Raw genomic sequence first — 57,671 nt, 5'->3', positions numbered from 1 at the left:
TTTTATTTTTAACGCTTTGGTTCTGCATGCAGAAATTTTCAGAAGAGGAAAAACTATGTATATAGGGGATTTGCATATTCATTCGCGCTATTCCAGGGCTACAAGCAGGGATTGTACGCCGGAATACCTGGATTTATGGGCCAGGAAAAAGGGAATCGATATTGTGGGGACCGGCGATTTCACCCATCCGGCATGGCGGGAGGAGCTGAAGGAAAAGCTGGAGCCGGCGGAGGATGGTCTGTACACGCTGAAGGATGAGTACCGGATCCATGACGCTGCGGCTCCGGATGATCGCAGGCCGCGTTTTGTGGTGACCGGGGAAATCAGTTCCATATATAAGAAAAAGGATAAGGTGAGGAAGGTTCACAGCCTTCTGCTTTTGCCAGGTCTTAAGGATGCGGACAGGCTTGCTCGCAGGTTGGAGCTGATCGGGAATATCCATTCCGACGGCCGGCCGATTCTGGGGCTGGACTGCAGGGATTTGCTGGAAATCATGCTGGAAACCTCTCCGGAGGCCTTATATGTTCCCGCCCATATCTGGACGCCGCATTTTTCCATGTTCGGTGCGTTTTCCGGGTTTGATGCCATTGAGGATTGTTATGAGGATATGACGCCCTATATCCATGCGCTGGAAACCGGGCTTTCCTCTGATCCGCCCATGAATTGGAGGATTTCCGCCCTGGATTCCTATCAGCTCATATCCAATTCGGATGCACATTCCCCGGCAAAGCTTGGACGGGAAGCCAATCTTTTTGAGATTCCGCTGTCCTTCTCCGGGCTTGCGGATGCCATAACCACAGGAAACGGCCTTCAGGGAACCATTGAATTTTTCCCGGAGGAAGGGAAATACCACTTTGACGGCCACAGGAAATGCAGTCTCTGCATCAGCCCGGCGGAGGCGCTTTCCTATGGAAATATATGTCCGGTGTGCGGCAAGAAGCTGACCATTGGCGTGCTGCACAGGGTGGAACAGCTGGCAGACCGGGAGGAGGGATTTGTATTGCCTCAGGCCAGGCCTTTTGAAAGCCTGGTTCCCCTGCCGGAGGTAATTGCCGCATCCACCGGAAAATCGGCTTCCTCTAAAAAGGTGCTGGAACAATATGAGAAGCTTCTGGGAAAGTTGGGGTCCGAATTCGACATCCTCCGTATCATTCCGGAGGAAGATATCAAGGCAGCCGCGGGGGCGCCGATTGCAGAGGGAATAAAACGGCTGAGGGAAGGCCGGGTTGACCGTACGCCGGGCTTTGACGGCGAATACGGCACTATCAGCCTTCTTACACCTTCGGAAATCAGCAGTCTGGAGGGACAGCTCAGTTTTTTTATCGAAGAGGGCATGGGAAACGAAGATTCTCCGGAAAAAATTCGTAGCCACAGACAGACGGAGGTGTTAAGAGCGGCCCGGCCTGAAGGGGGAACGTCTGTTACTGAAGAAAAAAATGATGAGGAACACGGCGCCGGAATATGCAATTCCCGGGAAGGGAATGCAAAAGAAAATAGTTCCGGATTGTATGAGGAGGCGAAGCTAAATCCTGGTCAGGAAGAGGCGGTGTGCGCCCTGGATCGGGTAACTGCCGTTATTGCAGGTCCCGGTTCGGGTAAAACAAAGACATTGATCTCGCGGATATCCTATCTTCTGAAGGAAAGAGGGATTGCACCTGCCTCCATTACGGCGGTGACTTTTACGAATAAGGCGGCGGAGGAAATGCGCAGCCGTCTGGAACGGCTGTCCGGCGGGAAAAGGGCGGCCTGCGAAATGAATATCGGTACCTTTCATGGAATCTGCAGCCGGTTCCTGACTTCGTCAGGTCTGGAATTTATGGTGGCGGACGAAGGACTGCAGGAGGAACTGGCGGAAAAAGCCATCGCCAGGTACGCTTTGAAGCTTTCCCCTTCCCGGTTCCTGCGGGAAATTTCTAACAGGAAATGCAGCGCAGCGCAGGGAGAGAGTCCGGCGGTGCAGGAAGAAAGCCGAGTGGTGCAGGAAGGGAGCCACGCATCCGGGGCGCAGGTCACTGCGGAGGCGGCCGCTTTTTATCAGGAACTGCTTGCCGGGGAAAAGGTGTTGGATTACGATGACCTTTTACTGGAAACGCTGCGGCTATTCCGGGAAAATCCAGGCGCAGAGGCAGAGAAGCAGTTTCAGTATCTGCTGGTGGATGAATTCCAGGATATTAACCCGGTGCAGTATGAGCTGCTTAAGGCCTGGAATCGGAACGGCTGGGAGCTTTTTGTAATCGGGGATCCGGATCAGTCCATATATGGCTTCCGTGGATCGGACGCCGGCTGTTTTTCCAGGCTGGAGGCGGACTATCCGCAGATACATACGGTAAGGCTTGAGGAAAACTACCGATCCGCGCCGGCGGTTCTGGAGAGTGCGTTGTCCCTTATTTCTCATAATGACGGGGAAAAAAGAAGGATGCATGCTTTGGCCAAGGAGGACGCTCTGGTCCGTGTGGTGGAGGCCTCCGGGGAGATGGGGGAAGCAATTTTTACGGCAAAGGAAATTAACCGCCTGATTGGCGGAATAGATATGCTGGATGTGGAGGAAAATCATAGCGGTGAGCAAAGAAGGGTGCGCAGTTTTTCCGATATCGCAGTGCTTTACCGCACGCACAGACAGGCACAGTTTCTGGAAAAATGCCTTCGGCAGGAGGGCATCCCTTACGTGGTTGCAGGCAGGGAGGATTTCCTGCTTGAAAAAAATGTCCGGGGTACGCTTTACTTTTTCCAATATGTCCTTCACCCGGAGGATGAGGCTGCGGGGCAGTTGTGTCTCAGGCTTCTCTGGCCGCCGGAGGAAAAGACGGCAGAGGAACAGCTGACGCTTCTTATTTCCAAATATAAAAGGAGAATACATAAGGACAGGACGGAAAAGCTTCTGGAAAACTGGATAAAGGACAGAAAGCTGGAGGAAAGCGGCGAAATGGAGAAGCTTGTGAACGCTGCGGTTCTATATCCTGAGATGGAGCATTTCCTGGAAACACTTTCCTTGGGCGCTGAGGGTGACATCAGGAGAAGCGGAAGCCGCAGGTTCCCGGCGGACGCCGTTACACTTATGACCCTGCATGGTTCAAAGGGGATGGAATTTCCCGCCGTGTTTATTTATGGGATCCGAAAAGGGTTGTTACCGCTGGAGCTGGGGACGGCTTCGGGTGATGTGCAGGAGGAAAGAAGGCTTCTTTATGTTGGCATGACGCGGGCCAGGGAGGAATTAATACTCACCTTTTCCGGGGAGCCTTCCATGTTTCTTGGGGAAATCCCCGATAAGTTTTCGCAGAGGGAGCAGGCGAAGAAGGAGAAGCCTGTTGAGGAAGCGGTGCAATTAAGCTTGTTTGATTTTATGGTATAGATTATAGGATAAGTTGCCGTCCGGGTATGAATGAATGCCCGGACGATTTTTTGTATAGCATATTTTTGTTTTGACTGCTGGTATTGTAATTTTTAAAAAAGTTACGAAACCAGCTATTTTTATTACAATGTAACGCTTAGTGTAACACATATGGTTTTATAATCAGGTTAACACATGAAAAAAAGCAGCTGATGTAACGCTATTGAAGCGGACCATAAAACAGTATGTTTCGAATCCGGGAGGCAGTACGGTGCAGGATGAACAGAACTTCAAAAAAAAAATTAGTCAGGGAGCTTCCTTTATCATTCGTATCACCGACAGGAAAAATGATACCTGGCAGGGTTCAATTACCTGGACAGATAGAGGAGTTACAAAATATTTCCGAAGTTCTCTGGAGCTGATAAAGTTGATGGACAGCGCAGTTCAGGCGGCAGCGCCGGAAGCGGGGTACAAAGTGACTGATAAAGGTAAGGAAAATATTAGAAGGATCAAAACAGAGAGGAGATCGAGTATATGAAAAAGGCAAAGAGCACTCAGAGAATATGGGCATTTCTGCTTGCATTCGTTTTAACTGTAACGACGATTGGCAGTGATGGGCTGACAATTACAGCTGCAGAGGGAGAAAAGGCGGCAGTCGAAACCATAGAAGTATCAGAGGAAGACGAAGCTAATCTGAACAATACAGAGGATAATATATCTGAGGGGTCAGAGAAAAAAGAGACAGATCCATCACAGCCTGAAGATACGGAGGCAAAGGATGATTCTGTGCAGGAAGCAATTAAAAATACGGAAAGCCCTGCTGTTGAAACGGATGAAGATAATACCGAGGCAGTCTTTGAAGAAAGTACTGAGACTATATCTGAAGAAAGTACCGAAACAGTATCCGATAAAACTCAGGTAGAAAATGTTGAAAGTGAAAACAGTACATGGACCGTGAGTTTTCATAAAGAAGGCAATGTACTGATTCAAGATGCTTCCGGCAATGAAATAGACGAAACAGTAGCTGTGGAAAAAGGAAGTGAAATTTCTTTTTTCGTAGAAGCAGATGAGGGAGAGTCTTTTACAGTAAAAACAGAAGGAAATATAATTACTCCTGATAATGGCTGTTACACAGTAAAGCCGGAATCTGATATTACAATTGAAGTGATCGCTGTTGAGGAAGAGACAATACAGGAAGAGGTTAAACCGGCTATCATTACGTTTAGAATGCTGAAGGCTCCGACAAACGAAATGGTAAAGGTCACTTATAATTTTAATGGTGAGGAAGGGCCGGGATCTACAGTAAATCAGATTCCGTTAGGAACAATTGCCAATAATGCCCCTGATTATGAAGGTTATTCTTTTATTAATGCAACGATTGGCAATACGGAGATTGTTTTTGTTGGTATTTATGAAGGCATTTATTATTATAGTGTAGATGGGGAATCCGCGTTGGAGTTAGGGGATTCCGAAATTCAGCTGAACTATGAGCTGGAAAAACAAAAATACAATATTTCCTTTGTATATGATGATAAAAAAGGCTACATTAAAGGGGAAAAGGTAATTACGGGGGATAAGGGAGCAAAGCTATCCTATACATTTACCCCTGTCCCAAATAAAGATTGTGAAATTAAAGAAGTAACCATTAATGGAGAAAAGGCTACGGCGCAAAAGGACGGAACCTATACAGTAGCTGAAGTAACAGAGGATTTAATTATAGCAGTATCTTTCATTGAAAAGAATGTTTTTACAATCACAAAAAGTTTATCGTCCAACAGTGAAAATGGAACGTTTACCGGAAATGACAATGCCGATTATAATGGAACCTGGACCGGCACGATTAGAACCCCGGATAAAAATTATGGTCTGACGTACCTTTTGGTTAACGGAGTCCATGTAAAAATTCCGGCTAATAATAATACGGCTAATACTGAAATTGATGGAATGGAGATTGCTGTTTCCAGAAGTAATGCTGGATATGCCTATCAGTATAAAATCAGCATCAGTAATATTAAGCAGGATTTGGATGTGGAAGGCCATTTAAGGAAAAACAGCGCATACGAAATTGCATTGGTTCAGGCTGAAGGTGTTGATGTTTATTATTGGAATGGAAACGGGTTGGAAAAAATATATCCCGGCTCCGTGGTAAAATTCAATTATAATTTATCTGAAAGAAAGGTTGCAGTTTTTTATGCGAAAACACAGCCGGGATATGAACCTCACTTCAGTTCTGAAGGAACAGGTTTTAAAATTATAGACAATATCAATAAAAATAATTATTCAGGGAAGCAGCAGGCCATTGATTTAGGGTGTACTCACGAATTCCATTACACAAATAATACAGATCAAAAGAACAGAACAGTGTATCTGAAGGCTGTACCGATTGAGTATCGTGTTTTTTACGATGCTAATGGCGGAAATTCCTCATTTTACGATAAGGATAATTACGCGTTGGTAAATGGCAGGAATAAAATTTTTGTCAGTACGGAAGTCCCTGCCAGAAATAATTATGTTTTTGCAGGATGGAAATTGAAAGGCGACAGTACAGGAAAGATTTATTCTGCAAAAGAACTGGTTACACTGACGGCGGATAATATATCTAAACTGGCGGCAGACAAGGTAATTACCTTTACTGCCCAATGGCTGCCAAAAAATGAAGCAGCAAGCTATAATGTACGGCATTTTATTGAAACTGCAGAAGGCAAATACGAACTGAAGGAAGAAAAGACGCTGATTGGTAAGCCGGGAGCCACCGCTTTCGCAATACCTAAAAATTATGAAGGCTATGAGGTGGATTATTCGGTTGAGGGTACGGTCAGGGCCGGAAAGGTTCTGAATGATGGTTCTTTAACACTTGCTTTATATTACAGGCTTAAGAACTATCAGCTGTCATATAATGGGAATGCATCGGGAGTATCTAATGTACCCTCCGGCAGTATGTACAAAGGTGGAAGTAACGTTACTGTTTCTTCCAAAATTCCGGTAAGGAATGGATATACTTTCCTTGGCTGGAGTGAAACTGCGGCTGGAAAAGTAAAGTATAAGGCAGAAGATGTGTTTTTTATGCCGTACAAGAATGTCGCTTTATTTGCGCAGTGGGAGAAGAATAAAAACGAAACAAAGAAGCTGAGCTATCAGGTAGTATACCAGGTAGAAGGTGGAGAAGTGCTTGATACAGTAAACAAGACCGTGGATATTTGGGTGAATGCTGATGAGTATAAAGTAGAATCAGTAGAAAGCAAGAGCTTCGCGGGCTTTAAGCAGAAAGTGGATTCTCCGAAGCTGCCGCAGACAGTAAAAGAGAAAGATAAGATCTATGTTCTTTATGAAAAGAATGAAGAGGCAACGAAGAAGCTGAGCTATCAGGTAGTATACCAGGTAGAGGGTGGAAAGGTCCTTGATACAGTAAATAAGACCGTAGATATTTGGGTGAATGCTGATGAGTATAAAGTAGAATCAGTAGAAAGCAAGACCTTTGCGGGTTATAAGCAGAAAGCGGATTCCCCGAAGCTGCCACAGACAGTAAAAGAGAAAGATAAGATCTATGTTCTTTACGAAAAGAATGAAGAGGCAACAAAGAAGCTGAGCTATCAGGTAGTATACCAGGTAGAAGGTGGAAAGGTCCTTGATACAGTAAATAAGACCGTAGATATTTGGGTGAATGCTGATGAGTATAAAGTAGAAACAGTAGAAAACAAAACCTTTACGGGCTATAAACAGAAAACTGATTCTCCGAAGCTGCCGCAGACAGTAAAAAATAATGATAAGATCTATGTTCTTTACGAAAAGAATGAGGAAGCAACGAAGGAACTGCACTACCAGGTGGTGTACCGGGTAGAAGGTGGAAAGGTCCTTGATACAGTAAATAAGACTGTAGATATTTGGGTAAATGCTGATGAGTATAAAGCAGAATCAGTAGAAAGCAAGACCTTTGTGGGTTATAAGCAGAAAACTGATTCTCCGAAGCTGCCGCAGACAGTAAAAGAAAATGACAAGATCTATGTCCTTTACGAAAAGAATGAAGAGGCAACAAAGAAGCTGAGCTATCAGGTAGTATACCAGGTAGAAGGCGGAGAAGTGCTTGATACAGTAAATAAGACCGTAGATATTTGGGTGAATGCTGATGACTATGAAGTAGAAACAGTAGAAAGCAAGAGCTTTACGGGCTATAAGCAGAAAACTGATTCTCCGAAGTTGCCGCAGACAGTAAAAGATAATGATAAGATATATGTTCTTTATGAAAAGAATGAGGAAGAAACGAAGGAACTGCACTTCCAGGTGGTGTATCAGGTAGAAGGTGGAAAGGTTCTGGATACTGTAGATAAGACCGTAAATATTTGGGTGAATGCTGACGACTATGAAGTAGAAACAGTAGAAAGTAAGGCCTTTACGGGCTATAAGCAGAAATCAGATTCTCCGAAGCTGCCGCAGACAGTAAAAGACAATGACAAGATCTATGTCCTTTACGAAAAGAATGAAGAAGCAACAAAGAACCTGAGCTATCAGGTAGTATACCAGGTAGAAGGCGGAGAAGTACTTGATACTGTAGATAAGACCGTAAGCATCTGGATAAACGCTGATGACTACGAAGTAACATCAGTAGAAAGCAAGAGTTTCACAGGCTATACACAGAAATCAGATTCCCCGAAGCTGCCGCAGACAGTAAAAACAGGTGATATTGTATACGTTTATTATACTGAAAACACAATCACAATCACCTACAATGCTGATGCAAATGGTACTGTAAGCAATGCCGGTGAAACCTTAAATGCAGTGACCGGCGTGGCTAAGGGTTCTGAAGCGGCTGCGGATAATGGATACCATTTTGTAAATTGGACCAATGAAGCTGGAGAAGTGGTAAGTACGGATGCAGCATTTGTGCCGGCTAAGATAGACGGAATGAATGTAGAAGCGGCTTATACTGCACACTTTGCAGCCAACCCTGTTACCCCTCCGGATAACCCGACTCCTGACAATCCGACACCTGGAGATCAGACCACCGGTGATCAGACACCCGGAACGACTCCGGAACCTACAACTTCCGTGCTGGGTGAAGCATATGCTCCCGTTCAGCCTGAAATATCGGTTCTTGGTGAGGCCGCAGCGCCTGACAGCGGGGCAGAGGTAGGTATTCTCGGTGAAAGTAAGGGTCCCGGGACTGGCGACACAGCTCCAATCGCAGGATGGACGTTTGTAATTGCAGGAGCGATTCTGACGTTGGCACTGACAGCAAAAAAACGTAAAAAAGAAGATAAATGACGGATTGTTATTACAGAAGTAAGTAATTCAGAGGGGGCCATTGCCGACAGGCAATGGCCCCCTCTATTGAACGCCCGGCGGGCATACATTCTAACCAGTGAAAGCCTGGATTCCACCCCGATATCGGGAAGACTTTAGCTGGATAGTAGTGAGCATGGACTTATAAAGTTTTTTGACGCAATAAGCTGATTTCGGTCTTATCGCGGACGATAAGAGATGGACGGGTGATATTACTGATACACAAATATCTGCTTGCAGGAGTAACCCGGAATACCCCTTTAGTGAAATCAAAAGAGACATACCCAAAAGAAGGCTATTTAGTCAGCTAATTCAGTACGCTATGTAGAATAGAAAATGTATCGCCGGTAGCAAGAATGCACCCCGTCAGCCTTGGTATTTATCCGGACTCATAACCGACTCCGGAGTCGGCAGGGGAGTCTGTTATGCTCAAATAAACTTTATCTGCGCATCCTTAGGCAGAGCCAGTTTGCATTCCACTTCAGCACATTTGATGATTCCTGCAATTACAGGGCAGGCTGCATGAATCGGGAAATGATCTCCCGCATATTCAAACAACGGACCCTGTCCCGGTTTCGTAAGGCAAAGCTCAAAGGCATCAAAGGTGTCTCCCAGTTCCTCCATCATTTGTATATTCACAGGATAAACGCATCAGTCGGGATAACTGTACTGTTGCCTGGACATTTTATATTACTCAGTTTTCAAATAATTATCTTGACAACAGCCATTCTCCAAACTATCATGAGAATGTAATTACATTTTCAGGTACTTACAATCAAATATTCAGAAAAACAGAGGTCAGAGAGATTGATTATTAGAATAAGATTCAGATAGTTATTCCCGAATAAAATATATGGCACAGTAGCCTTCCGCAATCGGCCGGGAACAGATACCGCTGGTGCGGAAAGAAGTCTGTAGTTGTCAGGAATCCGGACAGCTGCGGGATTTTTTTGTATGCTGCCATATATATGGGGAATAATATTTGTTTCTTACAGGCAGGAGTCCGGGCATATTGCCGTTTCCCGGATACTGCGGGGAGCAATCTCTTTTTTTGTACCTGAAAATGAGAAAAAGGAGGTAAGGGACTGTTAAATGTATTTTACAGTTCCGACAGATATGTTTAGCATGTGGATTAAAAAATTTATCAGATTAAGGAAGAAAAATAAAAGCAGCATATAGATAACAGGTTTGTGTCTGCGCTGCTGCCGCAAGCCTGGGGCTTTGTTCGAGCCTGCAGCAAATTACAAAGCGGCGCGGAAAAGAGGATAGAATGAACGAAATAAATAATATAGATCAGACGGATATCTCCCGTGTCCTTCTGGTGGGAGTAAATATTGATGATAACCCGGATTTTGAAACAGCGATGGAGGAGCTTGAAAGCCTTGCAGAGGCCTGTGGGATGGAGGTTGCGGCTATTGTAGAACAGAATCTGTCAACGCCGAATCCCGCATTTTATATTGGAAGCGGAAAGGTACGTGAGGTACAGGAAGCTGTTGACCAGATGGATTTGGATTATGTGATTTTTGATGAAACGCTTTCCCCCTCCCAGCTGAAAAACCTGCAGAAGGAGGTGGGGGTGCCTATTATGGACAGAACCAACCTGATCCTGGAGATTTTTTCCCGCAGGGCGAAGACAAGGGAAGCCAGGCTTCAGGTGGAATCGGCCAACCTGCAGTATATGCTGCCCCGTCTGGTAGGGATGAGGGAAGCGCTGGGCAGGCAGGCCGGCGCCAGCGGCAGCCTCAGCAATAAGGGTACCGGTGAAAAGCAGATTGAGCTGGACAGAAGAAAAATAGAAAAGCGGATTAGCGAGCTTCGCAGGGAGCTGGAAGCTATAGAGCATGACAGGAATACGCAGCGTAAGCGCCGGAATCAGTCCGCGCTGCCGCAGGTGGCGCTGGTAGGCTACACAAACGCGGGGAAATCCACACTGATGAATAAAATGGTGGAGACCTATGTGGGGAAAGAGGAAAAAATGGTAATGGCAAAGGATATGCTTTTTGCCACCCTGGACACCACAGTGCGTAAAATCACGCAGAATGATAAAAAGGATTTTCTTCTGTCTGATACGGTCGGGTTTATCAGCAAGCTGCCCCATGGCCTGGTAAAGGCTTTCCGTTCCACCCTGGATGAGGTCCGGTATGCGGATTTGCTGCTTGAGGTGGTGGATGTTTCTGATGAGCATTACAGGGAACACATGCAGGTGACCGCGGAAACGCTGCGGGAGCTGGGAGCTGAAAAAATACCTTGTATTTATGTGATGAACAAGGCGGATCTGGTTATGCAGAAAGGTGAGCTGCCCAAGGTTGACGGGGATAAAATTTTCATGTCGGCCCTGGATGGATGCGGGCTGCAGGAGCTTCTGCGGATAATTAAGGAAAGGGTTTTTTCAGGAAACAGGCAAGGCTCCTTCCTCATTCCCTATGAAAAAGGGGAGATAGTGGGCTATTTTAACGATCATGCGACGGTTATCAGCCAGGAGTACCTGGCCGAGGGAGTAAGGCTGTTCGTAAGCTGCCGGGAAAGTGATTACGCCAAATACAAGGAGTATCTGATCCTGGAGGATTAAAGCAGTAACAGTTCTGCCGAAAGCTGGACTGTTATTTAAAGCATTTCATATAACTGGTTAAGGCGTCTCTTTCATATAAGAAAGCGGCGCCTTACAAGACAGGGAACAGGAGCAAAAAGATGTTGCTGAAGGCAGCCATATGTGATGATGAACCGCAGCAGGCGGGTATGCTTGAAAAATATGTGGCAGAATGGGCCGCCAATTCCGGCCTGCCGGTACAGATTAAGATTTTTCCCAGCGCGGAAGCCTTCCGCTTTGCCTGGGAGGAGGAAAAGGACTGGTGGCTGATCCTCCTGGATATTCAGATGCAGGGGGAAAACGGTGTTTCACTGGCTAAGTATCTGCGGGAAATGGATGAAAAACTGGAAATACTTTTCATCACCGCGCTTCCTGATTACATAGAGGAGGGCTATGATGTGGCGGCCCTTCATTATCTGCTGAAGCCGGTAAAAAAGGACAAGCTTTTTCAATGTCTGGACAAGGCTGTGAAAAAGGATGTGAAGGAAAGCTATCTGCTTCTTACCACAGTGGAAGGGGAACGGGTACGTGTTTTCCAGAAGGATATTTCATATATTGAAGCCTTTGCCCATACCGTGCAGATACATTTCAAGGGTGAGACTGCACAGGTGCGGTGTGGAATCCGCGCCCTGGAGGAGCAGCTGGAGGGTGGGCGTTTTGTCAGGTGCCACCGCTCCTATATTGCGGGACTTGGATTTGCGGCCCGGCTGAAAAAAACGGAGCTTCTGCTGGATGACGGGACAGCCATACCCATCAGCCGGCGGCTGTTCCCGGAGGTAAACCGGGCCTTTGTTTCTTATTATTTAAGGGAAGAGCAGGAGGTATGAGATGAAACTTTGGATGGCAGCCGCAGGCGGATTGGGAATTATTCTGGCGGGGATCGGGCTGTTCTTTCTTTTCAGGTGGTATCTGACCTGTCTGGTGGACCGAAGGATTGAAGGCTTCCAGAATGATCTGATCAGCAGGCAGGTGGATGAAGTGGAAAATATGTACCGCCAGATGCGGGGGTGGAGGCATGACTTTAAGAATCATATCCAGACCATGCTGGTTTTCGTACAGAATGGGGAGACGGAGCGCCTGGAGGGGTATCTGCAGAACCTGAACGAGGATCTGAACAGCGTGGATCAGGTATTAAAGACGGGAAATGTGATGGCGGATGCTATTTTAAACAGTAAGCTGTCGCTTGCCGGGGCGAGGAAAATAGCGGTCAATGCAAAGGCCAGGGTGCCTGAGCACATGGCTGTTTCCGATGTGAATCTTTGCTCCATTTTGGGAAATCTGCTGGACAATGCCATCGAATCCTGCATGAGGATAGAGGAGCCGGAAAAGAGATTCCTGCGGGTTTACATAGGGGTTATGAAGCAGCAGCTGTATATTTCCGTCACCAACTCCGCAGGAGATAACCTGAAAAAAACGGGAGGCCGTTTCCTTTCTTCCAAAAGCGGCCGGGATGAACAGGCCCGTTTTGGCTTTGGCCTGATGAGGATAGACGGTATTGTAAAACAGAACGGAGGGTATGTAAACCGCCAGACGGAAGAGGGCGTGTTTGCAACCGAGGTTATGCTGCCGCTGTAAAAACCAGGAGCTGTTTATAAAAATTAGGGGCTGTTTATAAAAACCATTCGTGCATGAGGGAATACCGCTTGTGCACGATTTTTATTTCTACCGGGAGAAAATGCTATTCTTATCCCAGACATAAAAAGGAAACAGGATGGTGAAAAGGATATGGAAGAGAAGAAGAAAAAGCTCACGTATACTACGCTGCAAAACCTGCGCTATGCACTTTCCAAATGGTGGGGATGGGACAGCAGGGGGCTGGTACAGGCATTTTCCAGAATACCGTGCGTAGTACTGATTCCGCTGATGGGAATATTGCTTCCAAGAGAGGTAATCAACTGCGTAACGGAAGGGGCGGCCTATGGGAGGCTGGCGGTAACTCTTGTGATTTTTACAGCATTATTGTGCGCCCTGCACATGTATGACAAATACATTGCACAGGGAAAGCTTTTTGCCATCGGGCTGAAAAACCGGATGAATTATATGTATCTGTGGGCGGAAAAGATTTTTACCACGGATTTTCCAAATATTGAAAGCAGCGGCGGTCAGAGGAAAAAGGAAAAGGCGCTGCAGTTTCTATATCAGAGCTCGGCGGGCGGGGAAGCGGTAGTGGACTGTGTTGTGGGAATCTGCGGAGATGCCCTGGGCCTGATTATCTACGCGGGAATTGTATCATCCATTCATCCTGCAGTGCTTCCGGCGCTTGTGCTTATGTCCGCGCTCATATATATTGCGGGCCGGATTATTAAGAAGCTGGAGCTTGGAATCCGGGATGAATCGGCGGATCTGGAGCGGAAGCTGAATTATCTGTTTGCTGCCCCCACAGACTTTGCCGCGGGGAAGGATCTGCGGATATATAAAATCAGCCGGTGGTTCGGCGGACTGTTTTCCATATATTTTCCGGCCATGATAAAGCTGTGTGCAAGAAATGAGCTGTGGTGGTTCGCGGATGATGTACTGCAAGGGATTCTGAATCTTCTGCGTGACGGCGCATGCTATCTGCTGCTGATACGTATGGTGCTGGAGGGCAGCATTACCCCGGGGGATTTTACCATGTATTTCGGCGCGGTGGCAGGAGTTTCCCAGTGGCTTAACGATATCACTAAACAGGTGGAAAAAATCAACCGTTTCAGCGTACAGTGCTGTGAATTCCGGGATTTCCTGGAGATGCCGGACGGATTTGTCAATGACGGGAAGGAATGCCTGGATACGGAGGGAAACAGGCCCGTGGATATTACGTTTGAGCATGTTTTTTTCCGTTATCCGGACGCGGAGGCGGATACGCTTCGTGATCTGAATTTCCATATCAGGGCCGGTGAAAAGCTGGCGCTGGTGGGTTTGAACGGCGCAGGGAAAACAACCTGTGTCAAGCTTATGTGCGGGCTGTATCATCCTACCGGAGGAAGAATTATGATTAATGGTAAGGATATGTCGAAGCTGAGCAGGGATGAGTACTATCGGCTTTTTTCCGTGGTGTTCCAGGAAGCAAATTTCATGCCCTTTACCATAGCCCAGAATGTTTCGGGCGCCATGGAGGATATGGACAGGGAGCGGGTTAAAAGCTGCCTGGAGCTGGCAGGCCTGTGGGACAGGGTACAAAAGCTGCCTTATGGAATGGATTCCCTGCTGAACCGGGAGCTGAATGAGGATGGGGTAGAGCTGTCCGGCGGGGAAAGGCAGAAGCTTCTGCTGGCAAAGGCACTGTATAAAAAGGCGTTTGTTGTTATCCTGGATGAACCTACGGCCGCACTGGATCCCATCGCTGAAAATGAACTTTATCAAAGCTATGGGGAGCTGACAGAAGGAAGGACTTCACTCTATATTTCCCACAGGCTTTCCAGCACCCGGTTCTGCGACCGTATTTTGTTTCTTGAGAACGGAAGGGTTACGGAGACGGGGAATCACGAAGCGCTTATGGCGGCCAAAGGCGCTTATGCCCATATGTATGAGGTTCAGAGCCATTATTATAAGAAAAAAGCGGAAGGGAGGCCTGTGGTATGAAAACGGAAAAAAGGGAACGCTACAAATATCAGATGCATCTGCTGCTGCGCCTGATCAAAATTTACCACGGCTTTGCGCCTGAGCTTTGGTGGTGCGTAACAGCGCAGGCCATGCTGCAGGTTGCCGGTCCTTTTGTGAATCTGTATTTCAGTGCCAGAATCCTGAATGAGCTGATAGGAGGCAGGGATGCGCAGAGGCTGGGAAGCTATGTACTGCTTACGCTTATATGCAACCTGACCATTTTTTTATTCTCACAGGGAATCGGGAAAATAAACAGCGTCGCCCAGAGTAAGGTGATGTGGAAGGAACTGCGTAGTGTGGGAGATACATTCCTGAAGACCGACTTTGAAAACCTGGGAGATGCGGGATATCAGAATAAGAAAAGGTACTATCTGGAAAGAAGGACGATGGATGGAGCCCTGTGCTGGGGGACAATCTACAATGTGCAGAGGATGGTGAAAGGGATTTGCACCATTGCGGCTTCGGTTGTTTTTGCTGTACCGGCTTTTCTGGATTATGGTGGGGGGACCTCTTTTTTTACCTCTGGTTTGGCTTCCCTGCTGATGCTGCTTCTTCTGGCTGGAGCGTTGGTATGTACTGTGTGCCTGAATCACAGGCAGACGGAAAGGGAGATGCAGTTTTATAAGGAATTCATGGAGGGAAACCGGAGTTTTGCTTACTATTCTGGAGAATGTACGCAATATAAATATGGGAAGGAGATTCGTCTTTATGGGGAAGAAAAGCTTCTTCTGGAAGGATTGAAAAAGTCCCTGGATATAGACAGGCTGGGAAAAAAGGGTCTTCTTACCGGTTTTTATGAAATGATGAAGGCGGGCCTGGGCATGCTTCTGAGCGGCTGTGTTTATTTTTTCATAGGGGCGAGAGCCATTGCAGGCGCCTTCGGCGCCGGAATGATAGTACAGTATGTGGGGGCTGTGACACAGTTTACCGGAGGTTTTTCCGAGATGGCCGGCGGCCTGGCGGAACTGCGGGGAGAGACTCCTTTTATTGAAAATTATCTTGGGATTCTTGATTCCAGGCCTGTGAAATATCAGGGCAGCATTCCTGTGGAAAAAAGGGATGACAATGAATTTGAAATAGAATTCAGGGATGTGAGCTTCAGGTATCCTGGTTCCTCAGATTGGGCGCTGCGGCATCTTTCCCTGAAGCTGCGGATTGGTGAGCATCTTGCCGTAGTCGGGAGAAACGGCAGCGGCAAAACCACTTTTATCAAGCTTCTCTGCCGTCTGTATGATCCCACGGAGGGAGAAATCCTTCTGAATGGAATCGATATCCGCAAATATAATTATGAGGAATATCTGGAACTGTTTTCCGTGGTATTCCAGGATTTCCGGCTGTTTTCTTTTTCACTGGGACAGAATGTGGCTGCGGCTGTGGATATAGACCGGGAAAGGGCGGCGTCCAGCCTGGGGCAGATCGGCTTCGGGGACAGGCTGAAGGAAATGGCCAGAGGGCTTGATACGCCTTTATACCGGGATTTTGATAAGGATGGTGTGGAGATATCAGGCGGGGAGGCGCAGAAGATTGCGCTGGCCAGGGCCTTATATAAGGATGCGCCCTTTATTATCCTGGATGAGCCGACGGCTGCGCTTGATCCTATTGCAGAGTATGAGATTTATTCGGGTTTTGAAAAGCTGGTGGGCGGCAAGAGCGCCGTTTATATTTCCCACCGCCTTTCCTCCTGCCGGTTCTGCGATGATATTGCAGTCTTTGAGGAAGGACGATTGGTCCAGAGGGGCGGACATGAGGAGCTACTGGCCGGGGAAGACAGTCTGTATGCACGTTTGTGGAACGCACAGGCGCAGTACTACGCAGAGCATACGGAGGAAGAGGATACGCTTGGAATGGAACCGGTATATGTCTCATAAGTAAGAATGAGGAAAACGGAAATCCGGCTGTCCTGAAATTTGAATTTCAGATAGCCGGATTGTTTTTTCCGGACTGTTACAGTTATTAACAACATTTTTTGGACGGTTTTAAAAAATACTTCTTAAACAACCAGCTTGTATAGGAAGGGGATTTCTGTTATAGTAACTTCATCGGGAAAAGTCACTTTCCCTAATTATTCTTATATCATATTTTTTAACGGCATTTCGCCAAAAGTTTCATTAACCAGCTGAAAAAAGATTGAGAGATACGGAAAGAATGCGTATAATAATATCAGAAGATCACTCTTTCCATCCTTTCCGTATTGGAAAGGAGTGCAGAGAGTGAAAATAATATCACCCAAATACGATTATTGCGCAAAGGAGCTTTTCCGGAATGAGGTAGTGCGCAACCATTTTTTAAGCGATATACTGGAAATACCAGTGGAGGAAATACGCTCCTCCCGGCTGCTGAATACGTTTTTGTGGAAGCGGTACCGCGGCCAGAAGCAGGGGATTCTGGATGTGCTGATTGAGCTTAACAATAATATCAAAATTAATATTGAAATCCAGGTAAAGGCCAGCGCCGACTGGGACAAACGGCAGCTGTTTTATCTTGCAAAGATCTTTACGGCGGAGGCGAATAAGGGGGAAGATTATTCCCGGCTCAGGCGCTGCGTGGCCATCAGTATCCTGGATTTCAACCTGAGTGACGGCCCGGAATACCACACCGTATATCTTTTCAGGGACAAAAACGGGATCCCATACTCCGATATGATGGAGATACATACGCTGGAATTAAGGAAGAACCTGGTGGGACAGAATCGGATGAATGACTGGATTCGTCTGTTTAATGCGGAAAGCGAGGAGGATTTGGATATGATAAAGACAGAAAATGCAGGGATTCTTGAAGCAATTCGTGAGGTGAAGGTTATGAGTCTGAGCAAGCGGCTGCGCGCCCATTATGAAGCGCATATGAAGGATGTACGGGACCGGAAGGCGAGGGAGAAGTATGTGCGCCAGGAGGGCGAAAAAGAAGGGTTCGAAAAAGGGCTGCAGAAGGGGATGAATAAGGGGATAGAGATTTTTATCTCAGATAATCTGGAAGAAGGAAAAAGCAGACAGCAGATTATTGAAAAGCTGGTAAACAGATTCGGGCTGTCGGAAAGTGACGCCATAGTGCTTGTAGAAAAACATACGGAAGGATTGAAAATGCAAGGTAACAGTTCAGGCAGGTTTGCTCATTCACTGCGCAAACCGTGAGAAAACATAATGCCAGCAGGCATCCGCCCCTCGCCAAAGGCGACTTATCATGGGCGGATGCAGTAACAGTTCGGCCGAAGGCTGAACTGTTGTTACTGTTCACTCCGTGACCAGTAACTGTATAAATCCATTAAAAATTGCCAACGGCAATGGGATTTATACACTCTTGAATCACTTTCTTACGTACTGTGCAGTAAATGCACAGTACTGAGTGAACAGTAACCTGAACTGTTACAATGCAAGATTGAAAATACCCTAAATGCTTGACAAAACCCAGCATTTCGCCTAATATCAATACGTATACAGATTTGGCAAAGAAGAGGAAAAGTAAGCTGTAAGCTTTTCAGCAGAGAGAAAACCACAGGTGGAAGGTTTTTGTAAAGCGGCGGCCCAACCGGCCTCGGAGCCTTATGCGAAAGAAAGACATGCCGTGAAGAGTTGTTTTTAAGTGACTGTGTGTGGGAAACGGACAGTTACATTTTGGGCATATGCTTTCCCCAAGCATAACGTAAATCCGGCGTTAACGGAGCAGTTGAGAGAATACGCGAAGGCGTATTAAACAGGGTGGTACCGCCGGTTTTCCGGTCCCTTTGTCCAGGTTTTGGGAATCTGGGCGGGGATGGAAAACGGCGGTTTTTTTGACGGCAGAATCCGGACAGGCGCCGGAATGCATGCTGTGAAGGAACTGAACCGTAAAAGCAAATGCAATTGTAAGAAAAGGAGAAGAAGAAATGGCTGACAAGAAACTGGTGGAAGCAATAACTTCCATGGATGAAGATTTTGCCCAATGGTACACCGACGTAGTAAAGAAAGCGGAGCTGATCGACTATACCAGCGTAAAGGGCTGCATGGTTATCAAACCGGCAGGCTACGCTATCTGGGAGCTGATCCAGAAGCAGCTGGATGAGAGATTTAAGGCAACCGGCGTGGAGAACGTATATCTTCCCATGTTCATACCGGAAAGCCTGCTGCAGAAGGAAAAGGATCATGTGGAGGGCTTTGCGCCCGAGGTGGCATGGGTAACCCACGGAGGGCTTCAGCCGCTGCAGGAGCGCCTGTGCGTGCGTCCCACCTCAGAAACCCTTTTCTGTGATTTTTATAAAAATGACATTCATTCCTATAGAGATCTCCCGAAGGTATATAACCAGTGGTGCTCCGTTGTCCGCTGGGAGAAGGAAACCAGGCCGTTCCTGCGTTCCCGCGAATTCCTCTGGCAGGAGGGACATACCGCCCATGCCACTATGGAGGAAGCGGAGGAGCGCACGATTCAGATGCTGAACATTTATGCGGACTTCTGCGAGCAGGTTCTGGCCATGCCCGTAATTAAAGGACGTAAGACGGATAAGGAAAAATTCGCAGGTGCAGAATCCACCTACACTATCGAAGCGCTGATGCATGACGGAAAAGCTTTGCAGTCAGGGACAAGCCATAATTTCGGAGACGGCTTTGCGAAAGCATTCGGCATCCAGTTTACGGACAGAGACAATACATTGAAATACGTTTACCAGACCTCCTGGGGAATGACCACTCGCCTGATTGGCGCGATCATCATGGTACACGGTGACAATTCCGGACTGGTACTGCCGCCCAAAGTAGCGCCCACCCAGATCATGATCATCCCTATCCAGCAGAAGAAGGAAGGCGTTCTGGATACTGCTTACCAGCTCAGGGACAGACTGGGCAACTTCCGCGTAAAGGTGGATGATTCCGATAAGAGCCCCGGATGGAAGTTCTCCGAGCAGGAAATGCGTGGCATCCCGATCCGTGTGGAAATCGGCCCCAAGGATATTGAAGCAGGAAAGTGCGTCATCTGCCGCAGGGATACCAGGGAAAAGATTGAGGTTGCCCTGGATGAGCTGGAAGTAAAGGCAGGAGAGCTTCTGGAGCAGATTCAGAAGGATATGCTGGAACGCGCCCGCGCCCACAGGGATTCCCATACCTATACGGCGCGGAATATGGAGGAGCTGGAGGAAATACTGAACAGCAAGCCCGGCTTCGTAAAGGCCATGTGGTGCGGCGACCAGGCCTGCGAGGATACCATTAAGGAAAAATTCGCAGCAACCAGCCGCTGTATGCCCTTTGAACAGGAGCAGATTTCCCATACATGTGTCTGCTGCGGAAAACCGGCCAAAAGGATGGTTTACTGGGGAAGAGCATATTGATTTCCGAATTTGAATAAATAAAGGCAGCCATAGGCTGCATTATATGATAAAAGCTGGAGGAAGGAAAAAGGTAATTCCATCCTTCGGCTTTTTCAGTCTGAAATTTGCCGCTGTTTACTTTGGTGAAGCAACGAAGTATAATGTAATGGGATAAGTTTGAAATAATTCCCATCCAGAAAAAAGTATGATAGAATATTCTCATAGGATCGAGCCAAAGGCAGGCCCAAGGGCCGGCGGAAGTCAAGTCGCCAAATGGACAAGAGAACCTTCGGTTCTCTGCGAGTGCATCCGTTTGACTCGTTGTCCGCGGAAATAATCTGTAGGAGGAAATTGGAAGATGAAGGTTTTGGTTATTAACTGCGGCAGTTCTTCCCTGAAATATCAGCTGATTGACAGCGACAGGGAAGAGGTGCTTGCGAAGGGGTTATGTGAGAGAATCGGCATAGATGGCAGCAACATCGCCCATCAGCCGGCCGGCGGGGAAAAGGTGAAGGAAGAGGCGGCAATGCCTGATCATACAGCGGCGGTCAAGCTGGTTATCAGTAAGCTTACGGACGAGAAGGTGGGAGTCATCCGTTCCCTGACGGAAATAGATGCCGTAGGGCACCGTATGGTGCATGGAGGAGAGAATTTCTCCGGTTCCGTGATCATCAATGATGAAGTAATTAAGGCCATAGAGGACTGCAATGATCTGGCGCCGTTACATAACCCGGCCAACCTTATCGGCGTGAGATCCTGCCAGGTAATTATGCCGGGTGTGCCGATGGTCGCGGTATTTGACACAGCCTTCCATCAGACCATGCCGGAAAAAGCATACCTGTACGGCCTGCCCTACGATTATTATAAGAAATATAAAATCAGACGCTATGGCTTCCATGGGACCAGCCACGATTTTGTATCAAAAAGAGCTGCCGAAATACTGGGAAAAGACAGAAAGGATCTGAAAATCATCGTTTGCCACTTAGGCAACGGAGCATCCGTATCCGCTGTAAAATACGGGGAATCCGTGGATACCTCCATGGGACTGACACCGCTGGAGGGCCTGATTATGGGCACCCGCAGCGGCGACCTAGATCCCGCCATCATTTCCTTCCTGGCGGAAAAGGAAGGTATGACAGCCTCCCAGGTGATCGATGTATGCAATAAAAAATCGGGCGTGCTTGGGCTTTCCGACGGATATTCCAGTGACTTCCGTGACCTGGTCCAGGCTTCTGAGTCGGGAAATGAGCAGGCAAAGCATGCGCTGGAGGCCTATGCCTACCGTGTAGGCAAATATATCGGCGCCTATGCAGCGGCCATGAACGGCGTGGATGTTATCGTATTTACAGCCGGTGTAGGTGAGAACAATGCGGAGGTTCGTGCCATGATCGGAGAATACATCGGTTATCTCGGCACCAACATCGATCCGGAAAGAAATAAAGTACGGGGCGAGGAAATCATCCTTTCCGACGAAGGCGGCGCAGTGGTTACCATGGTGGTTCCCACCAACGAAGAGCTGGCCATCGCCCGTGAAACAGTCAGACTCGTAAAATGAGCATCATGATCTGATGAGAATGAGGGGTGCCATACAGGCGCCCCTTTTCTCTGAAAAAAGAGCAGCGCCGGTAATGCAGCCTGCTTCCCATAAGGAGAACGTATTTATGAACAACGAATATATAGCAAGTGTAAATTCCGGGTTCTTTTACCTGTTGGTTGCCGGCGTCCTTCTTTTTATTACGATAATGTGTTTTGTTTATCTGATAAAGAGCTACCGGGCGGGCCTGGCGATAGGAATGGATAAAAAGGTGCTCAAAAGAGCGATTATTTCCAGCGCTACCTTTACCATACTGCCCAGCATCAGCATCCTTCTGGGCGTCATCGCCCTGAGCGGAACGCTGGGAGTGCCCTTTTCCTGGCTGCGCCTGTCCGTTATCGGAGCGCTCCAGTATGAGCTTAACGTCGCTGAAATCGCGGCGCAGAGCATCGGCCTGTCCGGTCTGAAGCTTTCCGAAATGAGCATGTCAGCTTTTGTAACCATTTCTCTGGTAATGACGATTGGGATTCTGGGCGGCGTCATCTGCTGCATCCTTTTCCTGAAAAAATATCTGGGCAAAATCCAGAAGGCCCCCAAAGCAAAAACGGAAGGCAAGCCCGGCTTCGGCGACCATGCAACCACCTGTATGTTTGTAGGGCTGTGCGGCGCTTATATCGGCTCTTATGTGGGCACGTTGACGAGCAGCGGAAATTATGTACCACTTGCTGTTGCCGCCGTATCGGCAGCGTTTATGGCAGTATTTGAATATTTCACCAACAAAAAGGGCATGGCCGTGCTGGATAACTTCAGCATGGCGGTGAGCATGCTGGCGGGTATGGCCGCTGCTGTAATCATGAGCCTGGTTTAGGGAGGAGTGAAAAGAATGGAAGAAAAAAAGATGCAGCAGCCACAGGGCAGCGAAGTACAGAAGCAGGCCTTTCTGGAGGATTTTAACAAGGGACTTCACCGCATCGGCAGATGTATGCTGATCGTGAGTATTATCCTGCTGGTGGGCGTACCCTTTGTTATCGGGGCAATCAATGGAGTAACACCCAGCCTGAAGGGTTTTCTGGTAGGCTTTGCCAAGGTGGGGATCATCTATATCCCGGTAGCCATTGTGGAATTTCTGGTATATACTCCCATGCTTGGCGTTGGCGGCAGCTACTTGGCCTTTATCACGGGAAATGTGACGAATATGAAGATCCCCTGTGCAATGAATGCCAGGGATATCGCCAAAACAAAGGTGGGGACACCGGAAAATGAGATTATTTCCACCATCAGCGTGGCAACCAGCGCCATCGTTACCACACTGGTTATCGTAGCGGGAGTCATTTTGATGATTCCGCTCCGCCCGGTACTGGAAAATCCCGTGCTTGTGCCGGCTTTTGACAATGTAGTGCCCGCCCTGTTCGGTGCGCTGGGACTGAAATATTTTATGAAGAGCCCGAAAATTGCGGCCATTCCGGTACTGTCCATGACACTGCTGTGTGTACTGGTGCCCGCAGCCATTTCCCAGACCAGCCTTCTGATGATTCCGGCAGGCGGGATGGCACTGCTGATTGGGTGGATTCTGTTCAGGAAAGGAAAGCTGTAAGCAACAGCTGAGGGTTGTGTCCGTTTGGAACCGTAACAGCCGGAGGCAAAACGGAAGCTGTAAAAAAAGGAGGGAGAAGTATATGACAGGAAGCATATTACTGGGGATTTTTATTATTATTCTGGTGCTCGCTGCTATTCTTGTGGTGAGGACGTGCAGCAGGCAGCCCACAGAGGCCATGAACGCCATTGTGGAGCTGGACAAGGGGCCAAGGGCGCAGGAGTACGGATCACAGCTTGCGAAAATGATTCAGAAGGAAACCGTTTCCAGCCGTTTTGATTCAGACAAAACCAAATATTATGAGTTCCATGAAATCCTGGAGGAGCTTTTTCCACTGGTACATAAAACCTGTGAAAAACATGTTTTCAACGGCAGTCTTCTTTTCAAATGGAGCGGGAAGGGAAAGGCGGAGCCGATCCTTCTTATGAGCCATCAGGACGTGGTGGAGGCCAACGGCAGCTGGGAGCATGAACCCTTCAGCGGTTATATTGACGGGGAGGGAAAGCTCTGGGGGCGCGGTACTGTGGATACAAAGGGCAGCCTGTACTGCATTTTCCGTTCGGTGGAGGAGCTGATTTCGGAAGGCTTCCAGCCTGAGGGGGACGTATATATTGCCAGCAGCTGTACGGAGGAGTTCAGCGGCGAAGGCGCGCCCCTTACCGTGGAATACCTGAAAAATCAGGGCATAAAGCTTTCCCTGCTGATCGATGAAGGCGGCATGATTATGGAGGAGCCAATCGGCGGCGTAAAGGGAACGTATGCGATGGTAGGCGTCCTGGAAAAGGGCTACGGAGATCTGAAGTTTATTGCAAAAGGCAAAGGCGGCCATGCCAGCGCTCCCGATAAAAATACGCCGCTGGTCCGTCTTGGGAAATTCATTACGGATGTGGAGAAGCAGGATCCCTTCACCAGTGAATTCAATCCGACTGTGCTGGAAATGTTCCGCCGCGTTACACCCAATATGAATTTCGGGATGAAGCTTGTATTTTCCAACCTGTGGCTGTTTAAACCGCTTCTGAAGAAGCTGATGCCCGTTATCAGCCCTCCGGGCGCGGCCATGCTGCATACCACCATTGCTTTCACTATGGCAAAAGGGGCGGATGGGCTGAATGTGCTGCCGCAGGAAGCTTTTGTTACGGCAAACCTGCGTTTTATACCGCACCAGTCTACGGATGAGAGCATTGAATTAATCAGTGAAAAAGCAAAACGATATGACTTGGAAACCGAGGTCATTTATAAGGACTACCCCTGCCCTGTGGTAAATTATGAAGGCGATGCCTTTAAGAAGGTGGAACAGGCCATCCATGAAATTTATCCGGGAGTCGGCGTCAGCCCTTATGTAATGACCGGGGGAACCGATGCCAAATATTATAAGGATATTTGTGATAACTGCATCCGTTTTGCGCCGCTTTATATTAATAAGCAGCAGTATGAAAGCATTCATGGGGTAAATGAAAATATTTATATCGGAGCGCTTCCCATGGGGGTTGATTTCTATAAGAAGATCATTCGTAATTAGTCAGTCGGTTCGGCATGTTTTGTGTGTTGAAGAAAATTGAAGGGCTATTTCTATATTATTGTTTTAGGAGAAACAGGACTGGTGGTGTGTATGCAACTTGGTGTTGTGCATAATTCCGGTCTTGTTTCTTTTTTTATGAGGTGTAATAATACACTAAAATAATAGGCAGAATTTAGATATTTGAAATTAGTAATTGTACATAATTTATATAAAAATATAATTATAAAGAAGTATATTGACAATATGCGCATAATTGTTCTATAATCTAGTTAACCGCTTAACCTAGTTAACCGGTTAAAAATGCATTTGAATAATAATCCGGAAACAGGAACCTCAAGAGGATATATTTATGAAAGAAAAAGCGACAATCCGCGATGTGGCTGCGGCGGCGGGCGTATCGGCTGCAACGGTATCTTATGTATTAAACGGGAAGAAGAAAGTTTCAGAACAGACAAGAGATGTGGTGCTGGATGTAATACGCCGTATGGAGTATGTGCCGGATCTGAATGCACGGGGACTTTCCATTAAAGATACAAAGCTTATTGGTGTGGTGGTTCCCCAGACAGAGCCGGGAAGCACGCTGATGTTCCGCAATAATTTTTACAGTGAAATTCTGGGGAGCATAGAATTTCACGCCAGACAGAATGGTTATCATGTACTGATATCAGCAACGGATGTGACAGAGGATTATCTGAATCTGATTCGGGAACGTAATCTGGATGGAGTAATTATTATTGGAACCTATCAGAATGAGTTTTTAAGTCAGCTTAATCAGCTGGATGTTCCGGTAGTGCTGGTGGACAGTTACTGTAAGTATGACTGGTTTCATGAGATCCGTATTGATGACCAGAAGAGTTCTTATATGGCTGCCAGATATGTACTGGAGGCAGGACACAGGAAGATCGCACTAGTTTCCGGCATCCTGCATGAGGATGGGGTAATGAATAAGCGTTTCAAAGGCTATCAGGAGGCACTTGCCGATTTTGGAATTCCTTATCGTCCGGAATACGTTTTTGAAGGAAATGTAGATTATGACAGCGGTGTTGATATTGCCGGACGGATTGCCCGGGAGAAAGTGGATGTAACTGCGGTAGTGGCAACAGCTGATATTTTTGCCATAGGACTGATAAAAGGTTTTTATGAGATGGGAATCAGGGTGCCGGAGGATATATCCATTATCGGATTTGACGATTTGGATATATCCGCATATCTTACGCCTGGCCTTACAACAATCAAGCAGCATATATCCCTGAAGGGGGAGCGGGCAGTCAGCCTTCTGGTACAGAATATGGCGGATCCGAATATGGCAAAGGTGGAGGAGGTACTTCCGGTGCGCCTGGTAGAGCGTGCGAGCGTAAAGAGGATGGAACCTGAAAAAAGACGTTAGTTGGAAGGGAATGATTAGTGGAGAAGGAGTTATGGAAGAAAGAATTATGGAGACAGGACCCTGCATATGGGAACTGGAGTTAAGAGGAGGCCATAAGGCTGTGCTGCAAAGAAAATGCGGCGGCAGCGGGGATCATCTGTATATAGAAATCCCGTATGCAGGAGCTTATGGCATGGGAGAAAAATATAACGGACTGAACCAAAAAGGGAAGAAGGCCGTAAACCAGGTGACGGAGAAATTTTGCCATCAGGGAGAAAATACCTATCTGTCAGCACCTTTTTTTGTAACGGATACAGGTCTTGGCATATATGTAGAGACGAGGGAAAAGACAGAATTTAATTTTGAAGCCAGAATTGAATGCATATTTCCTTCAGATGCCATGGTACATGTGTTTACAGGTACGCCGTCGGAAATTATTGCGGGGTATATGAAATGCTTCGGGCCGGCCAAGCTGCCTCCGAAATACAGCTTTGGTATTTGGGTTTCAGCAAACCACTGGAATACGCAGAAAGCGGTGGAGGAGCAGCTGCGGCTGATGGATGAATATCATTTTCCTGCCAGTGTCCTGGTGTTGGAGGCATGGAGCGATGAGGCCACATTTTATATCTGGAATGGTGCAGGTTATGAACCTAAGGAGGGAGGCAAGGCACATGAGGCTAAAGAATTTGATTTTACAAAAAGCAGTATGTGGCCGGATCCACGGAAAATGATTGACACGCTGCATGAAAGAGGTATCCACCTTGTTCTCTGGCAGATTCCTGTCTATAAAAAGCAGGCAGCGGAGGAAGTCAGCTGCAGACAGTTAGAGCTGGATAAAGAGGATGCTCTGCATCGGGGTTTGTGTGTGTTTAGAAAGGACGGGAGTCCTTATGAGATTCCGGAAGGCTTCTGGTTTTCAGGATCATTGATACCGGACTTTACGAATCCGGAGAGTAAAAATACATGGTTTGAAAAACGCCGATATCTGCTGGATATGGGTGTGGATGGATTTAAGACAGATGGCGGTGAATTCATTCATGAAGATGACCTGGTTTTCTGTCGGCAATTGAGTGGAGCAGAGGCACAAAACAGCTACGCCCAGACTTATACGGAGGCCTATACAGAATTCTTAAGAAAGGACAAGGTGCTTTTTTCCAGAGCAGGCTTTGCCGGCGCTCACAGAACTCCAATTCACTGGGGAGGAGATCAGCAGTCGGAAAATGGGGAGCTGTACAGTGTCCTTCAGGCAGGATTGTCAGCGGCAATGACAGGGATTCCGTTCTGGAGTTTTGATATTGCAGGCTTTGCCGGAGAACTTCCCACGCCGGATTTATACCGAAGGGCAACGCAGTTTTCCTGCTTTGCGCCTGTGATGCAGTGGCATTCCGAACCGGACGGAGGGCAGTTTCGGGATTTAATGCCGGGGATGGAAGGAAATAATGAGAGAAGCCCGTGGAATATTGCCAGAGCATGGGGATGTCCTGAATTTGTGAATGAAATGAGATTCTGGCACAGACTGCGCATGAATCTTCTGCCTTATCTTTACAGCACGGCTATTCTGTGCTGCAGAGAATACAGGCCGATGATGCGCCCATTGATCTATGAATGGCCGGAGGATAGAGAGGCAGTATGTACGGAGGATGAATATCTGCTGGGTAAAAGCCTGCTGGTAGCTCCGTTATTGGAAGAAGAACAGTATAAACGACAGATATGGCTTCCGGAAGGAAACTGGTATGGTTTGTTTACTCATAGAAAATATGAAGGAAGCCGTCATATTATATCTGAAGAAAGATTTCCGGTTTACCTCCGGTCCGGTTGTGCACTGGCATTGAAGGGCGGAGCACGGGAAGGGCTGGCAGCGGATACGGGGAATGAAACCGGAAAAACAGTGGATTTGCATTTTATGTTGGCCGGTAATTCGGGGGAAGAACATTTTTGGGATGAAGCAGGAGAAATTAACATTTGCTGGGACAGGCAGGGAGTTACCATAGAAGGAATGGGGGAAAGGCAGATTACCTGGGAAAAAATTCAGGAAACATAATTTTACGCAAAGTTAACCGGTTCAATTTTAAGTTGAGCAGGCTGAAACATCAGATTTTCATTATATGATTGGAATGTGCGCCGGAGCGTACAGAAGGGAGAAAAAATGAAGAGAAATATCAAAAAGTTACTGGCAATGGCAGTGAGTGCATCTATGCTCGTAATGTTTGCAGGCTGCGGCAATGCTGAAACAACGGCAGAGAGCCCGGCGGCACAGGAGACGGCTGCAAAGACAGAGACAGCGCAGCCGGAGGCTGAGACGGTGGACATTACTTCGCAGGGAGATTCCCCGGAGGAAGTGACTATTACATATGCTAATTTTAATGCTTCCGGCAGCAATGAGGAAACGCTTCAGAAAATGTATGATGCCTTTCATGAGGAGTTCCCTAATATTACTGTGCAGATTGAGACAATTGGCTATGATGATTATTTTACCCAGATGCAGACCCGTGTGGCAGGAGGGACAGCGCCGGATTGTTATGAACTGAATATTGAGAATTTTGCTGCCTATGCAAATAAAGGAGCATTGGCGGAGTTAACCGGAATAGATACTGCAGGTTATGATGAGACAGCGCTGAGCGCTTTTAATTTGGATGGAAAACAGTATGGGGTTCCCGGTAATTTCTCTAATGTTGTTTTGATTTATAATAAGGATTTGTTCGATCAGGCAAAGCAGGATTATCCTTCTGATGATTGGACCTGGGATGATGCGCTGAAGGCTGCGAAAGCTATCAGAGCTTTGGATGAGAATACTTATGGTATTTATCAGCCGATTACCTTCAATGAATTTTTCAAGGTCGCAGCACAGTACGGCGGCAGCATCCTGAGCGAGGATAAATCCGCATTTACAATTAATTCGGAAGAAAACCTGAAAGCCGCAGAAATGATGATTAATAAGGTGACAGAGAGTAACGTACAGCCGAATGAAGAGCAAATGGGGGGAATGGGTGACTGGGATTTGTTCCAAAGCGGCCGTCTGGGAATGATTCCTACCGGTATCTGGGCTTTTTCAACCTTTACGGAAGGGTGTGATTTTGCATGGGATATCTGTGTGGAGCCCGGAGGAACACAGAAAGCAACCCATTTTTTCAGCAATGCCCTTGTAGTGAATGAGAAGAGTGAGAAAAAAGAAGCGGCAGCTGCATGGATCAACTGGCTGGCATCAAGTGATAAAGCTGCACAGATAAGAATCGAAGCAGGTTGGGATCTTCCTGCTGTTAACAATCAGGAAGTGCTTTCAGGTTATCTTGCGATTACACCTCCCGAAAACCGTCAGGCGGTGTTTGATTCCCTGAACTACCTTGTAGTTGCGCCTATTATTGAAGATTATTCTTTAATGTCTGATATTATTACGGATAAACTTTCCATGGCGGCATCCGGAAAGCTTACTGTTAAGGAAGCACTTGATCAGGCGCAGAGCGAATGTGAGGCACAGATTACACTTAAGTAATACTGATTCCGGGAAATAATAGGAACGCGGCGGCCCGGTAAGCCCCTGTCCCGACAACGGGATGAAAAGGGTGAAGGCCGCCGCGGCTATCTGGCGCAGGGAGCCGTCCTGCCAAGAGGATAAGGATTATGAGAAAAAAAAGACAGAAAAAAGCGCTGCTGCAGTCAGTTCCATTTATGCTTCCCAGCCTTACGGGCATGATAGTTTTCAGCCTGCTTCCGATTGTGATATCGGTAGTTATCAGCCTTACGGACTGGAACGGGCTGGATTCACTCAACTGGAAGACGCTGTCCGGCCATTTTATCGGTTTCGATAACTATATAAAGATTCTTGGCGCCATAGAGTTCTGGAAGGTGTTGGGGCATACGTTTTATTATATTGTGCTTTATATTCCGCTTGTTTTTATTGCGGCTCTTGGAGTGGCTGTGATTCTGAATAAAAATATGAAGGGAATCACTGTATTCAGGGTAATGTATTATATTCCTGTGCTGACCTCCTGGGTGGCGGCCAGCCTGATCTGGAAATGGGTACTAAGCCCCCAGTATGGTATTTTTAACCAGCTCCTTTCCATTGTAGGGATAAAAGGCCCCAGCTGGCTGACAAGTGAGGTATGGGCGATGCCGGCTATCGTACTGGCATCTGTCTGGAAGGACATGGGATTTTTTGGCCTGTTTCTGCTGTCAGGACTGAAAGCTATTGATACAGGATATTATGAAGCTGCCCGTGTGGATGGCGCAGGCAAAAGAAAACAGTTCTTCAGCATTACCCTTCCGCTGCTGACGCCATCTATATTTTTCTGTATGATTATGTCATTAATTAATGCATTTCAATTGTTTCCGCAGGTAATGATCATGACGGAGGGAGGGCCGAACGGCGCGACACAGGTTATGGTGGAACGGATATATACCTATGGCTTCAAGTATTTTAAGATGGGGTACGCCTCGGCTTATTCTTGGCTTTTATTCGTGATTATTTTTGCACTTACCGGAGTGCAGATGAAGCTGCAGAAAGGGTGGGTGCATTATGAATCATAAATTTTGGAAAGTATTTCGCTTTTATGCGATATCCTGCCTGATTGCCGTGGTGGTGATGGTTCCCTTCTTCTGGATGGTTTCCACCTCGTTGAAAAGTAAAGGAGCATTAATGGAGATACCGATCCAATGGATACCGGAAAATCCGACCATGGATGCATATAGAAAGGTTTTTTCAAAGTTTCCATTTTTAAAGGCAATTTTCAACAGCTTTTTTATTACCATCTCCTATACGCTGATTACAATCCTTTCTGCCTCTATGGCGGCATTTGCCTTTACCAAAATCCGTTTTCCGGGTGCAGATGGACTGCTGAAGCTTTATCTGGCATCCATGATGATACCCACTCAGGTGACTTTAATTCCTCTTTTTGTGGTTATGAATAAATTGGGACTGATTAATACATATCCCAGCGTGATATTACCTTCTCTTTTCCGTGTATTTGGTATTTTTATGCTGGTACAACAGATGCGCTCCATTCCCAATGATTTTATGGAAGCGGCACGTATTGACGGAGCGGGGATGTTCAGGATATTCCGGGTGGTAATCCTGCCTCTGTGCGGTTCCTCTATTGCCACGCTGACAATCACGACCTTTATGGAAAGCTGGAATGATTACCTGTGGCCGCTGTTGATGCTGACGGATAGAAATAAAATGACTCTGACTTTGGCATTAAATAATTTAAACGGGCAGTATGGTACGGAATACAATGTATTGATGGCAGGCAGCCTGATTTCCATGATTCCCATTATTATTGTCTATACCTGTGCCCAGAAAAATTTTAAACATGGTGTTATGGCCGGTGGTATCAAAGGCTGAACAGGTTAAATTAGAACAGGAAAAGTTGCTCTCCGCCGTATTAGTTGCTATAGTAGAGGAAGCATAGAGAAATCTGCTGTATGCAAGATGAACGGAAGGAGAGACAGGATGGAAAATCAGGAGAAAAAGCATAAACGACGTATCCGTTATTCAGGCGCGTATCCTAAAAATTATAAAGAAAAATACAAGGAGCTGAACCCGGAAAAGTATGCGGATACCGTATCCAGGGTAATTGAAAAAGGAAGCACGCCCGCAGGGATGCATATTTCCATCTGCGTGAAGGAAATTCTGGATTTTCTGCAGATCAAGCCGGGACAGACAGGGCTGGATGCAACACTGGGGTATGGCGGCCATACACAGGAGATGCTCAAATGCCTGCAGTCTAAGGGGCATCTTTACGCGCTGGACGTGGATCCCATTGAGTCGGCAAAAACAAAGGAACGCTTGGAAAAGCTGGGCTATGGGGAGGATATCCTTACCATCCGGCTGCAGAACTTCGCAGATATTGATCTGGTGGCCCGGGATGCGGGGAGATTTGATTTCATACTGGCGGATTTAGGCGTTTCCTCCATGCAGATTGATAATCCCGACAGAGGGTTTTCCTATAAAACGGAAGGCCCGCTGGATTTACGCATGAATCCGCAGAAGGGCATCAGCGCGGCGCAGCGCCTGAAAAATATTTTCCGGGAAGAGCTTATGGGGATGCTTCAGGAAAATTCCGATGAGCCTTATGCAAAGGAGATTTCCCAGGAGATAGTATCCCGGCTGAAAAAGGGCGGACACATTGAAACCACCGGGGAACTGCGTCAGGCGATCGAGGACGCGCTTTCCTTTCTCCCTGCTCCGGAGAGAAAAGAAGCAGTGAAAAAATCCTGCCAGAGAACCTTCCAGGCGCTCCGGATTGATGTTAACAGTGAATTTGAAGCCCTCTATGCCCTGATGGAAAAGCTTCCCCAGGTACTGGCTCCTAATGGAAGAGCGGCAATACTGACCTTCCATTCCGGGGAGGATCGTATTGTGAAGAAGTCCTTTAAACAGTTCTATAAGGAAGGGATTTACAGTGAGATTTCCGATGAGGTGATCCGGCCTTCGGCGGAGGAGTGCGCCAGAAACAGCAGGGCACGTTCTACAAAAATGAGATGGGCAATCCGGGCCGCGGATTGACGGATGGTTGATAAAAGTGCATGAAAACAGGCCTTTCCATGATTGATTCATGAGAATGGAAAGAGCCTGTTTTTTATTTTTTCTAAAGGAAGGGACGAAAATGTCCCCGGGGGAAGATATCATACAAGAAATCCGGGCAGAAAGATGGTATAGTCAGCTGAAATCAGGAAAAGGAGAGATGAGGCTGATGAATGAACCAATATTAAAATTAGAGGAACAGATTATTAACCTGTATCAGGATACGGAAACACAGGTTTATGAGGGATGGATATTAAAATCCTCCGGGCGGCGTCTGGTAGTATTCCCCCTGTATAATGTTTATCCTGACAGTGTGGATGAACACATCCGGGGATGTGAACGGATAGGTGAGGAAAAAGCAGCGAAATGTATGTTCCGCATTGCTGAGAATACAAATTTTTATCTGCATTCACGCCTGGAGAAAAATAATTATATGCGTCAGGAGTGCTTCGTTGTAGGAGCGTTGCACATAACAGAAGAAACAACGGCACAGTTAAAAGCAAAAAACTTAACAGAAACCAAAAAGGTTTCATGACAATTCTGAAAATTATTTTCATGTATTTGATAATAACATATGCATATTTTTAGGAATGCGACATGCTGATGTCGCATTCCTCATGATAAAATTGACTGAGACAAAGGAGGGATGGAATAAGCCGTTTACTGAAATATGTATTTATCAAGTCAAGCCGCAAAAGGTTGATGAGTTTGAGGCGCTTATGCTGGAAGCAAAATCTTTTCTGGAAAAGCAAAAGGGTCTGCTCCTGCTGCGGTTTATAAAGAGAGAGTACCATATCGACATGGAACAGATTAAAGAAGGGCTGCCGCCGCCTAAGTTCACCCGCTTTGTAAAAAGCGTTAAATACATGCTCTATTGGGAGTTTGATACGAAAGAAAGCTATGGGGCAGCACAAAAAAATCTTTACGACAGCTATTGGAAGGCAATTGAAAAGTGCCTGGTAGCGCCGTATGACAAATATTTGGGGGAAGAATTGTTTTCAATATGCAGATAGACAGACTGATTCAAATTGTGTTTTTGCTGTTAAGCTGCGATTGCCTGACGGCGAAACGGCTGGCGGAGGAGCTTGGTGGTTCCACACGTACGATCTACAGGGACATCAATATACTCCCGGCGGCGGGCATACCAATCACATCACAGAAAGGATATGGCGGCGGTCTGTCCTTACTGCAAGGTTATTCCTTAGACAAGTCCTATTTCACACAGGCAGAACAAAGTAATATGATTCAGGCCCTGCAAATCCTGAAATCATCCAATTATCCGGATGTTGGTAAAACTTTGAACAAGGTAGCCGGGTTGTTCAGCCACAATATACAATCGGAATGGTTGGAGATTGATTTTTCGTATTGGGGCAGTCCTGAAAAGGAACGGGACAATATATCAGCGCTGGAGCGGGCAATTAGACTGTTGAGCCGCTGAAGCTGGTTTTCAAATCACATGCCTGGTATCTGGTCGCCTGATCTGTTCATAAAAATGACATCCGTACTTATAAAATGTCCCGTATCAGAAATCTTCAAGTGACTAACCAGTTGTTTGAACGCGTACTGCCGCATGATTTTTCCATGACTCCTGTGTACAGGGAAGAATACAATATACTTATGTTCAAATTGCATTTTTCTGAAAAGACTGTGCAAAGCGGTTCCATATAAGCCAGATGGTTTTCCGGAGTCCACCACATCCCGGCATAGCAAACATACTCTCCATTTTCATTTTCAATTGCCACAGGATACTGCATGGTGGCATGCGGCGCCTGGCAAAGATGATAGCCGCCTTCCGCATTTCCATACAGGGGCCTTCCTCTGCCTCGTGATTAAAGCCCTTCCAGCAGCCTTCCTGGATTTTTTCAATAATGCATTTTCCCGGTTCCACGAAGTGATACCCTTCGGGAAGCGGAAAATCCAGAGGCTTATCAAATTCATATATCATGTCAGTATAGGAACTGGTCTGAGTATAACCGGCTTTGCGGGCGGCATCCATGAGTGCCGCGGTAAAACAGAAGGCAACAATATTCCCGTCCTCCTCCCAGATACGGTTCCTGTGGGTATAGGATTTATCCATCCATTCGGAGGATAGGGCGTATTCCGGGAAAGGGGCCGGAACCCCGTTGCGCCAGTCTTTCTCATAAATATCAATCATGAACTGGTAAATGCTCATATGGTCGGCCAGGATTTGATATTGCCTTGCGGATATATTTTTCATAGTGTTTCCTTTCTTTATAAGCTTTACTTTCTACACGTATTGGCTGATACAAAGTTCCCTGTCGGCAGCCGCTTTCACCACCTCAGAATTGCTGATAAAAACAGCGGCGGCGTTGTCCTGTATCATTCGCTGCTTCAGGTTAAAAATGAGCTTTTCTGCCGTAATTCTGTCGAGGGCGCTTGTGGCATCGTCCAAAATACAGGGAAGGATGCTCTAACAGCATGCGGGCAAGCAGAAGCCGTTGCTTTTGGCCGCCGGAGAGCATGATTCCGTTTTCCCCCGTCATTGTGTCTAGGCCGCCCGGCCATTCCTTAACCTCCTCTTCACAGGATCCTTTGTGTCCATTGTTTTAATGGACAGTACGGAGGTTACAATATCGGACAGCAGGCTGGAGGCTCTGTCGTGCATATCCCGGTTCTGTTTCCTGCTGCTGCGTATGCGCCCGGATATTTTTTTAATCAGAAAAAGACACAGCGAAAGGGGCAGGAAAAGAAACAGGGTAATTCTCCAGTTTATGAGCATCAGGGAGCCTACCGCAATAAAGGTGAAAATACAGTATCCAGCGACCTCCGCGACAAGCTCCACAGGGAAACAGGCCGCGGGCACATCATCGTCCAGCCGCTCAAAGGTTTTTTCGGAATTGTCCGCCCTGTCCCGGAGGTGATTCGAACGAAGCAGGCCACTGAACACCTGGACCCTTAGGCTGTCGTGATAATAGTATCGGCTGAGCACATTCAGATAAGAGCTGCCCCGGATACTCAGCCATCGCGCGGCGGCATTGGCCGCCAGTAATATAAAATAAGGCCAGATTCTATGAAGGATACCTCTTCCCTGAAGGCCGTCCTGAAATGCATTCATAATCCATCTCACACAGCTGATATTAACGGCGGCATAGGAAAAAATAAGGGCATTGAGCAGAATACTGCCCAGGGTGAGCCAGGGCTTGATTTTGATTAATTTTTGAGAAAGCTTCTGAAATTGTATATTTTATTGGGAATACCTCCTTTGCATTTCTCCTGTTTTTGTATTCTGCCTTTTTGTTGGCTGTGATTTCATCCAGGAGAATAACCTGCGGGCTGCGCAGAAACAGGCGGATAATGTTTGCAAACCGGGCTTCCCCGGACGAAATACTGCCTTCTCCGGAAGAAAGCGGGGTATCCAGTCCCTGCGGGAATCCGGCAAACCAGTCGGTTAATTCCAGCGCATGGATGGCGGCCAGAATATTCTCATCCCGGATGCGGGAATCGAACAGTGTGATATTATCCCGCAGGGATGCGTGCATGAGTTGGACTTTCTGGGGACAATATACTATTTCCCTCCTCAGTTCCTGTGGATCGAATTTTTCCACAGGAATTCCGTTTACAAGGACCGCACCGTATCGGCAGTGATACAGGCCTGCCAGAAGCTTTACCAATGTGGTTTTGCCACAGCCGGTTTCACCCATAATCCCCACATGTTCTCCGGCCTTCACTGAAAAGCTGATGTAGTGCAGAACCTCGTTTTTGTCATCGTAGGAAAAATAAAGATTTTCTACGGTAAGGGATGTGAAATCAGCAGGAACCGGAAGACTGTGCGCTCTTTTTTCTGTGGGGATTTGCAGAAACTCTTCCACTCTTTTCTTCCTGGCTCTTGCGTTCTGCAGTTCACCGAGATAATTGCGGAAGGAATTGAGAGGTTGGAATATCAGATTTACATAATTATAAAAAAGGTACACGGTGCCAAGAGAAAGGATGCCCCTGTCCCAGAAAATGGCTGTAATGAGCAGTGTACATCCGATGAAAACGGTTTCCATCATTGTAGCTGCGCTCCAAAGGCGGCCATAGATCAGGCCGGCCGGAAGCGATTCCCCGAATCTGGTGTAAATGGCTTCCTTCAGGGAAAGCAGTGCAGGTCTGTCCGCAGCCGCCAGATGTATTTCCACAAGGTTATCCAGTTTATCCTTCAGGATGCCGTTAAAAACTGCTGTGGCCTGATTGCTTCTCCGGTAGCATTTCGTCCCGAAATCAGTTATTTTTTTAAAGCACCCTATGGACAAGATACTGACAGCCAGCAAAATCAGTGCCAGCCACAGATTATTCAGGCCGATGACGATCAGGACGCCGGTCAGCAAAAGGGCGCTTGTTCCAATTTTCAATAACAGAATGTGCAGGTATTCATAAATGCCTTCCACATCCTCATCCAGGCGGGTCATGATTTCACCGCTGCTGTATTCCGTATGTTTTTCCATACCCAAATCAAGAAAATGGGAAAGCATTTCATGCCTTACATCATTTGTAATTCTTCCGCCCAGGCTCGCACAGATGTATTCCTCCAAAACGAATGCTGCCTTTTGCAGCAAAACGGTAAAGAAATATCCGGTTATCATCAGGCCGGGGATGAGTAGGGCATTGCCCCCTTCTGCACTATCGATAAAGCCGCTCAGGAATTTTGGTGAAAGTATCTGGAGGCCAACATTGGCAAGGACTATGAGGGCGGCGTATCCTGCCTGGCCTTTATATTTCATAAGATAATTCACAGCAATGTGATACCTCCCCTTACAGAAAAAACAGCAGAATTGTCAGCAAAATCAAGTTATCCTTATCATAAAGTAAGTTCATTATAAGAAACAGTAGGTAAAATAATTATAATTATTCTTGGTACAAGAGAGAGAAAAAGGATACAAACGGACATGTCTGCTTGGCACAGTCATCATGATGGATGATAGGCGATTACTCCGTGCTGTGCACGCCCGCACCCGTTGTTTGTCTGGAGCCTCATAGTCATGCCATAAAAACAGTAACAATTTCTATTATTGATATTGACAATCAATAAGGAGTGGGATATACTGGAAGCATCAAGGGAACAAAAAGCAGGCCATGCACCGTCGGCAGGCATGGCGAAGGAACCAGGGAAAGATTCATTGCGAAAGGACACGGAATGAGCAAGCATAATTTTACGGATATCAGGGTGCCTATTGAACCTGATAATCCATCAATCGTCAGGGATGAGACGAAATGTATCAAATGCGGCCAGTGTAAGAATATCTGCACGGAAAGCATCGGGGTTGCAGACCGTTATGATCTGGAGCTGACAGGTGATACCGCAATTTGTATCCATTGCGGGCAGTGCGCTAATGTCTGTCCCGCCGGAAGTATCACGGAGAAGTATGAATACCAGGATGTGAGAAGGGCTGTGGCCGACCCGGATAAAATTGTGATATGCAGCACATCCCCTTCCGTCAGGGCGGCGCTGGGCGAAGAGTTCGGCATGGCGGACGGCAGCTTTGTCCAGGGGAATATGGTGGCCCTGCTGCGCAGGCTGGGCGCCGATTATGTGCTGGACACCAATTTCGCGGCGGACATGACCATAATGGAAGAGGCCAGCGAGCTGGTGGAACGTCTCACGAAGGGGAACGAGCCCATACCGCAGTTTACCAGCTGCTGCCCGGCTTGGGTGAAATATGTGGAAACCTACTATCCCGAGATGCGGGAGCATATTTCCTCAGCTAAAAGCCCTATCGGCATGCAGGGCCCCACGATTAAAACCTATTTTGCACAGAAGATGGGGATAGATCCGGAGAAGATAGCCAACGTTGCGGTAACTCCCTGTACGGCCAAGAAGTATGAAATCCGCCGGGAGGAGATGCACGCGGCGGGCAGTTATCTGGGAATTGAAGGCATGCGTGATATGGATTACTGCATTACCACCAGAGAGCTTGCCAGATGGGCCAGGGAGGAAAATATTGATTTTCTTACCCTGGGGGATGAACCCTATGACAGCTTTATGGGAGAAGGATCCGGCGCGGGTGTGATTTTCGGGAATACCGGAGGCGTTATGGAGGCGGCGGTAAGGACGGCATACCACATGGTCACCGGAGAGGAAGCCCCTGAATTCCTGTATGATCTGCAGTCCGTAAGAGGGCTGGAGGGCGTGAAGGAAGCCTTTGTCTATATCAATGACGACGTGATTCTCAAGCTGGCCGTAGTATTCGGTACAGCCAATGCAGGAAGGCTGCTTGAGAAAATAAAGAAGGGCGAAAAGCAGTATCATTTTGTAGAAGTGATGACCTGCCCCGGCGGCTGTATCGGCGGAGGCGGACAGCCCAAGGATACTGAATGGAAGGGCGACGCCCTGAGAAAGGCCCGCATTGACAGCCTTTATAAAAGAGACCGCAGCATGCAGGTACGCTGCAGCCATCAGAATGAGGAGATTATCAGGCTGTACAGGGAGTTTTATAAGGAACCCATGAGTGAGCTTGCTGAGAAAATGCTGCATACTTTTTATGTGGACAGAAGCTCGGATTTGGGAGTAAAATAGAAATATCTGGAATACATGGAAACTGTTAACGAAAAAGAGAAAAGGAGATTGTACTATGGCAGAATTAAAAGGATCAAAGACAGAAAAGAACCTGGAAACAGCATTTGCAGGGGAATCAATGGCAAGAAATAAATATACATATTTTGCTTCCAAAGCAAGAAAAGATGGGTATGTTCAGATTGCCAATATTTTTGAAGAGACCGCAAATAATGAGAAGGAACATGCTAAAATGTGGTTCAAGCTGATCAACGGCGGTATCGGCACCACAGCAGAATGTCTGAAAGCAGCAGCTGAAGGCGAGAATTACGAGTGGACTGATATGTATGCGAACTTCGCTAAGGAAGCGAAGGAAGAAGGCTTCGACGAAATTGCAAGACTGTTTGAAGGCGTTGCTGCAATTGAGAAAGAGCATGAAGAAAGATACAGAAAGCTCCTTGCCAATGTGGAAGGAGATCTGGTGTTCTCCAAGGACGGCGATGTGGTATGGCAGTGCTCCAACTGCGGACATATCTGCGTAGGCAAGAAGGCTCCCGAGGTTTGCCCTGTTTGTGCCCATCCTCAGGCATATTTCCAGGTAAAGGCTGAGAATTACTGATTATAAATCTGCGCAAGGCAGATCAGGCAGCGCCCGTAAGCGCCGGGGTTCCGGCAGCTGCGGGCGTTTTTTATTTAAAGACCATCTGGACGAGGAACATATAAAGCACTGTGCCTCCCCCGATGCTAAAGAGCATATTATGCTTCCATTTATGGATGCCGAGCACAAAAGCGGCGGCGAGAAATTCAGGAATGCCGTGGGAGCCATCCGATAGCGATACCGATTTAAAGCAATATACCACCAGCATGGCAATGGCTGCAAAGGGCAGGACCCCGCCCAGATAGGTGACGAATTCCGGCGTCTTCTTCCCTTCCGGAAGAAAACAGGAAGGGCAGCGCCCTTGTAAGCAGTGTGGTCAGGGCAATAACAATTATGGTAACCAGGATTTGAATACTGGACATAAGAACCTCCGTGATATCAGGAACTGTGATTTTAAGAAAGACAGCCGCCTGCGGCTGGAAAGGCGGTTAAAACGGCAGTTTATAATCTACTGCTGCTTCCCTTTATCGTCGCACTGCCTGCGGAACAGCAGGAGGAAAAGCAGGATGCCGAAGGCCATTCCCAGGAAAATAAATCCCATCATAACAGGAAGCGTATAAGGAACGGCGGCTTTCAGCGCCTTTCTTTTCATGATAGTTTTACCTCCGCAGTCGGACTGTATGGATTTGCAGCTGTTGAAAAACCGACAGTTTTACGGCAGTTATTTTTATTCGACAGTTACACGGCTTTTATTATACGTGCTGCCGGCTGCTTTTGCAATTGCCGGTTTGCGGAAAATGTTGTCGGCCTGCGGGAAATGATTTTCACTCCGGCGCCGGGGCGCTGTGGGCGCTGCCAATTTTCTACGCTGGACAGAGCGGGAGATAAGAATTATTATTAGGGTAACAGATGCGGCAGGATTTGCGGCAGGGATATTCTGAATCTCATATGGATGGAATGGCGGGGCCATTCTGCTTAAGGATTGCTTGTGCCGCCAAAGGCGCACAGATGGAAGTATGGATGAAATCAGACGTTGGATGTCATCCTTTCAAAGAGGGGAATGCATAATCATCAAGGATCTGGAGGAGTTAAAGGAATCGGATCCCCTGGAATACCGGCGGCTTAAGCCTCAGAATATCCGGACGGCTTTGCTTTGTGGACGGGCTGACCGGAACCATGAACAGAAATGCTTTTATCAGGGATATCACACCTCCCCTGAAGGATAAAGGTTCGTAATTATATGCAGGGGAATGGAAAAGCAGGAATTTCAGGAAAGAGCGGAGCTGCTCCGGGAAAAGTTCCGAAAAGCGGGAAGGCTGGCCGCTATGGGCGTAAGCTGGGCAGAGGAAGGAAAGACCCTGCAGGAAGCGGTGGATGAAGCCGAAAACCTGATGTATCAGGAGAAAAAAGTTTTTATACCTCCATACATCAGCAGGAAATTCCAGGCCGCAACGTCAAAATGACGGAGCCTGAGGGTAAGGCTGAACCGGGCGGCGTAACGGATATTTTGGAGGAGGCGCAGGTGAAGCAGCTTGCCGGTGAAAAAGGAGCAAAACGGGAATTTCAAATGCTATTTTGTGCACATTTCCCGTATGGTGTCGGCTGAAGAAGCCATGGAGGAGGGCGGCTGAGGGTAATGCGCTTTTAGTTTTCCGCAGGCTGGGAGGAGCTGTTACAGCTTTTTAATATTTTCCTCCGTCAGTTCCAGGTATGGAATTTCAAGCGGCTGTGCCTGGCCGATGGAGGAATCCCGCCATTTTGTATATTCCTCAAAATCCACAGGCGTATTTTTTTCATAGGTTGCGCCAAGCATGATATAATATACCAGGCCGTCTCCGTCGGCATCAATATCATCGGGAAAAGAGTTTCCTTCGTAATCTTTTTCCCCAACAGATTTATCCCAGGCATCCACCATAGCCGTCTGTTCATAGGTATCCGTGCCGGAATTGTAGCTGTAAACCGTATAGGGCCAGAAATCCCCGGCCATTCCCTGGTTATGGGACCATTCCGCCACCACGGCTCCATTGTCATAGAAGGTGAGCGACGGAAACTCCTGCAATTCTGCCCGGAGGGTTCCCGAAGAACTGTCGTAAGCGTAAACGGTTCCTGTCATGCCTGCCATGTAAGTGGTGGTATATAATACGATCAGTTCTTTTTTCCCATCAGAGTCGATGTCATATACTGCGAACTTATTTTCGGACATGTCATGGAAGCCATCAAAGCCGAAGTCTTTGCTGCCGGGGAAGGTATGGTTTGTATATATTTCTTCCAGGGCGGCGGCATATACAGCCATTTCCGGGCCTTCCTGCCCGTCCCCTTCCGGAATGTCGGTTGCTTCGGCTTGTTCTGTCTGTTTCTCTTCTGTTTCCGAAGCGGCTTCTTTCTCCGGGGCCGCCGGGGCCGGAGTCTCTGCCGTAGGGCTTTCTTCCGCCAGGGATGCAGGGGCCGTTACCCCGGCCGTGTCTGTTACGGCAGGAATGCTCTCGTGGGGAATGCTTTCAAACGACGACGGCTGTGCACAGGCTGTAAGCTGGCTGAAAAAAAGGCAGGCTAACATAATTGCCGGTTTTTTTATTTTCATCTGATTCATCCTTTCGGTCATGCTGTTTTGAAGCGGCAGTTAATTTGGCAGCTGCGATGTTTAATTATAACAGCTGTGAAAGGGTAAATACAACCGGAAAATAAACTGAAATACGTCTGCCCTGTGCAGCTAAATGCGCAGATCTGTCCGGACTGTAAACGTGTCAATATGCCTTTACGTCCGTCTTTTTCAGATATCTTATCCCGCACCACAGGAAAATCAGCAGGAAAATCCCACAGCTTAAGAAGAACGGCAGAAAGCTTCCGGCCAGGACATCCTCCTCCTTATTGGAATTCATTCCCAAAAGCATGAGGGAATAAGGGAAAAACAGCCCGAAGCCTGCCGAGGAAAACAGCAGTCCGGCAACGCTGCCCAGAAGCGCCATGGCAATGGGCAGGGCAAAGCTTCTGATAAAGGAGGAAAAGAACAGCTGCAGCGCGGCAATGGCCAGCCCGCCCACACAGCCGCGCAGCAGCCAGATTATGGTATCCAAAGGCGGAAAGCCCTGCAGCCCGGTGATAAGGCCGCAGATAAGGAACAGGACGCCTACCCACAGCTGTGTCAGCAGGGTGACGCAGGAGATGGCGAGAAACTGGGCCAGATACAGGCAGGGAATGGGGACCGGGGCGGCCAGCAGCGCATTGCGGTTGCGGTTGAAATTTTCCAGGCGCCACAGGTAGGCGCAGTACACCGCAATCAGCGGCGCATAGAAAAAATTGGAATAAAACAGGGTGGTCTGCGTCCACAGACTGTACCAGCTGACGCCCACGATATCCGTATTCTGTATATAGTTGAAGCACCCCATGATTGTACTGATGACGGGCAGGATAAGGAATACACTCCAGATAAAGGAGCGTTTCAGCTTCATTAATTCGGCACGCATACATGCAAACAACATAATTCAGACCTCCTTTTTTAAGAAAAGATGCTTCCCTGCCAGATAAAGCAGGACAGACGCTGCCAGAAAGGCCGCAAACCATCCCCAGGCAAAGGGCGCTTCTTCAATAAACATGGAACGCGTGCTTTCCTCATACACAGAGGACAGGGTCATGCCAACCATGTAGTAGCCCCAGGGCACCAGGCCGGCAAGGCTTCCCATAGGGAAAAAGGCGGAAAAAACTCCCACCAGACTGCCCAGAAGTCCGATAAACAGGGGGATTAGCTGGTTGGGGATGAGCAGGGACAGGATCTGCTGCAGTAAAAACAATACCAGGCTTACCAGGAAAAATACGGCCAGGAATGTGAGATAGTGGCGTACCGGCAGCTTCTGGGTAAAGGGAAGCAGGTTTGCCAGAAGCGGTATTACACCGGCTTCCAACGCAGTAAAAATGAGCACATAAAAAATACCCATAAGAAGCTTGGCGTCAAATATAATTTTTTTCTGCTGCATGGTGCACAGAAGCTTATAGGTATTCCCCTTGTTTTCCGCATCACATAGCCGACTGGCCATGGCGGCCAGGGTAAGCGGCATAAAAATGGTATTGATAAGCGGGAACTGGAACAGCAGGGTATAGTAGCCTTCGGCGGCAATTTCCGGTTTACGCAGGTAACTGTTGGTTATGGTCCATAAGAATTCAAAAAAGACTACGCAGAAGGGAAGCAGCCAGAGAAAACGTCTTTTTGTTTTCATGAATTCAGCACGCAGAGCGGTAATCATAAGCTCACCTTCCTTCCGGTCAGATCCAGGAAAATATCCTCCAGGTTCTGCTGTTGTTCTTCAATCCGCAAAAGGCCCGCGCCTGACGCTGCCACACCCGCCATCAGGGTAGAGAGCCGGTCGTCAGGCATATCTTTGAAGAGTATGGAATCCTGATCCAGGCGGCAGCTGATTTCCTGTTCTGTCAGATACCGGCAGGCGGCCTGGTTATCCATGGTGCGCAGACGGATCTGTTTTCTGCTGTGTTCGTGCAGGTGAGCCAGGCTGTCCTGGAAAATCAGTTCGCCCCGGTCGATGATTCCGGTATGGGTGGCCATCTGGTCGATTTCACTGAGCAGATGGCTGGAAACCATGACAGTCATGCCGTATTTCTCAGGAAGGGAGCAGATCAGCTCGCGCATTTCCTGGATGCCGGCAGGATCCAGCCCGTTTGTCGGTTCATCCAGAAGAAGCAGGCGGGGACGGCCAAGCAGGGCTGCGGCCAGGCCCAGGCGCTGCTTCATGCCAAGGGAATAGTGGCCGGCTTTTTTATTCTGCTGCTTTTCCATGCGGACAATATGCAGGACATTATCAATTTCTTTTTCCGGGACGCCTTTTAACAGGCAGACGATCTCCAGATTTTCCCGTCCGGTCAGATGGGAGTAATAGGAGGGCGATTCGATGAGAGAGCCGGTTTCCCGAAGGATTGCCAGCCTGTTCTTATCGTTCATGGTATGGCCAAGGACCTCTACGGAGCCGCCGCTGGGCTTTACCAGTCCCAGAAGCATTTTCATTGTAGTGCTTTTACCTGCGCCGTTGGGGCCGAGGAAGCCATAGATGCTTCCCTCCGGGATTTTCAAATCCACATTGCTGACGCAGTCATTGCCGTTATAAAGTTTGCTCAGATTGTTTGTTTTTACTGCGAGTTTCATAATTTCCTCCTTTTTCCGGGCTGTTTTTATGCTGCCGCCAGGTCTGTCCGTCCGGCGGCTTTCTTACTTCTTTTTCAGGATAAGGGGTTTGCCTTAACCGTTCATGAAGCTTACCTTACTTTTACCTTAAATCTTTTGGCGGCGGCTGGCATAAGCATGGACCTGCGGCTATAATAAAAGTAAATCAGGATGGCCCCAGGCCGGGCTGCGGCCATTGCAGGGATGAAAAAAGGCCTGTGACAGGGGAAGACGTAAACTGTCCGGGCTGCCGGGCAGGTGCAGAAATATATAATAAGAAGGCAGGTTAATCGTATGAGAACGATATATGACAGCAGGCTGCTGCTGGTGGATGACAATGTGGAATTATGCAGGATGCTGACGGACATGCTGCGGCGGGAGGGGTTTTCCAATGCGGCGGCGGCAAACAGCTGCAGGGAGGCGATGCGGCATTTTACGGCGGATGGGCGTCTGGCTGCGGGAAGCGGGGATTATCTGGTTCCGGATCTGGTGATATTGGATATTAATCTGCCGGACGGAGACGGTTTTTTCCTGATGCAGGAGATCAGGCTGCTGTCCCAGGTGCCGGTGCTGTTCCTGTCGGCGAGGGATGAGGATAATGACAGGCTGATGGATCTGGGTCTGGGCGCGGATGATTATATAACGAAACCCTTTCTTCCCCGGGAACTGCTGCTGCGGATTACGGCGATTTTGAAAAGGACCTATTTTCCTCATTTCCGGGCGGAAACGCAGAAGGAGGAGGGTTTGCTCAGGTTGGGCAAGAAAACGGTGGATTTCAATGCGGGAACTGTTTCAGACGGGCAGGAAAGCACGGCGCTGACCGCCAAGGAGCTTGCTATTTTAAAAAAGCTCTGGGAAAACCGGGGGAATATCGTAACCTTTGACATCCTGTGCAATACGGTGTGGGGAGATGAGTATTTTGGCTATGAAAATACGCTGATGGTCCATATCCGCAGGCTGCGGGAAAAAATTGAGGAAAACCCTTCCTCCCCGCAGTGGCTTCTCACGGTGCGCGGACTGGGCTATAAGCTGGCAAAGGAGAACGGAAATGAAAAGCTTGTTTAAAATATACAGGCGGTATATTTTTTCCGCCGCATGGATAGCCGGAACGGTGATTTTGGTGAATCTGCTGGCTCTTTTCGGGGTAAACGCCTATTTTCATTCCCAAAGTCGAAACAGCTCGTCCAGGGGAACACGATTGCGGGTGACGCAGGCGGCGGAGATGCTGGAGCTGAATCCGGACGGGACGGTGCGGATGTCGGAGGAAGGAACCGCCTGTCTGGATTCCTCCGGCGCAGAATTCGCCTTTTTGCTCAATGATGCCGGAGACGTGATCTGGGACTGGCGGCTGCCTGATGAAATTCCCACACATTTCAGCCTGGGAGAGGTGGCCTCCTTCAGCCGGTGGTATTTGAAGGATTACCCGGTGAGGGTGTGGAATTGTGACGCGGGCCTGCTTGTCATCGGAGAGCCAAAGCTGACCGCAGCCAAATATTCTGTGGAATTTTCACGGGATTCCATAAGGAATGTACCGTATTTTCTGCTGGCGCTGGTGGGGGCCAATATCCTGCTTGTCCTTATCCTGGCCGTGCTTTCGGGATACCGGCTGTATGCATCCCTGCGGCCGGTGGCGTCGGGAATTGACGGTCTGGCCTCCGGGCGCAAGGTTCTGGTGCCGGAGCATGGCCTGGTGAGTGATCTGGGGAGAAAGCTCAACCAGGCCGCGCGGATGCTGGAGCAGCAGCGCTGGAATCTGGAAAAAAGGGATACGGCCCGTACGGAATGGATTTCCGGTGTCTCCCATGATATCCGCACGCCGCTGTCCATGGTGATGGGCTATGCGGACAATCTGGAAAATGATGCCGCACTGCCGGAAGAAGCCAGGAAGCAGGCGGGGATCATAAAGGAACAGAGCCTGAAAATCAAAACCCTGATAGAGGATCTGAACCTGACCTCCAAGCTGGAGTACCAGATGCAGCCGCTGCGCATGGAAAAATATGTACCCGCCGCCCTGCTGCGCTCCGTTGCCGTTTCCTGTCTGAATGGGGGGCTTGAGGAGGGCTATGAACTGGAGGCGGACATCGGAGAGGAGCTGGAAGGGCTTGTACTGGCGGGGGATGTACGTCTTATGACCCGCGCGCTGCATAATCTGATTGGCAACAGCATACGTCACAATACCGGCTGCCGGATCCTGCTGAGCGGGAGACTTGTGCAGCAGGGGCCGGTTCCTCTGTGCCGGATCGGGGTGAAGGATGACGGAAACGGGATTCCTCAGGAAATCCGGGACATATTGGAGGAAAAGCCTGCGATGGGAGGGCCGGGCGCCGCGGAAGGGGGCAAAAGCCTGGCGGGACAGCCCGGAAATCCGTCAGGACAGCCCCATATTATGGGACTGCGTATTGTAAAACAGATTATAAACGCCCACGGAGGCCGCATGGAATTTTCAGGGGACGGCAGGGAGGTCATACTGCTGCTTCCGGTGACAGGGACTTTGGATACGGAAAAAAAGAAGGAGAAGAAAAAGTGGTGGGAGATTCTCTGGTATGGGGAAAACAGGATAAAAACGTTAGAAAAAAACTAAGCTTTCATGGAAGATCTTTTTTCGCAAATCCGTTATAATGGGGCGGACAGGAGGTGTGAGGGAGGAGCTTTTTTGTCCTTCTCACCAAAAGATTGGTTATGCTGTCGCAGGCGGCATGTCGGGAAGCGTAAAAAGGAGAAGGTAAATGAAAAAACAAGCGCATGTAATCTCTCATTCCCATTGGGACCGTGAATGGTATCTGCCCTATGAAAGGCATCATATGCTGGAAGTTGAATTTATGGATAAGCTGCTGGATACGCTGGAGCGTGATCCGGAATTCAAAAGCTTCCATCTGGACGGACAGACGATTATGCTGGATGACTATCTCCAGGTCAGGCCGGAGCGGAGGGAGCTGGTGGAAAGGCTGGTAAGGGAAAAGCGGCTGTACATAGGCCCCTGGTATATTCTGCAGGATGAATGGCTGACCGGCAGTGAATCCAACCTCCGCAACCTGGAGACGGGGATGCGGGAGGCCAAAGGCTACGGAAATGTGAGCAGGGTGGGATATTTTCCCGATTCTTTCGGAAATATGGGACAGGCGCCGCAGATCCTGCTGGATGCAGGGATCGACTGCGCAGCCTTCGGCAGGGGCGTAAAGCCCACCGGATTCAATAACGAGGTATCAGATGGGGCTGATTTTGCTTCCCGGTATTCGGAAATGTTCTGGGAATCCCCGGACGGCTCCCGCATTCTGGGCGTGCTGTTTGCCAACTGGTACAGTAACGGCATAGAGATTCCCACCGATCCTGGGGAGGCGGCAAAATACTGGGAGAAGAAGCTGGCCGATGCCATGAAATTCGCTTCCACGGATCATCTTCTTTTCATGAACGGCTGCGACCATCAGCCGGTGCAGACAGATCTGACTGACGCGCTGAAAACGGCGGCAAAGCTGTATCCCGATATAGATTTCGTGCATTCTGATTTTACCGGATATATGGAATGCCTGAAGCAGGAACTGAAGGAAGATCTGGCTGTCATCAGGGGAGAGCTGCGCAGCCAGGAAACCGACGGGTGGTACACACTGGCCAATACGGCATCGTCCCGGATTTATCTGAAACAGATGAACGCCCGGTGCGAGGCCCTGTTTACCAGGGCGGCGGAGCCTCTGGCAGCCATGGCCCACGACAGGGGGATGGAATATCCCCATCATCTGTTTGACTATGGCTGGAAAACCCTGATGCAGAACCATCCCCATGACAGTATCTGCGGCTGCAGCGTGGATGAGGTGCACCGGGAAATGACGGCGCGGTTTGAAAAAGCGGAGCAGGTGGCGCTGCATATTATTGAAGAATGCCTGGCCTATTTTTCCGCTCATGTGGATACCGGGAAATATGCTGCCGGGGAAGGAGCCGTGCCTTTTCTCGTAATCAATCCCACTGGCTTTTACAAAAGCGAAGTGACACAGCTGAAGCTGATTGTGAAAAAATATCCTTTCCAGGGAAGTTCAGTGGCGGCCTGCCTGGAACAGGCTCGTCAGGAACAGCTGCCGGAATATCGCATTGTGGACAGTGAAGGCAATGAGGTCATGGGAAGCGTAGAGATTCTGCCTTATGCCTTCGGCTATGATCTGCCCAAGGACCGGTTCAGGAATGCTTATTTCGGCCGCAGTGTAAAGGTGACCCTGGAGACGGAACGGCAGGAACCATTTTCCGTAAAAAGCTACTGCCTTGTTCCAGTAACGGAAAAGGCGGCGGAGAAGAAGACAGTAAAGACAGAATCATTGTTTACCTCGGAATATGTGATGGAAAATGAGTGGCTTTCCTGCCGGATCAATGAAAACGGAACGGTGGATATCACACATAAGCCCAGCGGCCGGATTTACCGGGAAGCGGTAATGCTGGAGGATACCAGGGATATCGGAAACGAATATATTTATTTTAAGCCTGTGGGAGAAGCGCCGATTCTCAGCAGAGATACAGGAGCGGCGCTTGCCAGGACGGAGGATAAGCCCTACCGTGCCGCAGTACAGGCCCGGGTGACCATGGAAATCCCCGTTTCCGCCGATGACCGGCTGCAGCAGGAAATTCATGACCTGGTGGAATTCAGGCACAGGAAGGCCGGAAGCAGCACACAGACGCTTCCTATGACCGTCACGGTTACCTATATTCTGGAAAGGGCCGGGAAGGGACTGAAGGTGGAAGTGGATTTCGACAATCAGGCGCTGGATCACAGGCTACGCGTACTTGTCGGGACGGGACTGGATACGCCCTGGCACTATGCGGATTCCATCTTTGAGGTGGCAAAACGGAGCAACAGCGTGTCCGGGAACTGGGAAAATCCCTGTAACGCCCAGCATCAGCAGCTGTTTGTCAATGTCCATGAGGATCAGGCCGGCATGACGGTAGCCAATCATGGGCTGAATGAATATGAAATCCTGCCAGAGGATAATACTATAGCGCTTACGCTGCACAGAGGCGTGCGTGAGATGGGGGACTGGGGAGAATTCCTTACGCCGCAGGCGCAGTGCCTGGGGAAACAGCACAGGGAATTTGCACTGTACCCTCACGGGGCAGGAGAGGATCTTATGCGTTCCTATGAAGAGGCTTATGCCTATTCCTCATCGCTGTGGGGTGTGAAATCGGAAATGCAGGATGGAAATATACCGGATGGCTTTACCTTCCTTAAATACAGCACGGATACGCTGCTGTGGACGGCGCTGAAGGTGCAGGAGGAGACGGGTGACGTTATCTTCCGTGGGTTCAACGCTTCGGAAACGGAAGGAGAACTGGCTTTGGAGACGGATCGGCGGATTTACCGCTCCAATGTGCTGGGGGAAAAGAAGGAATATCTGGAGCCGGGAAAGCTTTCTGTCAGAGGGTATGGGATTTTTACGGCCGGTCTGGAAAAGAAGGACGGCAAATCAAATACCTCGCTGTAAGCAACGGGGTATTTGGTCTACGCTCCGCTTCGGTCGGTGCAAAACATGTGCCACTGGCACATAGCACCCCTCGCGGCAGTCGCCAAATAGCCATGCAAGCATGGCTGCTTGGCTCGTTGCTTGCAGGAATAAACAAGCGCAGAAGGGACAGCCGGCGGCTGTCCCTTTTTGGCTGCGGAAGCAAAAAAGAGGCATCTGCTTACGTTGCAGATGCCTCTTGATTTAACGTTATCTCAGATTACTGGGGAATAACATTGACAGCGCGAACCTTCTTGCTGTCTCTGGGATCAGCTTCCGTATCAAAAGTTACGGACTGGCCTTCCTGTAATGTCTTGAATCCGTCAGTCTGAATAGAAGAGTAATGTACGAATACATCTTCTCCGTTGTCTGCGTTGGTGATGAAACCATAGCCTTTTTCTGCGTTAAACCATTTAACTGTACCGTTGCTCATTAGTGGTACCTCCTCTTAAAAAATTTTTACATATTCGGGGCGAAATACAAAAAAATCACATATTTTTGTAAATCATCGAACGTGCCAAAGATTTACAAAAATATGTGAAATCATTGAATCGTTTGGAATACAGCATCATAGTACCCTTCTTTTGCAAAACTGTCAAGAGGTTTTTTGAAATTTTCAATAAAAAAAGTGGCAATGCGTGGATGAATATTTCTTTTTACGACTTATGTGTTTTATGCGTCTGAGAATGGCATAAGGAAGAAGAAAAAATGAAGGAAAAAACAGGGAAACAGGGTATTGACAAAATGACTGAATTTCTGAAGGAAGCGGACGGGGAAAGCAGAACCGTGCTTGCCGTCCAGATTGAAAATGAAATGGGCTATGCGAATACGGATATGGATTATTCCGCGGAAACGCGCAGGGACTATGAGAAGCCTGTGCCGGGGGCGCTTGCCGGTGTGGAGCTTCCTGACAGCGGAAGGGAACTGATTGGAGAGGGAAAAGAAGCTTCCGCCTGGAAAAGACAGTTCGGCAGGCATGCGCACGAGGCCTTCAGCGCATGGTATCATGCCCGGTACATTGATGAAGTGGCGTCAGCGGGAAAGGCGGCGTATGCTCTTCCCTGTTTTACGAATGTTATGGTGGGAGAGCAGGGCTATGAGGAGCCGGGATTGTGCTATAACGCCGGAGCCGCTGTGGGAAGAGTGCTGGATATCTGGAAGGCCGGCGCGCCGCATCTGGATTTCATCGGTCCGGATATTTATAACCAGAACCGGAGGGAATACACCAGGATCTGCAGGACCTACGCCAGAGAGGATAATCCGCTGTTTATACCGGAGTCACCTATCCGCGGGGCGGCAAATGCTATGAATGCCCTGCTTGCGGCGGCGGATTACGGCGCCGCGGGGATTTGCTGCTTCGGGGCGGAAAGCGCTTTGGATGAAGAGGGCAATTTGCTGGAGGAATGCCAGGATATGGCTCTGACCATGCGTATCCTGTCAGCCATGTCGCCGCTCCTGATCCGTTACAGGAATACCGGCTGTGTCCATGCCTTTGCGGAGGATGAGTTTGAAACCAGCCATTACCTGAAGCTGCCGGAATATCATGTGACGGCAAAATACCTGCGCAGCGTCGCCATGTATACGGGATATACCACGGAAACGCATTCGGAGGCGGGAAAAAAGAAGCTTCAGGTGAGAGGAAGGGCGCTTCTGGTGCAGACCGGGCCGAATGTATTCGGCTTAATCCCAATACGGGGATGTCCGCAGAATAAAGCTTTATTCCCGAGGGGCTTTGATTGAAATATATTTGACTCAGTATGCCGCGGTTAAAAAAACTGCGGCATTTTTATTATGTGTATTTTTATTATGTTTATTTTATTGTATTGACATAGTGTGTGGCACACAGTATAATGTATAAAATGATATAGTACTGTATATAACCGCGATAATAAGGAACGGTGACAGGAGAATGATAAGGAGGAGCCATGGGAAAAGAAGAGGTACTGTCCGGCCTGCTGATGGAGCTGCGCCGGGGAACGATTGTACTGAGCGTGCTCAGCCAGCTGACGGAACCGAAATATGGTTACAGCCTGGTGACCCAGCTGACGGAATATGGCCTGCCGGTGGAGACGAATACGCTCTATCCCTTACTCCGCCGTCTGGAGGGACAGCGACTTTTGACCAGTGAATGGAATACGGAAGAGAGCAAGCCCAGGAAATACTACTGTATTACCCCGGAGGGTAAGGAAATCTATGAGAAGCTGAAAAAGCAGTGGCAGCAGACGGCGGCCAGCATGGAACGGATTCTTTCTGCGGATGGCAAAGCGCTTCCGGGGAAGGAAGATGGAATGACGGAACAGTTATAATAAGAAAAGGAGAGGCAAGATGAGTGTACAGGAATTAAAGGAACGTTATGTATATGCGGTTTCCAGACTGCTTCCTCATAAAATGCGGGGAGATATCAGCAGAGAACTGGATACGTTAATTGAAGATATGCTGGAAGAGCGGTGCCAGGACCGTCCTGCGGAGGAAAAGGATCTTCGCATTATTCTGGCAGAGCTGGGAAGCCCGTCCGAAATGGCGAACCATTACAGCCCCGATAAGGATAAGTGCCTGATCGGTCCGCCTTACTTCGGCGCTTATAAAGCAATGATGCGGATCGTGTTCTGGGCAGTGGCCGGCGGTATGCTGATTGCCGGGGGAATCACCATGGTGATGGATAACTGGCAGGTAACGAAGGCAGGGTATGAATATTTCCTGGATATAGCGGGATGGCTGGGCAGCACTTTTATGGGGCTGATGCTGGCATTTGCCTTTGTCACGCTGCTGTTTGCTTTTTTCCAGAGGAAGGGGATCAATATGGAGGATATCAGCGGGAACTGGGATGCGCTGCCGCCCGTACCGGTAAAGCAGGAGCGCATCAGCAAGGGAGAAGCCATTGCCGGTATCTGCCTGTCCGTGGCGTTCCTGATTATTTTTCTGGTAGTGCCGCAGATCATCTGTGTGATTTATAAGGACGGAGGTCAGCACATATACGTACCGATTCTGAATACGCAGGCGGTGAGGAGCAAATGGTTCCTGCTGGTCGGCATGGTTATCTTCGGCGTGGGCAGGGATCTTTACGGGTATTTTGAAGGCAGATACACCAAACGGCTGGCAGTGGTTACGGGAGCTGCGGATCTTCTGAGCTTTCTCTGCCTGTTCCTGTTCCTGAAGACGCCGGGGCTTGTAAATCCTCAGGTGCTGCCGGCTGTTAACAGTGTTTTTAAAGCGGATGAGAGATGGATTGGTGAATTCATTTCCGGGTTCCCTGATGTATTCATTTGGGTGATGATCGTTATTTTGCTGCTGGATTTTGGCACTACGCTTTATAAGGCTTTGAAATATGACAAATAAGCGGATATGTGACAGGCCGATGAATTTAAATTCATCGGCCTGTTTGCCTATTCCGTGAATAAGGAGAGGAAGGTTTCCTCTGAAACAGTGGGGATTTCCAGGGGAGAGGAATGTCCGTCCTGAACGGATTTCATGCCGCTTTTCTTAAGCCGGGCCGTCAGGCTTTCCAGCAGCCATTGGGCGGGGAGCGAATCCGTAAGAGCCGTCAAATCGGCGGTACATGTGATTATGTGGCAGTTGTTGCAGTAAACCTCATAAACCAGTCCGAGACGGTGATTGCGTTCGAAATTATCAATGGTCTGCACAATGGGAACAATATCTGTCCGGTCAAGGATGGTTGAGCGTGAATTCATTACAATATCCCACCATTGGGGCGTGGAATAACGGGTACATGGGAAATCTGTCAAAGCGGGATGGTCTTCCCGTATGAAGAGTCCCAGGGTGCCCACAGGAACGGGTTTGCCCATGCTTTCCGATATTTTGCGGAACATGGGATAGCGCCAGAAATCGGTGCAGTATGTCCCTTCTATGGAATGTGCATTTGCTTGAAAGGATGGAATCTGCTTACACAGTCGCAGGTTAAATATTCATGGTTGACATTCCAAGGACCCATGCTATAATAGCGTTAACAGACTCAGACAAAAGCGTTGATGAGGAGGAGTACATGTTCTTCCGGATGAACAGAGAGGAGATGGCTGGTGAAAATCTCCGTGAAGGGAACATGGAAGTAGCCTTTGAGCTTTGGATTGAACGGAGGACGGCGGCGGGTGTCTGCCCGGCGGATTCGGATTCCAAGTAGACTCCAACGGAGATTTCCACCGTTATCAGGGAAAGCGATATCGGAAGACCGGGAGGTTTTCCCGTATTGTAATAAGTGCAGAAGTCTCTTCTGAATTTAGGTGGTACCACGGACATATTGTTCGCCCTAAGCATTTTTGCTTAGGGCGTTTTTTTTGTTTCTGGCGGCGCCCGTTTCCTGCGGACAGCGGCCAATTGGGAATGGTGGCAGATAACCATCGGTTTTCCTGTCCCTATTGACGGCTGCCGCAGGGAACAAATACGTCCGGGGTTTCACATCCGCTCACTGCACAGGGCGGGCGCTTCGATCTGGTTTGTAATCAAATAAACGGCGGGAAAACTGCTGCAAAAAAACGGCGGAGCCGTAAATATCAGGAGGTATCCGGAATGGATAAAAAGTATGATTTCAGAAAAACAGAACGGGAAATGCAGGCGTTATGGGAAAAGGAAGGGATTTACCGATACAGGAACGGCCGGGAGAAAAAGGTATTTTCCATTGACACACCGCCGCCTACGGTAAGCGGGAGCCTTCATATCGGGCACGTTTTTTCTTATACCCAGGCGGAGATGATAGCGCGTTTTAAGCGGATGCAGGGCTACGATGTTTTCTATCCCTTCGGCTTTGATGACAATGGCCTTCCCACCGAACGGCTTGTGGAAAGGGACGGCGGTTTCCATGCCGCGGATATGCCCCGAAGCCAGTTCCGTGAAAAATGCATGGAAACCATCGAAAGCTATGAGGCGGATTTTCGGAAAATGTGGCAGAGCCTGGGCTTTTCTGTAGACTGGTCACTGCAGTATCGGACAGTATCCGGGTTGACCGCAAAAATATCCCAGAGAGCCTTTCTTGATCTGGTACGGCAGAAAAAGGCCTACATGAAGGAATCGCCTGTGCTTTGGTGCACGCAGTGCCGTACCTCCATTGCCCAGGCGGAGCTGGAAATGAAGGAGCAGGAAACTACCTTTAATTACCTGGAATTCCAGGCGGGAGAGGAAGAGCTCCTCGTTGCGACCACACGGCCGGAGCTGCTTTATGGCTGTGTCTGTGTTTTCGTAAATCCCGAAGACGAGAGATATCGGAGGCTGGCCGGGAAAATGGCAAAGGTGCCTCTTTACGGCTTTGAGGTTCCCATTCTGACAGAAGAAGAGGCCAGTATGGAAAAAGGCACGGGAGCCGTTATGTGCGCTACCTACGGAGATACCGCGGATGTGGGCTGGTGTGAAAAGCACGGCCTTGCCTACAGAGAGGTAATTCGCCCGGACGGCAGGATTGCGGAGCATGTTCCTGTAATCGGGGGCATGAAGGTAAAACAGGCAAGGGCGGCCATTATCGAAGCGCTTGAGCAGGCCGGGGCGCTGGCCCGGAGGGAAGAGCTGACCCACCTGGTAGCGGTTCATGAAAGGTGCGGTACGGATGTGGAAATCATACCCTCCAATCAGTGGTACATTGATGTGCTTTCACAGAAGCAGCGGTTCCTGGATGCGGCGGAAGAAATCAACTGGCACCCTGCCTATATGAAAAGCAGATACAGAAGCTGGGTGGAAAACCTGAAATGGGACTGGTGTATTTCAAGACAGCGGTATTTCGGCGTTCCTTTTCCGGTATGGTACTGTAAGAACTGTAAAAAACCGGTATTTGCCGAAGCGGATCAGCTGCCGGTGAACCCCATGGAAGAACTGCCGGGGAAAAAATGCAGCTGCGGCTGTGAGGAATTTCTGCCGGAAACGGCGGTTTTCGATACCTGGGCCACTTCCTCCGTCACACCTTTAATCAATGCAAGATTCGGGGAGAGCGATGACCGCAGCCGGGAAATCCTGCCTATGGGCATGCGGCATCAGGCTCATGAAATCATCCGTACCTGGGCCTTTTACACAATTGTACGCAGTCTTTACCATACGGGAAGCATTCCCTGGAGGGATATCATGATCAGCGGCTTCGTCCTGGCAAAGCCCGGAGAAAAAATCAGCAAATCCAAAAACAACGCCGCGTCCTCTCCCATGCAGCTGATAGAGACGCATTCCGCGGATTGCATACGCTATTGGACGGCCGGCGCCAGGCTGGGAACGGATACTTTTTTCAGCGAAGAGGAACTGAAGGTTTCCAAACGCTTTCTGAATAAGCTTTATAATGCGGCAAAATTTGCCGGAATGCATCTGGAGGATTACCGGCCGGACTATGGGGAGACGGTACGGCTTCTGCCTCCGGATCTGTGGATTTTGGAACGGGTAAAGGAAGCCTCGGGGGAGGCGGCCGCCTTCCTGGAGGAATATGAGACAGGGCTTGCCAGGAAGAAGGTTGACGAGCTGTTCTGGGAGGACTTTTGTGATTATTATATTGAGATTGTCAAGGAACGGCTTTACCAGCCGGAGAAACACGGTGAAGCGGAACGCCGGGGCGCCCAGCATGCCCTCTATCACAGCCTTCTGGGTATTTTGAAGCTGTATGCGGTTTATATTCCCCATATGACGGAATATATTTACCAGTCCTGTTTCCGCGGGTTTGAAGGCGCGGTATCAATTCATCAGCTGCTGTGGCAGCGGGAGAAGGCGGATGAACTGCTCCTGGAATTCGGCGGCCATCTGAAGGAAACTATCGGCCGTGTCAGAAAGGAAAAGACGGAAAAGCAGATGTCCATGAAGGAAGCCATCCCGGAGCTGGTAATTACCTGCCCGGGGAAATTAAGAAAGCTTTTCAAACAGTCCGAGACGGATATCCGGGCCTGCACCAATGCCGCTGCCATTATTTTCAGAAGCTGAGAGCAGGGATAATCCGTGTGGCCGGAGGCTGCAGTTTGGTCCCGGCCGAACGGCTGCCTCCGAATTGCTCCGGGAATGGGCCTGAGATTATTTTTTAAGTTGCGGGCGCGGCGGAAAACTGTATATAATAGTAGCAGTTCAGTTACAAGTATGCAAAGTCCGGCCGCAGACGCCGGCCGGAAAGGAAGGGATCAGGATGAAAATACAGCTTCCCGGGGATGTCACATATATCATACACTGCTTACAGGCGGCGGGACATGAGGCCTACGCGGTGGGCGGCTGCGTCCGCGATTCGCTGCTTTCACGCACGCCGGATGACTGGGATATCACAACCTCAGCCAGGCCGGAGGAAACGAAGGCGCTGTTTGGCCGGACCGTGGATACCGGCATCCAGCATGGGACGGTGACGGTAATGCTCCATAAAAAAGGCTATGAGATCACTACCTACCGTGTGGACGGGGAATATGAGGATGGA

At 48.5% G+C, this 57,671-nt stretch carries 49 protein-coding genes and 2 other annotated features (1 of these 51 only partly in view); of the genes, 36 read left to right on the top strand and 13 right to left on the bottom strand.

All coding sequences use genetic code 11. The features are described from left to right. Positions 1–55: 55 nt before the first annotated feature. The 3 genes from FYJ45_RS07130 to FYJ45_RS07120 all read left to right on the top strand — a co-directional run bounded on the left by FYJ45_RS07130 (position 56) and on the right by FYJ45_RS07120 (position 8,587). Positions 56–3,349: a UvrD-helicase domain-containing protein gene (locus tag FYJ45_RS07130; protein WP_154464046.1), complete on the top strand. Its 3,294-nt coding sequence runs from the start codon at positions 56–58 to the stop codon at positions 3,347–3,349. Between the two features lie 250 nt (positions 3,350–3,599). Then, positions 3,600–3,866: a hypothetical protein gene (locus tag FYJ45_RS07125; protein ID WP_195841708.1), complete on the top strand. Its 267-nt coding sequence runs from the start codon at positions 3,600–3,602 to the stop codon at positions 3,864–3,866. Further along, on the top strand, positions 3,863–8,587 hold the full coding sequence (locus FYJ45_RS07120) for an InlB B-repeat-containing protein (protein ID WP_154464045.1): 4,725 nt from the start codon (positions 3,863–3,865) through the stop codon (positions 8,585–8,587). The genes FYJ45_RS07125 and FYJ45_RS07120 overlap by 4 nt, the downstream gene beginning before the upstream one ends. Before the next feature lie 447 nt (positions 8,588–9,034). On the opposite strand, the gene FYJ45_RS07115 is transcribed toward FYJ45_RS07120, so the two are convergent. Further along, positions 9,035–9,244 (bottom strand): DUF6951 family protein, encoded by a 210-nt coding sequence (locus tag FYJ45_RS07115; protein ID WP_195841707.1) that lies wholly within the window; start codon positions 9,242–9,244, stop codon positions 9,035–9,037. 631 nt (positions 9,245–9,875) lie between these two features. On the opposite strand from FYJ45_RS07115, the gene hflX reads away from it, so the two are divergent. The 21 genes from hflX to FYJ45_RS33395 all read left to right on the top strand — a co-directional run bounded on the left by hflX (position 9,876) and on the right by FYJ45_RS33395 (position 34,052). Continuing rightward, positions 9,876–11,174: a GTPase HflX gene (gene hflX, locus FYJ45_RS07110; RefSeq protein WP_154464044.1), complete on the top strand. Its 1,299-nt coding sequence runs from the start codon at positions 9,876–9,878 to the stop codon at positions 11,172–11,174. 119 nt (positions 11,175–11,293) lie between these two features. Then, a complete protein-coding gene (locus FYJ45_RS07105; RefSeq protein ID WP_154464043.1) occupies positions 11,294–12,019 on the top strand; it encodes a LytR/AlgR family response regulator transcription factor in 726 nt (241 codons plus the stop codon). Between the two features lies 1 nt (position 12,020). Further along, entirely contained in the window at positions 12,021–12,767 is a 747-nt protein-coding gene (locus tag FYJ45_RS07100; RefSeq protein ID WP_207708400.1) for a sensor histidine kinase, read from the top strand. Between the two features lie 150 nt (positions 12,768–12,917). After that, a complete protein-coding gene (locus FYJ45_RS07095) occupies positions 12,918–14,750 on the top strand; it encodes an ABC transporter ATP-binding protein (protein ID WP_154464042.1) in 1,833 nt (610 codons plus the stop codon). After that, positions 14,747–16,639 carry an ABC transporter ATP-binding protein gene (locus FYJ45_RS30465; protein WP_154464041.1) on the top strand — a complete coding sequence of 631 codons (1,893 nt, stop codon included), beginning with the start codon at positions 14,747–14,749 and terminating at the stop codon, positions 16,637–16,639. The genes FYJ45_RS07095 and FYJ45_RS30465 overlap by 4 nt, the downstream gene beginning before the upstream one ends. 342 nt (positions 16,640–16,981) lie before the next feature. Beyond that, positions 16,982–17,899: an Rpn family recombination-promoting nuclease/putative transposase gene (locus FYJ45_RS07085; protein ID WP_154464040.1), complete on the top strand. Its 918-nt coding sequence runs from the start codon at positions 16,982–16,984 to the stop codon at positions 17,897–17,899. 305 nt (positions 17,900–18,204) lie between these two features. Then, positions 18,205–18,492, top strand: a binding site (T-box leader). Between the two features lie 138 nt (positions 18,493–18,630). Then, a complete protein-coding gene (gene proS, locus FYJ45_RS07080) occupies positions 18,631–20,061 on the top strand; it encodes a proline--tRNA ligase (RefSeq protein ID WP_154464039.1) in 1,431 nt (476 codons plus the stop codon). A gap of 337 nt (positions 20,062–20,398) precedes the next feature. Continuing rightward, entirely contained in the window at positions 20,399–21,595 is a 1,197-nt protein-coding gene (locus FYJ45_RS07075; RefSeq protein ID WP_154464038.1) for an acetate kinase, read from the top strand. A gap of 106 nt (positions 21,596–21,701) precedes the next feature. Next, on the top strand, positions 21,702–22,442 hold the full coding sequence (locus FYJ45_RS07070; protein WP_195841706.1) for a DUF5058 family protein: 741 nt from the start codon (positions 21,702–21,704) through the stop codon (positions 22,440–22,442). A 15-nt stretch (positions 22,443–22,457) separates the two neighbouring features. Next, positions 22,458–23,168, top strand: a complete 711-nt coding sequence (locus tag FYJ45_RS07065) for a hypothetical protein (protein ID WP_154464036.1) — start codon at positions 22,458–22,460, stop codon at positions 23,166–23,168. Positions 23,169–23,250: 82 nt separating this feature from the next. Then, positions 23,251–24,687 carry a M20/M25/M40 family metallo-hydrolase gene (locus FYJ45_RS07060; protein WP_154464035.1) on the top strand — a complete coding sequence of 479 codons (1,437 nt, stop codon included), beginning with the start codon at positions 23,251–23,253 and terminating at the stop codon, positions 24,685–24,687. 349 nt (positions 24,688–25,036) lie between these two features. Continuing rightward, positions 25,037–26,074, top strand: a complete 1,038-nt coding sequence (locus FYJ45_RS07055) for a LacI family DNA-binding transcriptional regulator (protein WP_154464034.1) — start codon at positions 25,037–25,039, stop codon at positions 26,072–26,074. 31 nt (positions 26,075–26,105) lie between these two features. Beyond that, the gene (locus FYJ45_RS07050; RefSeq protein ID WP_154464033.1) at positions 26,106–28,094 is read left to right on the top strand and encodes a glycoside hydrolase family 31 protein; all 1,989 of its coding nucleotides are present in this window, start codon (positions 26,106–26,108) and stop codon (positions 28,092–28,094) included. A gap of 105 nt (positions 28,095–28,199) precedes the next feature. Next, positions 28,200–29,543: an ABC transporter substrate-binding protein gene (locus tag FYJ45_RS07045; RefSeq protein ID WP_235930666.1), complete on the top strand. Its 1,344-nt coding sequence runs from the start codon at positions 28,200–28,202 to the stop codon at positions 29,541–29,543. Between the two features lie 128 nt (positions 29,544–29,671). After that, a complete protein-coding gene (locus tag FYJ45_RS07040; protein WP_154464032.1) occupies positions 29,672–30,577 on the top strand; it encodes a carbohydrate ABC transporter permease in 906 nt (301 codons plus the stop codon). Continuing rightward, a complete protein-coding gene (locus FYJ45_RS07035; RefSeq protein ID WP_154464031.1) occupies positions 30,567–31,391 on the top strand; it encodes a carbohydrate ABC transporter permease in 825 nt (274 codons plus the stop codon). Before FYJ45_RS07040 ends, FYJ45_RS07035 begins: the two co-directional genes overlap by 11 nt. A 108-nt stretch (positions 31,392–31,499) precedes the next feature. Then, on the top strand, positions 31,500–32,555 hold the full coding sequence (gene rsmH / locus FYJ45_RS07030; RefSeq protein ID WP_154464030.1) for a 16S rRNA (cytosine(1402)-N(4))-methyltransferase RsmH: 1,056 nt from the start codon (positions 31,500–31,502) through the stop codon (positions 32,553–32,555). Positions 32,556–32,742: 187 nt separating this feature from the next. After that, entirely contained in the window at positions 32,743–33,108 is a 366-nt protein-coding gene (locus tag FYJ45_RS07025) for a hypothetical protein (protein ID WP_154464029.1), read from the top strand. 82 nt (positions 33,109–33,190) lie between these two features. Further along, complete coding sequence (locus tag FYJ45_RS07020) at positions 33,191–33,586, top strand: hypothetical protein (RefSeq protein WP_154464028.1); 396 nt, start codon at positions 33,191–33,193, stop codon at positions 33,584–33,586. Then, the gene (locus tag FYJ45_RS07015; protein ID WP_235930664.1) at positions 33,577–34,011 is read left to right on the top strand and encodes a helix-turn-helix transcriptional regulator; all 435 of its coding nucleotides are present in this window, start codon (positions 33,577–33,579) and stop codon (positions 34,009–34,011) included. Before FYJ45_RS07020 ends, FYJ45_RS07015 begins: the two co-directional genes overlap by 10 nt. Continuing rightward, positions 34,008–34,052 carry a hypothetical protein gene (locus FYJ45_RS33395; protein ID WP_456298378.1) on the top strand — a complete coding sequence of 15 codons (45 nt, stop codon included), beginning with the start codon at positions 34,008–34,010 and terminating at the stop codon, positions 34,050–34,052. Before FYJ45_RS07015 ends, FYJ45_RS33395 begins: the two co-directional genes overlap by 4 nt. Before the next feature lie 142 nt (positions 34,053–34,194). Here the strand turns inward: FYJ45_RS33395 and FYJ45_RS07010 are convergent, their stop codons facing one another. The 4 genes from FYJ45_RS07010 to FYJ45_RS06995 all read right to left on the bottom strand — a co-directional run bounded on the left by FYJ45_RS07010 (position 34,195) and on the right by FYJ45_RS06995 (position 37,306). Beyond that, positions 34,195–34,791, bottom strand: a complete 597-nt coding sequence (locus FYJ45_RS07010; RefSeq protein ID WP_154464027.1) for a hypothetical protein — start codon at positions 34,789–34,791, stop codon at positions 34,195–34,197. 30 nt (positions 34,792–34,821) lie between these two features. After that, on the bottom strand, positions 34,822–34,986 hold the full coding sequence (locus FYJ45_RS30460; protein ID WP_235930688.1) for a P-loop NTPase family protein: 165 nt from the start codon (positions 34,984–34,986) through the stop codon (positions 34,822–34,824). A 96-nt stretch (positions 34,987–35,082) separates the two neighbouring features. Continuing rightward, a complete protein-coding gene (locus FYJ45_RS07000; RefSeq protein WP_195841705.1) occupies positions 35,083–35,649 on the bottom strand; it encodes an ABC transporter ATP-binding protein in 567 nt (188 codons plus the stop codon). Positions 35,650–35,671: 22 nt separating this feature from the next. After that, positions 35,672–37,306, bottom strand: coding sequence for an ABC transporter ATP-binding protein (locus FYJ45_RS06995; RefSeq protein WP_154464025.1), 1,635 nt, complete (start codon positions 37,304–37,306; stop codon positions 35,672–35,674). Between the two features lie 401 nt (positions 37,307–37,707). On the opposite strand from FYJ45_RS06995, the gene FYJ45_RS06990 reads away from it, so the two are divergent. Together FYJ45_RS06990 and rbr are read left to right on the top strand one after the other, a co-directional pair. Next, entirely contained in the window at positions 37,708–39,087 is a 1,380-nt protein-coding gene (locus FYJ45_RS06990) for a [FeFe] hydrogenase, group A (protein ID WP_154464024.1), read from the top strand. A gap of 55 nt (positions 39,088–39,142) precedes the next feature. Next, complete coding sequence (gene rbr, locus FYJ45_RS06985; RefSeq protein WP_021635601.1) at positions 39,143–39,682, top strand: rubrerythrin; 540 nt, start codon at positions 39,143–39,145, stop codon at positions 39,680–39,682. 70 nt (positions 39,683–39,752) lie between these two features. Here rbr and FYJ45_RS32610 read toward each other — a convergent pair whose 3' ends face one another. Next, entirely contained in the window at positions 39,753–39,950 is a 198-nt protein-coding gene (locus FYJ45_RS32610; RefSeq protein ID WP_320620674.1) for a branched-chain amino acid transporter permease, read from the bottom strand. Positions 39,951–40,169: 219 nt separating this feature from the next. Further along, complete coding sequence (locus tag FYJ45_RS32135; protein ID WP_330588585.1) at positions 40,170–40,313, bottom strand: hypothetical protein; 144 nt, start codon at positions 40,311–40,313, stop codon at positions 40,170–40,172. 364 nt (positions 40,314–40,677) lie between these two features. Here FYJ45_RS32135 and FYJ45_RS06970 point away from each other — a divergent pair, with 364 nt between their 5' ends. Together FYJ45_RS06970 and FYJ45_RS06965 are read left to right on the top strand one after the other, a co-directional pair. Next, positions 40,678–40,887: a hypothetical protein gene (locus FYJ45_RS06970; protein ID WP_154464023.1), complete on the top strand. Its 210-nt coding sequence runs from the start codon at positions 40,678–40,680 to the stop codon at positions 40,885–40,887. Between the two features lie 24 nt (positions 40,888–40,911). After that, entirely contained in the window at positions 40,912–41,124 is a 213-nt protein-coding gene (locus tag FYJ45_RS06965) for a hypothetical protein (protein WP_154464022.1), read from the top strand. Between the two features lie 209 nt (positions 41,125–41,333). Here the strand turns inward: FYJ45_RS06965 and FYJ45_RS06960 are convergent, their stop codons facing one another. The 4 genes from FYJ45_RS06960 to FYJ45_RS06945 all read right to left on the bottom strand — a co-directional run bounded on the left by FYJ45_RS06960 (position 41,334) and on the right by FYJ45_RS06945 (position 44,810). Beyond that, positions 41,334–42,242, bottom strand: coding sequence for a hypothetical protein (locus FYJ45_RS06960; RefSeq protein WP_154464021.1), 909 nt, complete (start codon positions 42,240–42,242; stop codon positions 41,334–41,336). Between the two features lie 163 nt (positions 42,243–42,405). After that, positions 42,406–43,140 carry an ABC transporter permease gene (locus FYJ45_RS06955; protein ID WP_117543420.1) on the bottom strand — a complete coding sequence of 245 codons (735 nt, stop codon included), beginning with the start codon at positions 43,138–43,140 and terminating at the stop codon, positions 42,406–42,408. Positions 43,141–43,143: 3 nt separating this feature from the next. Further along, entirely contained in the window at positions 43,144–43,899 is a 756-nt protein-coding gene (locus FYJ45_RS06950) for an ABC transporter permease (protein WP_154464020.1), read from the bottom strand. Continuing rightward, positions 43,896–44,810: an ATP-binding cassette domain-containing protein gene (locus FYJ45_RS06945; RefSeq protein ID WP_154464019.1), complete on the bottom strand. Its 915-nt coding sequence runs from the start codon at positions 44,808–44,810 to the stop codon at positions 43,896–43,898. Before FYJ45_RS06945 ends, FYJ45_RS06950 begins: the two co-directional genes overlap by 4 nt. Positions 44,811–45,122: 312 nt before the next feature. Between FYJ45_RS06945 and FYJ45_RS06940 the strand changes: the two genes are divergently transcribed. The 3 genes from FYJ45_RS06940 (at position 45,123) to FYJ45_RS06930 (ending at position 50,287) form a co-directional block, all read left to right on the top strand. Continuing rightward, on the top strand, positions 45,123–45,893 hold the full coding sequence (locus FYJ45_RS06940) for a response regulator transcription factor (protein ID WP_154464018.1): 771 nt from the start codon (positions 45,123–45,125) through the stop codon (positions 45,891–45,893). Next, complete coding sequence (locus tag FYJ45_RS06935) at positions 45,877–47,409, top strand: sensor histidine kinase (RefSeq protein WP_154464017.1); 1,533 nt, start codon at positions 45,877–45,879, stop codon at positions 47,407–47,409. Before FYJ45_RS06940 ends, FYJ45_RS06935 begins: the two co-directional genes overlap by 17 nt. A 145-nt stretch (positions 47,410–47,554) precedes the next feature. After that, positions 47,555–50,287, top strand: a complete 2,733-nt coding sequence (locus FYJ45_RS06930; RefSeq protein ID WP_154464016.1) for an alpha-mannosidase — start codon at positions 47,555–47,557, stop codon at positions 50,285–50,287. 238 nt (positions 50,288–50,525) lie between these two features. On the opposite strand, the gene FYJ45_RS06925 is transcribed toward FYJ45_RS06930, so the two are convergent. Beyond that, positions 50,526–50,738, bottom strand: a complete 213-nt coding sequence (locus tag FYJ45_RS06925) for a cold-shock protein (RefSeq protein ID WP_021635616.1) — start codon at positions 50,736–50,738, stop codon at positions 50,526–50,528. Positions 50,739–51,013: 275 nt separating this feature from the next. On the opposite strand from FYJ45_RS06925, the gene FYJ45_RS06920 reads away from it, so the two are divergent. The 3 genes from FYJ45_RS06920 to FYJ45_RS06910 all read left to right on the top strand — a co-directional run bounded on the left by FYJ45_RS06920 (position 51,014) and on the right by FYJ45_RS06910 (position 53,641). Further along, a complete protein-coding gene (locus tag FYJ45_RS06920; protein ID WP_154464015.1) occupies positions 51,014–52,045 on the top strand; it encodes a DUF5597 domain-containing protein in 1,032 nt (343 codons plus the stop codon). 185 nt (positions 52,046–52,230) lie between these two features. Beyond that, positions 52,231–52,611: a PadR family transcriptional regulator gene (locus FYJ45_RS06915; RefSeq protein ID WP_154464014.1), complete on the top strand. Its 381-nt coding sequence runs from the start codon at positions 52,231–52,233 to the stop codon at positions 52,609–52,611. Positions 52,612–52,630: 19 nt separating this feature from the next. Continuing rightward, entirely contained in the window at positions 52,631–53,641 is a 1,011-nt protein-coding gene (locus FYJ45_RS06910) for a hypothetical protein (RefSeq protein ID WP_117543437.1), read from the top strand. Between the two features lie 47 nt (positions 53,642–53,688). Here FYJ45_RS06910 and FYJ45_RS29495 read toward each other — a convergent pair whose 3' ends face one another. Then, positions 53,689–54,132 carry a hypothetical protein gene (locus tag FYJ45_RS29495; RefSeq protein ID WP_195841703.1) on the bottom strand — a complete coding sequence of 148 codons (444 nt, stop codon included), beginning with the start codon at positions 54,130–54,132 and terminating at the stop codon, positions 53,689–53,691. Between the two features lie 147 nt (positions 54,133–54,279). After that, positions 54,280–54,572: a binding site (T-box leader), on the top strand. A 254-nt stretch (positions 54,573–54,826) separates the two neighbouring features. Between FYJ45_RS29495 and FYJ45_RS06900 the strand changes: the two genes are divergently transcribed. After that, complete coding sequence (locus FYJ45_RS06900; RefSeq protein WP_154464013.1) at positions 54,827–57,196, top strand: valine--tRNA ligase; 2,370 nt, start codon at positions 54,827–54,829, stop codon at positions 57,194–57,196. A gap of 196 nt (positions 57,197–57,392) precedes the next feature. Continuing rightward, positions 57,393–57,671 carry the 5' end (the start) of a CCA tRNA nucleotidyltransferase gene (locus tag FYJ45_RS06895; protein WP_154464012.1) on the top strand. 1,050 nt of this gene lie beyond the right edge of the window, so 279 of the gene's 1,329 nt are visible here — the first part of the coding sequence; the start codon lies at positions 57,393–57,395; its stop codon lies beyond the right edge, outside the window.

It is taken from the genome of Eisenbergiella porci (assembly GCF_009696275.1).
GTDB lineage: Bacteria > Bacillota > Clostridia > Lachnospirales > Lachnospiraceae > Eisenbergiella > Eisenbergiella porci.
The sequence above is the reverse complement of the archived record's forward strand: the minus strand, read 5'-3'. Positions and strand labels throughout refer to the sequence as shown.

Bases quoted from the DNA above. Each gene is read 5' to 3' on its own strand.
- FYJ45_RS07130 (WP_154464046.1), top strand. From the start codon at position 56: ATGTATATAGGGGATTTGCATATTCATTCGCGCTATTCCAGGGCTACA.
- FYJ45_RS07120 (WP_154464045.1), top strand. From the start codon at position 3,863: ATGAAAAAGGCAAAGAGCACTCAGAGAATATGGGCATTTCTGCTTGCA.
- hflX (WP_154464044.1), top strand. From the start codon at position 9,876: ATGAACGAAATAAATAATATAGATCAGACGGATATCTCCCGTGTCCTT.
- FYJ45_RS07105 (WP_154464043.1), top strand. From the start codon at position 11,294: ATGTTGCTGAAGGCAGCCATATGTGATGATGAACCGCAGCAGGCGGGT.
- FYJ45_RS07100 (WP_207708400.1), top strand. From the start codon at position 12,021: ATGAAACTTTGGATGGCAGCCGCAGGCGGATTGGGAATTATTCTGGCG.
- FYJ45_RS07095 (WP_154464042.1), top strand. From the start codon at position 12,918: ATGGAAGAGAAGAAGAAAAAGCTCACGTATACTACGCTGCAAAACCTG.
- FYJ45_RS30465 (WP_154464041.1), top strand. From the start codon at position 14,747: ATGAAAACGGAAAAAAGGGAACGCTACAAATATCAGATGCATCTGCTG.
- proS (WP_154464039.1), top strand. From the start codon at position 18,631: ATGGCTGACAAGAAACTGGTGGAAGCAATAACTTCCATGGATGAAGAT.
- FYJ45_RS07075 (WP_154464038.1), top strand. From the start codon at position 20,399: ATGAAGGTTTTGGTTATTAACTGCGGCAGTTCTTCCCTGAAATATCAG.
- FYJ45_RS07070 (WP_195841706.1), top strand. From the start codon at position 21,702: ATGAACAACGAATATATAGCAAGTGTAAATTCCGGGTTCTTTTACCTG.
- FYJ45_RS07065 (WP_154464036.1), top strand. From the start codon at position 22,458: ATGGAAGAAAAAAAGATGCAGCAGCCACAGGGCAGCGAAGTACAGAAG.
- FYJ45_RS07060 (WP_154464035.1), top strand. From the start codon at position 23,251: ATGACAGGAAGCATATTACTGGGGATTTTTATTATTATTCTGGTGCTC.
- FYJ45_RS07055 (WP_154464034.1), top strand. From the start codon at position 25,037: ATGAAAGAAAAAGCGACAATCCGCGATGTGGCTGCGGCGGCGGGCGTA.
- FYJ45_RS07050 (WP_154464033.1), top strand. From the start codon at position 26,106: ATGGAAGAAAGAATTATGGAGACAGGACCCTGCATATGGGAACTGGAG.
- FYJ45_RS07045 (WP_235930666.1), top strand. From the start codon at position 28,200: ATGAAGAGAAATATCAAAAAGTTACTGGCAATGGCAGTGAGTGCATCT.
- FYJ45_RS07040 (WP_154464032.1), top strand. From the start codon at position 29,672: ATGAGAAAAAAAAGACAGAAAAAAGCGCTGCTGCAGTCAGTTCCATTT.
- FYJ45_RS07035 (WP_154464031.1), top strand. From the start codon at position 30,567: ATGAATCATAAATTTTGGAAAGTATTTCGCTTTTATGCGATATCCTGC.
- rsmH (WP_154464030.1), top strand. From the start codon at position 31,500: ATGGAAAATCAGGAGAAAAAGCATAAACGACGTATCCGTTATTCAGGC.
- FYJ45_RS07025 (WP_154464029.1), top strand. From the start codon at position 32,743: ATGAATGAACCAATATTAAAATTAGAGGAACAGATTATTAACCTGTAT.
- FYJ45_RS07020 (WP_154464028.1), top strand. From the start codon at position 33,191: ATGATAAAATTGACTGAGACAAAGGAGGGATGGAATAAGCCGTTTACT.
- FYJ45_RS07015 (WP_235930664.1), top strand. From the start codon at position 33,577: ATGCAGATAGACAGACTGATTCAAATTGTGTTTTTGCTGTTAAGCTGC.
- FYJ45_RS07010 (WP_154464027.1), bottom strand. From the start codon at position 34,791: ATGAAAAATATATCCGCAAGGCAATATCAAATCCTGGCCGACCATATG.
- FYJ45_RS07000 (WP_195841705.1), bottom strand. From the start codon at position 35,649: ATGAATGCATTTCAGGACGGCCTTCAGGGAAGAGGTATCCTTCATAGA.
- FYJ45_RS06990 (WP_154464024.1), top strand. From the start codon at position 37,708: ATGAGCAAGCATAATTTTACGGATATCAGGGTGCCTATTGAACCTGAT.
- rbr (WP_021635601.1), top strand. From the start codon at position 39,143: ATGGCAGAATTAAAAGGATCAAAGACAGAAAAGAACCTGGAAACAGCA.
- FYJ45_RS32135 (WP_330588585.1), bottom strand. From the start codon at position 40,313: ATGAAAAGAAAGGCGCTGAAAGCCGCCGTTCCTTATACGCTTCCTGTT.
- FYJ45_RS06970 (WP_154464023.1), top strand. From the start codon at position 40,678: ATGGATGAAATCAGACGTTGGATGTCATCCTTTCAAAGAGGGGAATGC.
- FYJ45_RS06965 (WP_154464022.1), top strand. From the start codon at position 40,912: ATGGAAAAGCAGGAATTTCAGGAAAGAGCGGAGCTGCTCCGGGAAAAG.
- FYJ45_RS06960 (WP_154464021.1), bottom strand. From the start codon at position 42,242: ATGAAAATAAAAAAACCGGCAATTATGTTAGCCTGCCTTTTTTTCAGC.
- FYJ45_RS06955 (WP_117543420.1), bottom strand. From the start codon at position 43,140: ATGTTGTTTGCATGTATGCGTGCCGAATTAATGAAGCTGAAACGCTCC.
- FYJ45_RS06950 (WP_154464020.1), bottom strand. From the start codon at position 43,899: ATGATTACCGCTCTGCGTGCTGAATTCATGAAAACAAAAAGACGTTTT.
- FYJ45_RS06945 (WP_154464019.1), bottom strand. From the start codon at position 44,810: ATGAAACTCGCAGTAAAAACAAACAATCTGAGCAAACTTTATAACGGC.
- FYJ45_RS06940 (WP_154464018.1), top strand. From the start codon at position 45,123: ATGAGAACGATATATGACAGCAGGCTGCTGCTGGTGGATGACAATGTG.
- FYJ45_RS06935 (WP_154464017.1), top strand. From the start codon at position 45,877: ATGAAAAGCTTGTTTAAAATATACAGGCGGTATATTTTTTCCGCCGCA.
- FYJ45_RS06930 (WP_154464016.1), top strand. From the start codon at position 47,555: ATGAAAAAACAAGCGCATGTAATCTCTCATTCCCATTGGGACCGTGAA.
- FYJ45_RS06925 (WP_021635616.1), bottom strand. From the start codon at position 50,738: ATGAGCAACGGTACAGTTAAATGGTTTAACGCAGAAAAAGGCTATGGT.
- FYJ45_RS06920 (WP_154464015.1), top strand. From the start codon at position 51,014: ATGAAGGAAAAAACAGGGAAACAGGGTATTGACAAAATGACTGAATTT.
- FYJ45_RS06915 (WP_154464014.1), top strand. From the start codon at position 52,231: ATGGGAAAAGAAGAGGTACTGTCCGGCCTGCTGATGGAGCTGCGCCGG.
- FYJ45_RS06910 (WP_117543437.1), top strand. From the start codon at position 52,631: ATGAGTGTACAGGAATTAAAGGAACGTTATGTATATGCGGTTTCCAGA.
- FYJ45_RS29495 (WP_195841703.1), bottom strand. From the start codon at position 54,132: ATGTTCCGCAAAATATCGGAAAGCATGGGCAAACCCGTTCCTGTGGGC.
- FYJ45_RS06900 (WP_154464013.1), top strand. From the start codon at position 54,827: ATGGATAAAAAGTATGATTTCAGAAAAACAGAACGGGAAATGCAGGCG.